The 57375-nt window shown below is 34.7% G+C and carries 62 protein-coding genes (1 of these 62 only partly in view); 30 read left to right on the top strand and 32 right to left on the bottom strand.

The genetic code is table 11. From position 1 onward, the window contains the following. Window positions 1-386: the beginning of a putative sensor domain DACNV-containing protein gene (locus VB264_RS16070; RefSeq protein WP_323250817.1), read on the bottom strand. It extends 760 nt beyond the left edge of the window; the window shows 386 of its 1146 coding nt (coding positions 1-386); it begins with the start codon at window positions 384-386; its stop codon lies beyond the left edge, outside the window. A 331-nt stretch (window positions 387-717) separates the two neighbouring features. Here VB264_RS16070 and VB264_RS16065 point away from each other — a divergent pair, with 331 nt between their 5' ends. Continuing rightward, on the top strand, window positions 718-1227 hold the full coding sequence (locus VB264_RS16065; protein WP_323250816.1) for an Lrp/AsnC family transcriptional regulator: 510 nt from the start codon (window positions 718-720) through the stop codon (window positions 1225-1227). 145 nt (window positions 1228-1372) lie between these two features. On the opposite strand, the gene VB264_RS16060 is transcribed toward VB264_RS16065, so the two are convergent. The 5 genes from VB264_RS16060 to VB264_RS16040 all read right to left on the bottom strand — a co-directional run bounded on the left by VB264_RS16060 (window position 1373) and on the right by VB264_RS16040 (window position 5976). Next, window positions 1373-2698: an ABC transporter permease gene (locus VB264_RS16060; RefSeq protein ID WP_323250815.1), complete on the bottom strand. Its 1326-nt coding sequence runs from the start codon at window positions 2696-2698 to the stop codon at window positions 1373-1375. A gap of 54 nt (window positions 2699-2752) precedes the next feature. Next, window positions 2753-3676, bottom strand: coding sequence for an ABC transporter ATP-binding protein (locus tag VB264_RS16055; protein WP_323250814.1), 924 nt, complete (start codon window positions 3674-3676; stop codon window positions 2753-2755). Between the two features lie 150 nt (window positions 3677-3826). Beyond that, a complete protein-coding gene (locus tag VB264_RS16050) occupies window positions 3827-4213 on the bottom strand; it encodes a hypothetical protein (protein WP_323250813.1) in 387 nt (128 codons plus the stop codon). 107 nt (window positions 4214-4320) lie between these two features. Further along, window positions 4321-4863 carry an RNA methyltransferase gene (locus VB264_RS16045; RefSeq protein ID WP_323250812.1) on the bottom strand — a complete coding sequence of 181 codons (543 nt, stop codon included), beginning with the start codon at window positions 4861-4863 and terminating at the stop codon, window positions 4321-4323. A gap of 21 nt (window positions 4864-4884) precedes the next feature. Further along, entirely contained in the window at window positions 4885-5976 is a 1092-nt protein-coding gene (locus tag VB264_RS16040; RefSeq protein WP_323250811.1) for a hypothetical protein, read from the bottom strand. Between the two features lie 39 nt (window positions 5977-6015). Between VB264_RS16040 and VB264_RS16035 the strand changes: the two genes are divergently transcribed. Then, window positions 6016-6201: a hypothetical protein gene (locus tag VB264_RS16035; RefSeq protein WP_323250810.1), complete on the top strand. Its 186-nt coding sequence runs from the start codon at window positions 6016-6018 to the stop codon at window positions 6199-6201. Between the two features lie 312 nt (window positions 6202-6513). On the opposite strand, the gene VB264_RS16030 is transcribed toward VB264_RS16035, so the two are convergent. From VB264_RS16030 to VB264_RS16020, 3 genes are all read right to left on the bottom strand, one after another. After that, window positions 6514-7602, bottom strand: coding sequence for an AIR synthase-related protein (locus tag VB264_RS16030; RefSeq protein WP_323250809.1), 1089 nt, complete (start codon window positions 7600-7602; stop codon window positions 6514-6516). 215 nt (window positions 7603-7817) lie between these two features. Continuing rightward, window positions 7818-8621, bottom strand: a complete 804-nt coding sequence (locus tag VB264_RS16025) for a helix-turn-helix transcriptional regulator (protein ID WP_323250808.1) — start codon at window positions 8619-8621, stop codon at window positions 7818-7820. A 356-nt stretch (window positions 8622-8977) separates the two neighbouring features. Beyond that, a complete protein-coding gene (locus VB264_RS16020; protein ID WP_323250807.1) occupies window positions 8978-9580 on the bottom strand; it encodes a nucleotidyltransferase family protein in 603 nt (200 codons plus the stop codon). A 169-nt stretch (window positions 9581-9749) separates the two neighbouring features. On the opposite strand from VB264_RS16020, the gene VB264_RS16015 reads away from it, so the two are divergent. Continuing rightward, window positions 9750-9887 (top strand): hypothetical protein, encoded by a 138-nt coding sequence (locus tag VB264_RS16015; protein ID WP_323250806.1) that lies wholly within the window; start codon window positions 9750-9752, stop codon window positions 9885-9887. Window positions 9888-9897: 10 nt separating this feature from the next. After that, entirely contained in the window at window positions 9898-10086 is a 189-nt protein-coding gene (locus tag VB264_RS16010) for a hypothetical protein (RefSeq protein WP_323250805.1), read from the top strand. Between the two features lie 89 nt (window positions 10087-10175). On the opposite strand, the gene VB264_RS16005 is transcribed toward VB264_RS16010, so the two are convergent. Further along, entirely contained in the window at window positions 10176-11270 is a 1095-nt protein-coding gene (locus VB264_RS16005; RefSeq protein WP_323250804.1) for a glycoside hydrolase family 130 protein, read from the bottom strand. Between the two features lie 326 nt (window positions 11271-11596). Between VB264_RS16005 and VB264_RS16000 the strand changes: the two genes are divergently transcribed. From VB264_RS16000 to VB264_RS15990, 3 genes are all read left to right on the top strand, one after another. Continuing rightward, window positions 11597-12274, top strand: coding sequence for a hypothetical protein (locus VB264_RS16000; protein ID WP_323250803.1), 678 nt, complete (start codon window positions 11597-11599; stop codon window positions 12272-12274). Window positions 12275-12512: 238 nt separating this feature from the next. Then, window positions 12513-12956 carry a PspC domain-containing protein gene (locus VB264_RS15995; RefSeq protein WP_309919218.1) on the top strand — a complete coding sequence of 148 codons (444 nt, stop codon included), beginning with the start codon at window positions 12513-12515 and terminating at the stop codon, window positions 12954-12956. 76 nt (window positions 12957-13032) lie between these two features. Next, on the top strand, window positions 13033-13998 hold the full coding sequence (locus tag VB264_RS15990; protein ID WP_323250802.1) for a LiaI-LiaF-like domain-containing protein: 966 nt from the start codon (window positions 13033-13035) through the stop codon (window positions 13996-13998). Between the two features lie 283 nt (window positions 13999-14281). Here VB264_RS15990 and mce read toward each other — a convergent pair whose 3' ends face one another. The 3 genes from mce to VB264_RS15975 all read right to left on the bottom strand — a co-directional run bounded on the left by mce (window position 14282) and on the right by VB264_RS15975 (window position 15538). Further along, window positions 14282-14695 carry a methylmalonyl-CoA epimerase gene (gene mce, locus VB264_RS15985; protein ID WP_323250801.1) on the bottom strand — a complete coding sequence of 138 codons (414 nt, stop codon included), beginning with the start codon at window positions 14693-14695 and terminating at the stop codon, window positions 14282-14284. Between the two features lie 101 nt (window positions 14696-14796). Then, entirely contained in the window at window positions 14797-14991 is a 195-nt protein-coding gene (locus VB264_RS15980; RefSeq protein WP_184132988.1) for a cold-shock protein, read from the bottom strand. Between the two features lie 352 nt (window positions 14992-15343). Beyond that, entirely contained in the window at window positions 15344-15538 is a 195-nt protein-coding gene (locus VB264_RS15975) for a cold-shock protein (RefSeq protein WP_309919211.1), read from the bottom strand. Window positions 15539-15989: 451 nt separating this feature from the next. On the opposite strand from VB264_RS15975, the gene VB264_RS15970 reads away from it, so the two are divergent. Next, a complete protein-coding gene (locus VB264_RS15970; RefSeq protein WP_323250800.1) occupies window positions 15990-16220 on the top strand; it encodes a PspC domain-containing protein in 231 nt (76 codons plus the stop codon). Window positions 16221-16223: 3 nt separating this feature from the next. On the opposite strand, the gene VB264_RS15965 is transcribed toward VB264_RS15970, so the two are convergent. Next, on the bottom strand, window positions 16224-17231 hold the full coding sequence (locus tag VB264_RS15965) for a glycosyltransferase family 2 protein (protein ID WP_323250799.1): 1008 nt from the start codon (window positions 17229-17231) through the stop codon (window positions 16224-16226). 258 nt (window positions 17232-17489) lie between these two features. Between VB264_RS15965 and VB264_RS15960 the strand changes: the two genes are divergently transcribed. Beyond that, window positions 17490-19142 carry an amino acid permease gene (locus tag VB264_RS15960; protein WP_323250798.1) on the top strand — a complete coding sequence of 551 codons (1653 nt, stop codon included), beginning with the start codon at window positions 17490-17492 and terminating at the stop codon, window positions 19140-19142. 287 nt (window positions 19143-19429) lie between these two features. On the opposite strand, the gene VB264_RS15955 is transcribed toward VB264_RS15960, so the two are convergent. The 5 genes from VB264_RS15955 to panC form a co-directional block, all read right to left on the bottom strand. After that, window positions 19430-20122, bottom strand: a complete 693-nt coding sequence (locus VB264_RS15955) for a zinc metallopeptidase (RefSeq protein ID WP_323250797.1) — start codon at window positions 20120-20122, stop codon at window positions 19430-19432. A gap of 146 nt (window positions 20123-20268) precedes the next feature. Then, entirely contained in the window at window positions 20269-20745 is a 477-nt protein-coding gene (rfaE2, locus tag VB264_RS15950; protein ID WP_323250796.1) for a D-glycero-beta-D-manno-heptose 1-phosphate adenylyltransferase, read from the bottom strand. Then, window positions 20717-21709 carry a lysylphosphatidylglycerol synthase transmembrane domain-containing protein gene (locus VB264_RS15945; protein WP_323250795.1) on the bottom strand — a complete coding sequence of 331 codons (993 nt, stop codon included), beginning with the start codon at window positions 21707-21709 and terminating at the stop codon, window positions 20717-20719. The genes rfaE2 and VB264_RS15945 overlap by 29 nt, the downstream gene beginning before the upstream one ends. A 92-nt stretch (window positions 21710-21801) precedes the next feature. After that, complete coding sequence (gene panD, locus VB264_RS15940) at window positions 21802-22152, bottom strand: aspartate 1-decarboxylase (protein ID WP_323250794.1); 351 nt, start codon at window positions 22150-22152, stop codon at window positions 21802-21804. 104 nt (window positions 22153-22256) lie between these two features. After that, window positions 22257-23093, bottom strand: a complete 837-nt coding sequence (panC, locus tag VB264_RS15935; RefSeq protein ID WP_323250793.1) for a pantoate--beta-alanine ligase — start codon at window positions 23091-23093, stop codon at window positions 22257-22259. Window positions 23094-23448: 355 nt separating this feature from the next. Here panC and VB264_RS15930 point away from each other — a divergent pair, with 355 nt between their 5' ends. From VB264_RS15930 to glmS, 3 genes are all read left to right on the top strand, one after another. Then, window positions 23449-24258 (top strand): glycogen/starch synthase, encoded by an 810-nt coding sequence (locus tag VB264_RS15930; protein WP_323250792.1) that lies wholly within the window; start codon window positions 23449-23451, stop codon window positions 24256-24258. Continuing rightward, on the top strand, window positions 24170-25735 hold the full coding sequence (locus tag VB264_RS15925) for a DUF4270 family protein (RefSeq protein WP_323250791.1): 1566 nt from the start codon (window positions 24170-24172) through the stop codon (window positions 25733-25735). The genes VB264_RS15930 and VB264_RS15925 overlap by 89 nt, the downstream gene beginning before the upstream one ends. Before the next feature lie 161 nt (window positions 25736-25896). Next, window positions 25897-27732, top strand: a complete 1836-nt coding sequence (gene glmS / locus VB264_RS15920) for a glutamine--fructose-6-phosphate transaminase (isomerizing) (protein ID WP_323250834.1) — start codon at window positions 25897-25899, stop codon at window positions 27730-27732. A 198-nt stretch (window positions 27733-27930) separates the two neighbouring features. Here the strand turns inward: glmS and VB264_RS15915 are convergent, their stop codons facing one another. Both VB264_RS15915 and VB264_RS15910 read right to left on the bottom strand, forming a co-directional pair. Beyond that, the gene (locus VB264_RS15915) at window positions 27931-29250 is read right to left on the bottom strand and encodes a RagB/SusD family nutrient uptake outer membrane protein (protein WP_323250790.1); all 1320 of its coding nucleotides are present in this window, start codon (window positions 29248-29250) and stop codon (window positions 27931-27933) included. Between the two features lie 184 nt (window positions 29251-29434). Next, window positions 29435-32452 carry a SusC/RagA family TonB-linked outer membrane protein gene (locus VB264_RS15910; RefSeq protein WP_323250789.1) on the bottom strand — a complete coding sequence of 1006 codons (3018 nt, stop codon included), beginning with the start codon at window positions 32450-32452 and terminating at the stop codon, window positions 29435-29437. A 213-nt stretch (window positions 32453-32665) separates the two neighbouring features. Between VB264_RS15910 and VB264_RS15905 the strand changes: the two genes are divergently transcribed. The 4 genes from VB264_RS15905 to VB264_RS15890 all read left to right on the top strand — a co-directional run bounded on the left by VB264_RS15905 (window position 32666) and on the right by VB264_RS15890 (window position 35325). Beyond that, complete coding sequence (locus VB264_RS15905) at window positions 32666-33433, top strand: DeoR/GlpR family DNA-binding transcription regulator (RefSeq protein ID WP_323250788.1); 768 nt, start codon at window positions 32666-32668, stop codon at window positions 33431-33433. A 112-nt stretch (window positions 33434-33545) separates the two neighbouring features. Next, window positions 33546-34571, top strand: coding sequence for a 3-dehydroquinate synthase (gene aroB, locus VB264_RS15900; RefSeq protein WP_323250787.1), 1026 nt, complete (start codon window positions 33546-33548; stop codon window positions 34569-34571). A 114-nt stretch (window positions 34572-34685) separates the two neighbouring features. After that, window positions 34686-34910: a hypothetical protein gene (locus VB264_RS15895; RefSeq protein ID WP_323250786.1), complete on the top strand. Its 225-nt coding sequence runs from the start codon at window positions 34686-34688 to the stop codon at window positions 34908-34910. 1 nt (window position 34911) lies between these two features. After that, window positions 34912-35325, top strand: a complete 414-nt coding sequence (locus tag VB264_RS15890; protein WP_323250785.1) for a putative toxin-antitoxin system toxin component, PIN family — start codon at window positions 34912-34914, stop codon at window positions 35323-35325. Window positions 35326-35394: 69 nt separating this feature from the next. Here the strand turns inward: VB264_RS15890 and VB264_RS15885 are convergent, their stop codons facing one another. Further along, on the bottom strand, window positions 35395-36321 hold the full coding sequence (locus VB264_RS15885) for a carbohydrate kinase family protein (protein ID WP_323250784.1): 927 nt from the start codon (window positions 36319-36321) through the stop codon (window positions 35395-35397). 125 nt (window positions 36322-36446) lie between these two features. Between VB264_RS15885 and VB264_RS15880 the strand changes: the two genes are divergently transcribed. Next, window positions 36447-37712: a dipeptidase gene (locus VB264_RS15880; RefSeq protein WP_323250783.1), complete on the top strand. Its 1266-nt coding sequence runs from the start codon at window positions 36447-36449 to the stop codon at window positions 37710-37712. 54 nt (window positions 37713-37766) lie between these two features. Here the strand turns inward: VB264_RS15880 and VB264_RS15875 are convergent, their stop codons facing one another. Both VB264_RS15875 and VB264_RS15870 read right to left on the bottom strand, forming a co-directional pair. Then, window positions 37767-38357 carry a DUF6000 family protein gene (locus VB264_RS15875; protein WP_323250782.1) on the bottom strand — a complete coding sequence of 197 codons (591 nt, stop codon included), beginning with the start codon at window positions 38355-38357 and terminating at the stop codon, window positions 37767-37769. Between the two features lie 80 nt (window positions 38358-38437). After that, window positions 38438-38638: a hypothetical protein gene (locus VB264_RS15870; RefSeq protein ID WP_323250781.1), complete on the bottom strand. Its 201-nt coding sequence runs from the start codon at window positions 38636-38638 to the stop codon at window positions 38438-38440. Between the two features lie 240 nt (window positions 38639-38878). Here VB264_RS15870 and VB264_RS15865 point away from each other — a divergent pair, with 240 nt between their 5' ends. The 4 genes from VB264_RS15865 to VB264_RS15850 all read left to right on the top strand — a co-directional run bounded on the left by VB264_RS15865 (window position 38879) and on the right by VB264_RS15850 (window position 41609). Continuing rightward, window positions 38879-39712, top strand: coding sequence for an ABC transporter ATP-binding protein (locus tag VB264_RS15865; protein ID WP_323250780.1), 834 nt, complete (start codon window positions 38879-38881; stop codon window positions 39710-39712). A gap of 65 nt (window positions 39713-39777) precedes the next feature. Then, window positions 39778-40542 carry a hypothetical protein gene (locus tag VB264_RS15860; RefSeq protein ID WP_323250779.1) on the top strand — a complete coding sequence of 255 codons (765 nt, stop codon included), beginning with the start codon at window positions 39778-39780 and terminating at the stop codon, window positions 40540-40542. A gap of 1 nt (window position 40543) precedes the next feature. Further along, window positions 40544-40912 carry a GntR family transcriptional regulator gene (locus tag VB264_RS15855; protein ID WP_323250778.1) on the top strand — a complete coding sequence of 123 codons (369 nt, stop codon included), beginning with the start codon at window positions 40544-40546 and terminating at the stop codon, window positions 40910-40912. A gap of 13 nt (window positions 40913-40925) precedes the next feature. Beyond that, complete coding sequence (locus tag VB264_RS15850; protein WP_323250777.1) at window positions 40926-41609, top strand: hypothetical protein; 684 nt, start codon at window positions 40926-40928, stop codon at window positions 41607-41609. Here VB264_RS15850 and VB264_RS15845 read toward each other — a convergent pair. The 6 genes from VB264_RS15845 to VB264_RS15820 all read right to left on the bottom strand — a co-directional run bounded on the left by VB264_RS15845 (window position 41566) and on the right by VB264_RS15820 (window position 46326). Next, the gene (locus tag VB264_RS15845; RefSeq protein ID WP_323250776.1) at window positions 41566-42666 is read right to left on the bottom strand and encodes a hypothetical protein; all 1101 of its coding nucleotides are present in this window, start codon (window positions 42664-42666) and stop codon (window positions 41566-41568) included. The two genes, VB264_RS15850 and VB264_RS15845, sit on opposite strands and share 44 nt — an antisense overlap. A 76-nt stretch (window positions 42667-42742) precedes the next feature. Further along, the gene (locus VB264_RS15840; protein ID WP_323250775.1) at window positions 42743-43237 is read right to left on the bottom strand and encodes a GNAT family N-acetyltransferase; all 495 of its coding nucleotides are present in this window, start codon (window positions 43235-43237) and stop codon (window positions 42743-42745) included. A 1-nt stretch (window position 43238) separates the two neighbouring features. Then, window positions 43239-44201, bottom strand: coding sequence for a GNAT family N-acetyltransferase (locus VB264_RS15835; protein WP_323250774.1), 963 nt, complete (start codon window positions 44199-44201; stop codon window positions 43239-43241). 11 nt (window positions 44202-44212) lie between these two features. Further along, on the bottom strand, window positions 44213-44995 hold the full coding sequence (locus tag VB264_RS15830) for a PhzF family phenazine biosynthesis protein (protein ID WP_323250773.1): 783 nt from the start codon (window positions 44993-44995) through the stop codon (window positions 44213-44215). A gap of 152 nt (window positions 44996-45147) precedes the next feature. Next, on the bottom strand, window positions 45148-45630 hold the full coding sequence (locus VB264_RS15825) for a MarR family winged helix-turn-helix transcriptional regulator (protein ID WP_323250772.1): 483 nt from the start codon (window positions 45628-45630) through the stop codon (window positions 45148-45150). Between the two features lie 249 nt (window positions 45631-45879). Next, the gene (locus VB264_RS15820) at window positions 45880-46326 is read right to left on the bottom strand and encodes a hypothetical protein (RefSeq protein ID WP_323250771.1); all 447 of its coding nucleotides are present in this window, start codon (window positions 46324-46326) and stop codon (window positions 45880-45882) included. Window positions 46327-46618: 292 nt separating this feature from the next. Between VB264_RS15820 and VB264_RS15815 the strand changes: the two genes are divergently transcribed. The 6 genes from VB264_RS15815 to VB264_RS15790 all read left to right on the top strand — a co-directional run bounded on the left by VB264_RS15815 (window position 46619) and on the right by VB264_RS15790 (window position 51977). Then, on the top strand, window positions 46619-47215 hold the full coding sequence (locus VB264_RS15815; RefSeq protein WP_323250770.1) for a TetR/AcrR family transcriptional regulator: 597 nt from the start codon (window positions 46619-46621) through the stop codon (window positions 47213-47215). A 63-nt stretch (window positions 47216-47278) separates the two neighbouring features. After that, window positions 47279-48115 carry an alpha/beta hydrolase gene (locus VB264_RS15810; RefSeq protein ID WP_323250769.1) on the top strand — a complete coding sequence of 279 codons (837 nt, stop codon included), beginning with the start codon at window positions 47279-47281 and terminating at the stop codon, window positions 48113-48115. A gap of 183 nt (window positions 48116-48298) precedes the next feature. Next, complete coding sequence (locus VB264_RS15805; protein WP_323250768.1) at window positions 48299-48580, top strand: hypothetical protein; 282 nt, start codon at window positions 48299-48301, stop codon at window positions 48578-48580. Window positions 48581-48591: 11 nt separating this feature from the next. Beyond that, the gene (locus VB264_RS15800) at window positions 48592-49149 is read left to right on the top strand and encodes a DUF1572 domain-containing protein (protein WP_323250767.1); all 558 of its coding nucleotides are present in this window, start codon (window positions 48592-48594) and stop codon (window positions 49147-49149) included. 10 nt (window positions 49150-49159) lie between these two features. After that, the gene (locus VB264_RS15795; protein ID WP_323250766.1) at window positions 49160-51061 is read left to right on the top strand and encodes a CocE/NonD family hydrolase; all 1902 of its coding nucleotides are present in this window, start codon (window positions 49160-49162) and stop codon (window positions 51059-51061) included. Further along, window positions 51051-51977, top strand: coding sequence for a ketopantoate reductase family protein (locus VB264_RS15790; protein WP_323250765.1), 927 nt, complete (start codon window positions 51051-51053; stop codon window positions 51975-51977). The genes VB264_RS15795 and VB264_RS15790 overlap by 11 nt, the downstream gene beginning before the upstream one ends. 87 nt (window positions 51978-52064) lie before the next feature. On the opposite strand, the gene VB264_RS15785 is transcribed toward VB264_RS15790, so the two are convergent. Continuing rightward, window positions 52065-52277: a hypothetical protein gene (locus VB264_RS15785; protein ID WP_323250764.1), complete on the bottom strand. Its 213-nt coding sequence runs from the start codon at window positions 52275-52277 to the stop codon at window positions 52065-52067. Between the two features lie 488 nt (window positions 52278-52765). Here VB264_RS15785 and VB264_RS15780 point away from each other — a divergent pair, with 488 nt between their 5' ends. From VB264_RS15780 to VB264_RS15770, 3 genes are read left to right on the top strand one after another with little or no spacing between them, the layout of a single operon-like run. Next, window positions 52766-55111, top strand: a complete 2346-nt coding sequence (locus tag VB264_RS15780; protein WP_323250763.1) for a hypothetical protein — start codon at window positions 52766-52768, stop codon at window positions 55109-55111. 6 nt (window positions 55112-55117) lie between these two features. Beyond that, complete coding sequence (locus tag VB264_RS15775; RefSeq protein WP_323250762.1) at window positions 55118-55963, top strand: hypothetical protein; 846 nt, start codon at window positions 55118-55120, stop codon at window positions 55961-55963. Then, on the top strand, window positions 55953-56717 hold the full coding sequence (locus VB264_RS15770; protein ID WP_323250761.1) for a hypothetical protein: 765 nt from the start codon (window positions 55953-55955) through the stop codon (window positions 56715-56717). Before VB264_RS15775 ends, VB264_RS15770 begins: the two co-directional genes overlap by 11 nt. A gap of 291 nt (window positions 56718-57008) precedes the next feature. On the opposite strand, the gene VB264_RS15765 is transcribed toward VB264_RS15770, so the two are convergent. Beyond that, window positions 57009-57375, bottom strand: a 367-nt coding sequence (locus tag VB264_RS15765; protein WP_323250760.1) for a transposase family protein, incomplete at its 5' end; no start/stop codon positions are given.

Here is a 57375-nt window from a genome sequence, read left to right as displayed (position 1 = left end):
GGGATATTGGTAGTAGTTCCCCAAATATATAATTCATCGTCTTCTATCCAAACGCCCAAATGAATACCCGCATGTTCTACAGAGGGAGCTAATTTGGTTAGTACATCGGTATTAAACTTTAACCTATGTTCAAAAATTAATGGACTTTCTGTTAAGGAAGGCGGTAAAAAGGCAAGTGATATTTTAGGAGAACGCCCCTCCTCACGACGGAGACTCGCCCAAAAACCAACATCGATAATTGATTCTATGACCAAACTATTAGGAATTGGGGCAAGTATTTTACCATCATGCTTCACTGCAATTTGATGGTGAAATATAAAATGCTTTTCAATGGTTTCAGAAACCATTTGAGCTGCCTGATAAGTAGTTGTGGTGGAAATCATCATTAAACTTTACTTCTCTTAATTTATCCTTAATGCAAATTGATACTATTCTTACTCAACTATTAATTCTGGGCTTAGGTTCAATGCTGTAAAGTTTTATGTTAAGTATTTATAAATTTAATAAAACTCACAATCATTAAAACTTTTGTGCTTAAATAGGTAGTTATTATCTAAGTACTTTTTGTTATTTTTATTTTAAATACGGTCTTTTTTACACTTTTTAATCAAAATTTGATTATTTTTTGCTGAATTTGCAATAACTATATTTTATTTATTTTTTATCTTTCGGTTAAATTTACGAAATTAATACCTCAACTTAGCCTTTTTCTACTACATGAGCCTTACACAACCAACCAATAACAACGATGTTTCATTTGACTTAGATGAGCTAGATTTTGCCATACTAGGACAATTGCAAGAAGATGGGCGTCGCTCATTTACAGATATGGCTGAAAATCTGAAAACATCAGCCAGTACGATACGAAGCAGGGCAAGTAAACTAATTGAAGACAAAACCATTCAAATAGTTGGACGTGTAAACACTGCCAGAGTAGGTTTTCATGCGTATGTACATATCAAAATTTCGGTACGCCCAGCCAACCTGATTGAATCTGTTGCTGCTCAATTACAAGAATTCCGAGAGGTAAGTTTTTTGGCTGTTACTTCAGGAGATTTTGATATTCAAGTAGATGTAATGTGTAGAGATAATAATCACTTACTTGAAGTAATTAATCAAAGGATTCCGAATATTGAAGGGGTATTTCAGACCAAAACGGATATGTATATCAAAATTTTAAAATATTCTCAGCCAGATTTAGGTTTGTTGAATAAGCCGAAAGAGTGAAAGGATACAGTTGTGAGTGATGAATTGTGAGTTTTGAGTGTCCTTGCCTAAAATAGGTTGCCTTACTGGATATAAAATTCAAACATTTATCACTAGCGAGGGACTTAAGTTCCTCGCTAGTGATAAATCATTGATAATAAGAATATTACCCCTTATAAAACACCCATTTGCTAATCTCTTTCCAAGATGGTTTCTTGCCGTACATCAAAATACCTACGCGATATACTTTGCCAGCAAACCATGTAGTACCCAGAAAACCAAGGACAAGTAATACAAAAGATAGGGCTATTTCCCAATTTGGTACGCCAAAAGGTAACCTAACCATCATATCTATCGGTGAAGTAAGCGGGAACATAGATGCCCAAAAAGCAATTGAACTATCTGGTTTCTGGATGATTACTTGACCAAGTATAAATGATAGAATAATAGGTATCGTGACGGGAAACATAAATTGTTGTGCTTCTGTAGCGTTCTCAACAGCCGAGCCTATCGCGGCAAAAAGCGAACTATACAGCAAGTAGCCACCCATATAAAACAAGAAGAAGCAGATAATAATTTTGGTCAATGATATGTTATCTATGGTTTGTGAAATGCTTGATAATGGATTCGTATCTTTTACATTTTCTTTATATTTTTTGATTTCATCCTTACCTGCTCCAGATTGTTGAAGGGTCTGAACTTTCTCCTGAATTTTGTTCGACATGATAGCCGTAGTAGCACTTGAAGCTCCAAAAGTAAGCACACCCCACAAGAGAAATTGCGTAAGTCCCACTAGCCCAACACCTACAATTTTACCCATCATCAACTGAAAAGGACGAACCGACGAAATCATCACTTCAATAATTCGATTACTTTTTTCTTCGATTACACCATTCATTACTTGCGAACCATATAGAAAAGCAGAGATATAGAGAATCAAACCAAAAATACCTGCCAAAATCATCGCTCCTGCCGAACTACTACTTTGTTCGCCGCCTTCATCATCCAAAGTATAGGTTTTGGCATTTACGTTTACCTTGTTGTCTTCCAATACCTTTAAGTCAATATTGGCTTTTAGCAGTTTAATATTGCGTAATTCTGTCTGAATTTTTCCTTGAATCTTATATTGTGTAGTTAAACCAATGCTTTTTTTACCTACCATTTTTACACCATTCGGATTATCAAGAATATCCTTTTGGATGTTCACTAAAATATCGGCACCACTTTTTGTGAGGTTTTTCTTGGCCTGCTCAAATGAACCATCTATAAATTTGAAAGTAATATCGTCTTCTGATTGAAGTTTACCTTTGAATAACTTACTTTCATCGACTATCTCAATCGTTTTGGTATCGTTTGAATTCAAAAATAAATAAAGGGGAATGGCATATATTGCCGCTATCAGAACGGGAACTAAGAGAGAAGCAATCCAAAAAGATTTTTTTCTTACTCTAGTAATATATTCGCGCTGGATAATCAGTAAAATCTTATTCATAGTTTTTGGGATTTTTTAAAAGGAATGCTGATTGAATGGATTTAGCAAGGTTTCTTAAAGAATATCGTTTGCTTCACCACCCACTACTTTTATAAAAATATCATTGAATGATGGAATATTTTCATTGAAAGCCTTAAGGTCTACTTGCTCAATCAACACGGCAATCAATTGGTTTACAGATACGCCTTCTACCAGTTTGATGTTTGCTCGCGTAATTCCATCGTCCAAAGGTTTAGTATTTAATAATTCAAAAGCTAAAGGATTTTCGGTCAACGAGCCAACGAAGTCTATCGTATAAGAATTTTCTCTGAAACGATTTTTCACTTCTTTCTTTGCTCCATGAAGCACCACTTTCGATTTGTTAATGAGTGCAATATGGTCGCACAATTCTTCAACAGACTCCATTCGGTGGGTAGAGAAAATGATGGTTGTCCCTTTTTGTTTCAGTTCTAATATTTCATCTTTTAAAAGATTAGCATTAATGGGGTCAAAACCAGAGAAAGGTTCATCCAGAATAATCAATTTAGGTTCATGGACAATCGTAGCGATAAACTGTGTTTTTTGTTGCATCCCTTTTGAAAGGTCTTCCACATTTTTGTTCCACCAGTCTTTTATATCAAATTTTATAAACCAGTGTTTCAGCTTTTCGGTAGCATCCGCCTTGCTCATGCCTTTCAATTGGGCAAGATAGAGCAACTGCTCTCCTACTTTCATTTTTTTATACAACCCTCGTTCTTCTGGCAAATAGCCGATTACTTCAATGTGTTTGGGCTGTAATTTTTCACCGAGCAACGTGATGTGTCCTTCGTCTGGAGCAGTAATTTGATTAATAATTCGTATCAACGATGTTTTACCTGCTCCGTTTGGACCTAACAACCCAAAAATTGAGCCTGCTGGTACTTCTATACTAACATCATCCAGGGCAGTGTGTCCTGCATAGCGCTTTACCACATGGTGGGCTTCTAAAATATTCGACATCAACGGTGTGGGTTTAAAAGTTATTTAAGTTTTGGAATAAGTCGCAGAAAGCTGTTAAGAATTACAACGACAGTACAAAACAAAAAGAGTTTATCAAAAATGGTATCATTTTTTGATAAACTCTTTTATTTGTTTGATAGTCGGTAATTATTAAGCTTCTGTTGTTTCAGCAGGAGCTACTTCTTCTGAAGTTTCAGCTACTTTTTTCTTACTAGGCTTACTTTTTTTTTCTACAACTACTCCATCTTCCGTAACAATAGCGATTTTTGCTGCTAGTTCTGCTTTGGCTGCTGCTTTCGCCTTTTCTTTCTCTACCTTTTCAGCTTTTTCTTTTGCTTTTTTAGCTTCTTTTTTAGCTTCCTTCTCTAGCTCATCAACTTCTTCTTTCTGAAGTTTAGTGTATTTCTTCACCAATTCTTCTGTTGATTTATCAACTGTCTTCACTAATTTTTTAGCACTTTTTTCATTTAACCCGTGAAGTTTACCTAAAATAAGGGCTGAAAGTTCGTTGGCAAGAGTCTTTTTATCTGATTTCATGATTAATATTAATTTAATATTAAATTATTGTTATTTAATTGAGACGAAGGTATTAATAAGGTTGAAAGCAAAAAAATTTTTCGTGTTAAGTTTTTGAAAAACTGATATTAATTATTTTTTCTAATTAAATACTTGCTAACATAATCCCAACATATAATACCCGTAGTGACTGAAATATTCAAAGAATGTTTTGTTCCAAACTGGGGTACTTCCAAACAAAAATCAGCCTGCTCTACTACTGATTGATTTACACCAAAAACTTCGTTCCCGAACACAAAAGCATATTTTTTATCTAATTCGGGTTCAAAGCTTAATAAAGATACACTATTTTCAACTTGTTCTACTGCCGCTACGATATATCCCTCCGCTTGAAGTGTCTTTATCAATGTCAAAACGTTTTCAACATGTTCCCAAGTTACGGTTTCATCCGCTCCTAAAGCTGTTTTTTGGATTTCTCGGTGTGGCGGTGTAGCCGTAATACCACCCAAAAATACCTTTTCTACTTTAAAAGCATCTGCTGTTCTAAATACCGACCCTACGTTGTTCATACTTCTGATATCATCCAAAATCAGCACATAAGGAAACTTTTCTACTTGTTGAAATTCCTCCACAGTCAAGCGGTTTAGGTCTTCCATTGATAATTTTCGCATTGTTAATTAAATTTTTTGTGGTTATCGTATTTCTCTCAATTCCTCTGAAATCAACGATTGCCATTTTTGTTGTCCTACAAAATTAATACTATGGTTACTATCCGCATCATATTCCTTTTGTAAACGATTAAATTCTCGATACATTTCAATAAATAATAGCTGTAATTCACTATCATAATTATCGAGCGTCAATATTTTAGTGGCTTTCTTTTTAAAACGCTCTATAATTGCTTTGGTAATATCAAAGTGCAATTGTTCATGAGCAAGGCTATATTCTGTAAGCATGCCCATCGTCCATGAAGAACTTTTCAACAAATAAGCCTTTAATTGTAAATCTATGATCAATACGCCGTCTTTAATATCAGTAAACGCTCCGTACTCAAAATTCGTAAAGACCTGTGCTGCATACTTTGTATTTTGTGGTCTCTTGCCCTCAAAATCTTGCCAAGATAATTTATGCTTGGGCGACCAAAAAACTGTATCGCCACTTACAGGATTATCTACACCGTAATCTGCTTGAAGATTAATTTTGAGAGATTTAGCCAAGGCTGGGTTTTTATCATAATTGATTGTCATCCATTGGTCAAAATATATCATTGACTTATCTAGCAATCGCCCAATGAGGTATTCAAAATGGTTGTCGGCATTAAAACTGCGGGTAAACGTAATTTTAGTTTGAAACGACGTTAAGTCTATTAAAGTAGTATCTCGCAGAAAGCCAAATGCTACTTTTATCTCGCTATGACCATTGATAATTTTAGCATTTACAATTTTTTCAACTACTTTTAGTTCTTTTATTTTAATAATAATAGGATAAGCACTAGCATTTTTTCTCGTGAATTTTGTTAAAAATTCATTACTTGCTTTGGTTACACCATTTACTACATTCAAATACACATCATCCTTTTCCTCGTTATATACAAGTCCTACCCTGAGTTTATCACTACGCTCGTCGATAATCTTCAACAAGTAAAAATTGTTATTTTTTAATTTAACAGTAGAATTACCCAGAGATATTAATTTTTCCTGAGCTTGCACATAAGTTTGTACCATCAATTGAAAAAAAACACAATTAAACACTAAAATCCACTTGATTTTTTTACATTTTTTCATATCTTAGTATAAATTATATATTCACAAAATTTTCTAGCGATGTCAAATTCAACACAACATTCAGAAGACAACGAACTTTCAACTGCTCAGTTGATTATCTTGTTTATCGTTTTTGCCTTTTTATTAATTTGGTTGGGAGATACCTTCACTGCGACAGTGGGTATTATTGGCGAGATAATCATATTTATTGTAGAATATAACAAAAAGCATAAACTGATTGATTAATCCTTAGTGAAAATTCAGGTTTTTAATTAACATGAGTCATCCCGAATTTCAAAATCATAAAAAAGCGGTCGAAAAACAAATTTCGACCGCTTTTTTATGATTGATGAACACCGAATTCCTACTGTTTGAGCGGAGCGAGTTTAGGAATTCTTGATTTTCTTTTGTTACTTTTCTTTCATCAAGGAAAGAAAAGTAAGGACTAGACGATAATTAAGTAGAAAACCTCTCAAATTGTCTCCAAAACGAACAATTTTAGGAAAAATTCGGGATGACTCATGTTTTTATCAATACTTGCTCAGTTCTGTAAATCAACTAAGTTTTCGCAATCAAATCTTTTGCTTTAGATGTAGTCATAATTGTTTCAGCATCAATCACAAAATTGCCCTTCTTTACTTTTCCTAAGAAACTTGCTTTCACATCCGTTGCTGCTATGGTGGCATCAAAAAGGGCATATTGGTCTAGTGTAATTGATACCAATACGCGACTGTGCGCTTCACCAAACAAAAAAGCATCTTTACGGAAAGCCGAGTTTGTTCTGATGCTAAATCCTAAATTATTAGCCATTGCAGACTCAGCCAATGCTACAAACAAGCCTCCACTCGATACACTAAGGGCCGACTGAATAGCTTTATTTTCAATTAATTGTGTTACTACGTCCTGAATATTTTTTTCTTCTTGCACATCTAAAACTGAAGGAACTGAAGCTTGTATGTTTTTATAAGCATGTAAGTATTCAGAAGAAGTAATGTCATTTTTAGAAGCACCTATTAAATATATCAAATCGCCTTCATGCTTGAAATCAATCGTCATCATATTAGCTGCTTTTTCTAAAACACCTATCATGATGGGTTGAGATGGCAAATAATTAGTAATAGCTACAGGCTTCCCACCCGCACAAACAATATTTCGTGATGCTTTTGCCACACCAACGGTATAACCTTGTTCTGCGGTTAGGTCATGAACATTACCGACAGCCGTCGCTATAACATATTTATCTGAATTAGGTACTTTTATAATAACGGTATTAGTAGGAAGCTTCTTTTTTCCATCCTCGAACATTATATCATCTGGCTTAGAAATCCATGCTTTAGCACGAATAGTAGGTTGTGTTAAAAGATGTTGCGCTACCAAAACTATCTCTTCGTCTTTCACATCCTCTACAGCATCGATACTAAATTTCGTAAATTCTTGTTCGTTAGCATCCGTTGCAACACCAAGTTGTGTATCGTTCAAAGTCCCTTTATCAAAATCCCCCTTAGGAATATACTCTTTTTGAACTACCTCAAACATACGTTTTAAGATTATCATAACCTTATCAAACTCTTCGGGGAGGATAGCTAGTTGTTTAATAATATCGCTCGTTGGTAGTATCAACTGTTGGATAGTTTCTTGCTGTTTCACTTTGGCTGTATCTTATCATTGAAGCTGTTTAAACTTTCCCTTTCGGGTTAAACTAAGTCTTTTAGAATACTTTCACCTCAGAAACGGAAAGTTTAAACAGCTTCATTATCAATTATTTATTTTTAGCAAATAATCAATATTGGTTTATGCAAAGGTAAATATATTTCGAGCAATGAGTAAATTAAAAATCATACGGTAATGCTGTTAGTGTTTACTTATTTTAGAATTCCCAGAAGTTTAGTTAATTGTACTAGAGCGGTGGTATCGCGGGCACCCAGTTTACGAATCATATTTTTCCGATGGTTATCTACTGTATTGGAGCGAATAAACAATCTTTCTCCAATTTGCTTCGATTCATACCCCCTTAATAGCATTTTTAAAACGTCTATTTCCCTATCCGAAAAAATATCCTGCTTTTTTAACTGCATTTCTGAGGAAAAAAAGGTAGTAACAAAATCACCTTTTCTAAAACTTACTCGTCCTAAATAATTATCTAATTTCTTTACTAAATGCTCAATATCTTGGTCTATCATAAAACAGACAGTAGGTAAACCTTCTTCATCAAACTCTAAACCAATTAATTGAACCAGTGAATGAAAAGGTTTTTTGCTCGGCCTAAAATACTGCAACCCATATCCGTATGCCACAAAACTTTCACGGATTTCACGGGGAGCTTCCTTGATAGAATTGTACATAAATTGTAATAATTCTGGAACGGCCGATACATTTTGTATAGTAGGCACCATCATCGTCAACACTTTCTGAATACCTTTTTCAATAAATTCATCGGGATGAATCCCCAAGGCCAATTCCGTATTAGCCACAAATTTAAAGTTGAGCGTGCGCATATCCAGAATTTGGTAAACTGCACTAGGTAAAGTAGAAGCTATGCAAAAAAAGCCTAAGTCTTGTAAATATTTTTCAACTGACTTCTCAGTAGCATTTCCTGCTACCTGACTCACAGCATCCAAACATTTACTAAACAATAGTTCGATAGAATTTTTTGAAAGAGGCTCCATTATCTTGTAGAATTTTAGAAAATTTTAGAACAAAAAACTCACATAAGTATTTTATCCTAAAATACTTGTACAAATTGTGTAAAATAGACACTTTGGCTATTCCTAGGGAGCTAAACATTGCATATCTTTGCATGAGAAATTACTGTTAAAGTAAGATAACAAATAAAAACCGTCATTCGTATTTTATTGAGTTATTCTTGTCTCTGCCAAAGCTGTTTCTTTGTGCTTAACCACCATTTTAACGTGATCCATTAATAAAAATAATCTGGATTTACAGTCATCCCGCCAGAAAACTCATTATCATCCACGAGATTATTTTTCAAAAAGTCGGAGCTAACACTTCGGCTTTTTTGTTTTCAAGCATTATTATGCGTTTTAAGCTTATTTATATCTTCCTGTGTGTCAATATCATATATCCCTTCTGGAAAATCTATACTTATAATTTCATCCCGATAATCCTTCAAAATTGCTTTTGCGCCGCTGTCTCCATCTAATTGTATTAATCTTGGAAAATATTTTTTGTCAAATAAGATTGGCACGCCCAGTTGATTCGCATACTTACAGGCAACGATTGAATGATGTTGATTTGCAAAAAGTTGCAACATTTTTTGCATAATCCCTTGCTTTACAAAAGGTTGGTCGCACAATAGTATCAAAATGGCATCTGATTTTTCTGCAAGTGCTTGTACGCCAAAACTTATAGAGTTTCCCATACCTTTATGCCATTCAGGATTGGTTTTTATTTGTAATCGTGAGGTATTTTCTTGAAGTAAGTTGTTTAATTCAGGTCGAATTAGTTTTTCGTTGGCTCCTAACACTACTAATACCTCTTCTGTTACTGCTAATGCCACACGGGTAATTTTGCTTACAAGCATTTCTCCTTGGTATTCTACCAATTGCTTAGGACTACCCAAACGACTTGAGCTACCCGCAGCCAAGATTAAAGATGAAATTTTCATAGTTTTTATACGAAGAAACCTATTCACAAACTAATTTAACGGTCTCGACTGGAATTCCAATACTGTTTTGTTAATTACAAAGTATTGGTCAGATATTCAACCATCCTATTTGTGTCATTCAGTAGCTTAATACTCCTCATAGCTTCATCAATTAAAATCATAAAATTTCTTGTACTACCACAACGGAAAAGTTTATAAATATTCGGGAGTACCTGTAACAGAAATATTAGGCAAGGCTGGTGTTACTTTAGGCAAACAGCTAAGAGGTGAAAATTTAAGTAAATACCTTATCGTAAAAGCGGGCTGATGGTTATGAAGTGCTTTTTTCGTTAGCCGAATTAGATGCTAGTTTTATTGATAGGGTAATTATCTTAGCTGGCCAAATGGAAGGGGAACCTCTGCCAAATGGCAGAGGTCCTTTTAGGATTATTGTTCCAGACGAAAAAAAGCCTGCTCGTTGTATTTTTGAAGTAACTAATCTTATTGTGCGCTTTGCGAAGGATTAATTTGGTTGTCATACCATGAGTTTTCAAGCCTTATCCCTAGCGAGGGACTTAAGTCCCTCGCTAGGGATAAATGGTGTATAAAAGCTATTTTACAAACCATTTTTCACAGCAACACCCACCATACTATCGGCAGTGCCATAATATAGAAACCATTTTTGCTTAAAAAAGACCAAGCCTTCAATAAAGGTAGTGCCAGCTTTGTATTGCCCACGCATCTCATGAGGCAAATTTGGTTTGATAAAACATTCATCAAGTCTTTCTATCACTTTTGTAGGGTCGTTGACATCAAAAAGTACTTGCCCACCCGAATAGGTTTCGGCAGGAAGTTTCATGTCCCTTGTGTCTCCGTTGGCATTCTTGCCATTGTATAATAATAAAATTCCTTTGTCAGTCAATATCGCTGGCGGGCCAGGTTCTGTTAAATCGCTATCAAACTTCCCTGCTCTGGTATTGATGACAAATTTCAATTCTCCGTTTGTTTCTACTAGCGGTGTCCAATTAATTAAATCATCGGAAGTGGCGATATTAACTCCTTTTTCTCCCCAATACATCCAATATTTACCCTTAATTTTAGTAGCCGTAATCTTACCATTTTCCATTTTAGTAACAATTGAACCTGACTTCGACCATATATTCACGAATTTACCATCATAGGCTTTTCCAAAAGCAGGGCCATGTTTTTTCCAATGAACTAAGTCTTTAGAACTTGCAATACAAAGTCTGGCAACATCTCTATTCCAAGCAGTATAGGCTACGACATACGTACCATCTGCCCGTTGTACAATCCGTGGGTCTTCGCATCCCCCAGGATTATCATATTTAGAAAATTCGTCTTTCGCAGGAAATAATACGGGCGTTTTTCTTCTTGTAAAATGAATGCCATCATTGCTCACTGCTAGCCCTATCCTAGAAGTACGAAAGCCTATTTTTGTGCCGGGTATATCTTCTGCTCGAAATAAAACATATACTTTTCCGTTTCTAACAATAGCTGCGGGATTAAAAACATCTGCTTTTTGCCATTTTACCGACGTATTAGTCATCGGACAAGCAAACACATAGCTAGAGTCGGCCATTAAAATTGGATTTTCTTTGGGTTTAGAAAAGCCTTTTAAAGACCAATCTGTATTTTGAGCCACCGCCAAATGGGCAATGACGCTGAAAAAGAGAAGTAATTTTAATTTCATTGGATATTTGATGATTGTTTTTATAAATCTATCTAAAATTATCTACAAGTTAATCGGTATTATAGGTTAATTTAACGTTGGCTTATTTTGTTGAAACAACCTTAGCATCTTAACTTGCAAAAGCATTTAACCAAATCATTTATAATGAAGCTGTTTAAACTTTCCCTTTCGGGTTAAACTAAGTCTTTTAGAATAGCTTGTTCCAAAATTTACTCAACGTAGCGATGCTATGCTTTGAAAATTTTGAAAAAATCAATTCAAAAATACAATACTTTCACCTAAGAAACGGAAAGTTTAAACAGCTTCAATAACCATTCTTTTTATTTATGAAAAAGCTGTGTTTAGTTTTTATTTTATTAATAAGTATTCAAAGTATTCGTGCACAAGTATTCTCGGGAACCCAAGAAATAGATAGAGCCACCAAAGAAGGAGTATATACAACTGTTTCTATCGAAGATAAGTACATCAAACAAAGTTGGCAAAATGAACTTGCCAAATACGGAATTGTAGAAGTAGGTAGAAATAATGTTTTTAGAATTACGGGCGCTAGAATATCAAGTATTTCGCCAGACCCCGTGATGGTGGTCAGTAAAATTACGACCGAAAGAGGGAGAAGTAAAATTTTCCTCTCAATAGGTTTTGGCGACGAGGTATATGTGAATGGTTCGCATCCTAAGTATTTAGCAGCCCAAAAGATTTTGAATGATTTTGTAGAGGTACTAAAACGCCATGAAGAGGTGAGAATAGAAGAAAAGAATGTGGAAGATATTAAAACGAGACAACTTAAATCTGTAACGACTTCCGACAAACTGACAAGAGCCATTGAAAACAATAAAAAAGAAAAAGATAGGCTTTTGTTGAAGATAGAAGAAAATAGACTTGAGCTAGAAAGACTACAAATGGAAGTAGAACAAAACAAAAAAGATCAGCTATTGATGAATGAAGGGCTTGTGAATCAGCAAAAAAAGGTAGAAGAAGCCAAACTCAAACTCAAAAAGCCATAACTTACTTACAGCATCATTAAAAATCCTTTGGGCCAAAACGCTCAAAGGATTTTTTTATTTTAAAACTCGCCATCAAAAAAATCCATTCATAAAGTAAAATGTACCGTCTATTCATTTTCAGATTGATAATCTTTAAGGTCGGTATAAATTTCATCCATCAAACGAAAAGAACTATTTAAAATTATTGTTAAATCTATTTTTATAAAACTCTAAACAAAAAAACTAAACAACGACAACCATGAACGATTCTCTTTATCGCATACCTTCAAAAGGACAATTAGGGGGTGTAGCAGCTGGACTAGCAGAACGCTTCGGCTTTGATGTATCAATAGTCAGATTACTTTTATTTTTGGGTTTAATATTTACTCATGGTATTTTTTTCTGGATGTATATTATCTTGTGGATAGCATTGCCAGTAAAACATCAGTGGGAAACAACAAGTACTCCAGAAGATTCAAATTTTAACTCAACAACATTTACTAACATGAAAAAGGATTCAAGCAAAGTTTGGGGCATTATTTTAATAGTATTAGGTACGATATTCTTATTAGACGAATGGATTCCTGATTTTGACTTTGGCAAATTCTGGCCTCTTATTTTAATCGGTGTGGGTGGTTATATTATCTTCAAAGAAAAAGATAAGATTAACTTCAATAACGATAACGACAAAACTAACTTCTAAATCGACATTTTGAGGCCGTTATCAATATATGACAACGGTTATTGATAACGGCTTCAAAACTTAAACGCTTTTAACGATGAATTCAAAAAGTATTTTTACCGGAGGATTTTTAATCTTGCTTGGTTTCCTATTTCTAGGAAAAGAGTTTGGTTGGTTTAATATCAATTGGCACGAAATCTCAAGACTATGGCCACTTTTGTTAATCTATTTAGGCTTGGTTGCTTTTATTGGCAAAAGCAGTCGTTCAGCTACTGTCATTACCATTATTTTACTTTGCATAGCTATTCCTATCGTTATTGTAAGGAGCTGTAAAGAAAAGGTAGAGCATGCTTTCAACGACCATGATGTTCATATTGACTTGAATGATGATGACAATGAGGATAATAATAATGATAATGAGGAATATCATTTTAATGGAACAAAGCAAAAACTTGTAGAATCAATGAGCCCACAGGTTAAATCTGCAACGTTTGAATTTACAGGTGGTGCAGCAGAGTTTGTCATTAATGGTGCTTCAAACGATTTAGTAGAAGCTGATGCTGACTTAAATTTTGGTAATATCTCGCTTAAAAAAACAGGCGATTCTAGCAATCCAAATATTGCTTTTGCTTTAAAAGGAAAGAAAAATCATTTTAACCTTAGCGATGATAATCATAACAAAATCAATTTAAAGTTAAACCCAAGTGTATTGTGGGATATGAATTTTGAATTTGGGGCAGGCAAAGCAGACTTCGATTTGAGTGAATATAAAGTCAAAAAACTTTCTATTAAAACTGGTGTAACTGAAACGGATGTTAAACTAGGAGACAAAGTAGATAATTTAGATGTACAAGTAGAATCAGGCTTGACTTCTATCGAATTTAATATTCCAGAGGCTGTTGGTTGTAGAATAGATATTGATGGTGGACTAAACTCTAAAGATTTTGATGGATTTATTCAAAAAAATGGACATTGGGAAACACCAAATTTTGAAAAAGCTAGCAAAAAAATCAACATTAATTTTGATGGAGGTTTACAAGAATTGAAAGTTAAGAGATATTAGTATTTGTTGCTTTCGAGATTCATGAGTCATCCCGAATTTTCTCTTGGAAAAGCAAGTTTTAAAAGATTTCAATGTTTTTTGGATTTATTCTCGTACTTACTTTTTGCCTTGATGCAAAAAGTAACCGCAACGGCGGACCGTAAAAAAATCAAGAATTCCTAATCGCATCGGCGAACCGACTCGCTTCGCTCAAACAGTAGGAATTCGTTGCCCATCAATCATAAAAAATCGGTCGAAAAACTAATTTCGACCGATTTTTTATGATTTTAAAATTCGGGATGACTCATGTTTTTAAAACTTTACTCTGACAAAGTTCTACCAATACAGCATTCGTACCTTTGGGATGTAGAAAACATACTAATTTATTATCTGCTCCATCTTTTGGTACTTCATTCAACAAGGTAAAGCCCTCTCCTTTTAATCTTTCCATCTCCTCATAAATATTGGCTACTTCAAAAGCGATATGATGGATACCTTCTCCTTTTTTGTCGATAAACTTTGTTATCGGACTATTCTCATGAGTGCCTTCCAGTAATTCAATCTTTGTTTGTCCTACCTGAAAAAATGAAGTAATCACTCCTTCAGATGCCACCTCCTCCTGCTTAAATGGCTGTACACCCAAAAGTTTAGAGAATAATTCGTTAGAAATACCCAAGTCTTTTACTGCTATTCCGATATGTTCTACTTGTGTCATCATCTGCTTAAAAAATTTTTTAATGAGAAAGCGACAATTTATAAAAAACAAAAACCCCAACCTAAAAAGGCCAGGGTTTTAAATGACTATCTATCTAAAAAAAATTAGATTCTCTTCACATTCACAGCATTTAAGCCACGCTTTCCTTCTTGTACGTCGAAAGAAACAGAGTCATTTTCACGAATCGTTGTGCCAGATAATCCTGTTACGTGAACAAAGATTTCTTCATTAGACTCATCATCAACGATAAATCCAAAGCCTTTAGATTCGTTGAAAAATTTAACTTTACCAGTTTGCATAAAAATTGATATAAAAAAAATTGAAAAAATAAAAAATACTACGGTTTGTTCTGATTATACTGGTAATCAATATATGCAAAACTAATATGTTTAAATCCTCTAAAAGAAGAAAGATTTGTCTCGCTAACTCGGCTTTCGCCTTTTACTCTTAAAATTTAAATAGTTAAGAAGTAATTTATAACCTAAATAGAATTAAAATTTTAATCCCAAGCAACATAGCAAACAGGTCTACAATAAGTTCTGCTACATTTGTAATGAAACCAAAACTTTAAATTTATTCACAATAATACTGTACTGAACTTTATTTTACGATTCTTTCATATTGAATCCACTAAAACAGCACTTACACTAACTACAATTTCTTAACATTGGCAGCGTTAAGACCTCTTTTACCTTCTACGATATCGAATGAAACTTTGTCATCTTGGCGCAAATGAATTCCACCTAATGCCGTTACGTGAACAAATATTTCTTGTCCACTTTCACTGTCAACTATAAAGCCGAAGCCTTTGCTTTCATTAAAAAATTTAACTGTTCCTGTTTGCATGACGTAAAAAAGAATGTTTGATAATGATACAAATAGTTATCAAAAGCATCATGACTGCCTTCTGATAATTAATAGCCATAAAAGTTAAGATTGATATTCGAAGCATGTGATAATCAAGGAGAATTGAATCTAAGGGAACCAACGGACTCTTGAAAACTAATTACTTTGTACTAAAAACTTGTCACTCTTGTTACTATTAATACCCAAATGTAAGTATAATTTTGTGTATTCCTATTTTTAAACAAATATTTTTTAAAAAATAAAAAATTTAATATAACTATATTTATATTAAATTACACCATTTCAATACAATTAATTATTAAAATAATATAAGTCTTAAAAATACGTTTTATACAACGCTATTTTTTTTTGATAAACCATTTAAACAACGTAACTTTATTTTAGTTTTTCTAACATAATTAATTAGAACTCAGTTTTTTGACCTAAAGCCATGCCAAATACTTTAAAATTAAAATACTCTGTAGAACACCACGTTTTTGGAGTTTGTACAAAAATTGGTGAGAAATTAGGTATCTCTACCAGTAGCATTCGTTTGTATTTTGTATATGTATCTTTTATTACTGTTGGCTCGCCAGTGATTCTTTATTTGATACTTGCCTTCTGGATGAACATCCGTCGTTATCATCGTCAATACAACAATCCTTCTGTTTGGGAGTTGTAATATCTACTTGGGTATTTCTGGGTAAGTTTTTTTATCGTTAATAAAATGTTGCCAAACTATATTTCTACGATATACGGTGCTGATATTTTTTTTCCGTTGAAGCTGCTTACGTTTCCTATACCAACTAAAGAAATGGGCATAGAAATCAAAGTGGGCTCTTGCTACAGCCCAGCAGTCTTGCCATGTATCAAAGAACAAAAACTTTATTCCAGCCACACCATCTAGCACTAATCTGGTTAAAATAGCCAAGGCAAAGCCTTCTTCTGGGTGGTTCTTATACAGCATTGCCAAACCGTTTCTGAAATTCAGAAAAGTTTTATAAGGATTCGATTTGTGTAAAGTGCCTCCGCCTACATGAAATACTTCAGACGTACCGCAAGTATATACTTTATACCCCGCATGGTGTATTCGCCAACAAAGGTCGATTTCTTCCATGTGTGCAAAGAAGTCTCCATCAAAGCCCCCTACTTGATGAAACACATCTGCCCTTACGAACATACACGCACCCGTAGCCCAAAATACTTCTTTGGTATCATTATATTGCCCTAAGTCTTCTTCTATTTCTTGAAAAATTCTTCCACGGCAAAAAGGATAGCCCAGATGATCAATAAATCCTCCTGCGGCTCCTGCATATTCAAAATGACTTTTTTGGGCATAAGCCTTTATCTTAGGTTGACAAGCCGCAATAGTCTTATCATTACTCATCAGTTCAATAATAGGCTCAATCCAATGGGGAGTCACCTCGACATCTGAATTCAGTAATACATAATACTCCGCTTCAACCAATGCCAGTGCTTCGTTATAGCCCTGTGCAAAGCCATGATTTTCGGTAAGCTCAATAATATTAACTGTCGGAAATTCAGTTTTTAATAATGCCAGCGAATCATCAGTAGAAGCATTGTCTGCAATGTATATTGTAGCACAAGATGAGAATTGTATAACAGAGGGTAAAAAATCAGCTAAATGTTTTTGACCATTATAATTTAAAATGACTACTGCGATTTGATTCATAAAGGAATTTTAGCTATTTTAGAGCAAAGTGCTTCATTTTTATTTATTGGAATTTCACTTATTTCTTCAAGCTTATAACAGACTGGGTTCATGAGAATTGATTATATTTCAAATAACCTTGAAATACTACAATGATCTAAATGCAAAGATAATTTGATTTTTTGAAATACGAATCTATCTTAATTATTTATGGCATTATCAATTTACTTGTTTAGATTTAAGAATATTTTCAATGGCAAATACTTAACTTCAAACTAAATGTCAGACAATTCTATTTTCAGACGCAAATCTATTAATAACGTTTTACAACAAAGCGAAGACTCGCACGGGGGGGGATTAGTGAAGATTCTTGGAGTCAGAGACCTTACTTCATTCGGTATTGCAGCCATCATCGGGGCTGGTATTTTTAGTACAATTGGCAGAGCAAGCTTTGAGGGCGGCCCAGCAGTTTCATTACTTTTTGTCTTCGTTTCTATTGCTTGTATTTTCACAGCACTCTGCTACGCACAATTCGCTTCAATGGTGCCCGTTTCTGGGAGTGCCTATACGTATGCTTATGTTTCATTTGGCGAGATTTTCGCATGGATTATCGGTTGGGCATTGATTCTGGAATATGCTGTATCTAATATGGTAGTAGCCATCTCATGGTCTGAATACTTCGTGGGTATGCTTCATGGTTTTGGCATAAACTTTCCAGATTATCTGACGATAGATTATGGCACAGCTCATAAGGCATTTTTGGCTAGCCTGGATGTTACTGCCAAACAAACCGATAGCGACATATTCGCTGCAAAGGCTTATGAACATGCCCCTGTTTTAGGGAATATCAAGTTGCTAATCGACCTGCCAGCAGGGGTTATTACGATGCTCGTAACATCATTGGTATATGTGGGAATGAAAGAATCAAGAGCTGCTAGTAATTTTTTGGTTGTATTAAAATTAGTGGTCATTCTACTCGTAATTTCCGTAGGAGCGTTTTATGTTAAACCCGAAAACTGGTCACCATTTGCTCCTAATGGAGTGCAGGGTGTATTAGGTGGCGTAGCCTCAGTATTCTTTGCTTTTATTGGCTTTGATTCAATCTCTACCACAGCGGAGGAATGTAAAAATCCACAACGAGATTTACCAAGAGCGATGATTTACTGTCTAGTAATCTGTGCTGTATTATACGTTTGTATTACTTTAGTATTAACGGGCATGGTGAATTATACTGAATTAAAAGTTGATGACCCTTTGGCGTATGTTTTCCAAAAAATCAATTTCGATTTCATGGCGGGTATTATTTCGGTTTCAGCCGTAGTAGCCATTACAAGTGCTTTATTAGTTTATCAGATGGGGCAACCAAGAATCTGGATGGCGATGAGTCGTGATGGTTTACTTTGGAAACGTTTTTCAAAAATTCACCCTAAATTCAAAACGCCAAGTTTTGCCACTATTGTTACTGGCTTTGTAGTAGCTGTTCCTTCGTTGTTTTTGGATATGGGCTTCTTTGTTGACTTAACCAGTGTAGGAACATTCTTTGCCTTTATTTTGGTTTGTGGAGGCGTGCTATACTTAGATTATCAAGGTTTATCTAAAGATGCTAAATTCAAAATCCCTTATTTGAATGGGCAATTTATAGTTGGTCCATTATTAATTATTGCACTGGCTTTTACTATTAATAACAATGTATTCTTCTCGGAACTTGAAACCAAACCACTTTTAATTGTTTTTTGGTTAGTATGGGCTGGTTTAGCAGTACTTGCGTATATGCACAAATTCTCGATTTTACCAGTTTTAGGGATTCTGACAAACCTTTATTTAATGACTGAGCTAGGTATTACTAACTGGACAATCTTCTTAATCTGGCTTGCTATCGGCTTGGTTATCTATTTTATGTATGGTTATAAAAATAGTAAACTTGCTAAGTAAACATTGGTGATTACTTATAAACATGAGTCATCCCGAATTTTATCATAAATCAGTAAATTTTAAAAGATTTCAGAGATTTTTGGATTTATACTCGACCTTACTTTTTGCCTTGATGCAAAAAGTAACAAAAAAATCAAGAATTCCTAAACTCGCTTCGCTCAAACAGTAGGAATTCGGGGGAATATAAATCATCAAAAAAGCGGTCAAAAAATTAATTTTGACCGCTTTTTTGATTTATAAATTCAGGATGACTAATGTTTATAGTCAATTAACTAATAACAATCTAGTTAATCATTGCTTCTTCTCCCAGAGAGTAAAGACACATAATATAACAACTGTGCTAACATACCCAAAGCTGCTGCTACGTAAGTCATTGCTGCCCACCAAAGTGCATCTTTTGCCATTTCGTGTTCGCGTTGTGTTACCACATTGCGTTGGCTCATCCAAGCTAAGGCTCTTCTTGAAGCATCAAATTCTACAGGTAACGTAATAAAGCTGAATAAAGTAGCCAAAGCAAACATCGCCACACCGATAGTCAATACTAATTTATTACCAGTAAAATACAAAAGCATTACCCCAATCATCAATGCCATGGGCATAAAGTTGCTAGCAATGCTCAATACTGGCACCATTGCACTACGAAACTGTAACATAGAATAAGCCTTAGCGTGCTGAACAGCGTGTCCGCATTCGTGGGCTGCTACTGCTGCCGCAGAAGCACTCCTGCCATAATATACATCAGGACTTAAATTAACCGTTTTGTCAGCTGGGTTATAATGGTCGGTTAATTGTCCTTCTACAGAAATAATTCTTACATCGTAAATGCCATTATCACGCAACATCTTATCTGCAATCTCTTGTCCAGACAATCCATTTGCCAAACCAATTTCTGAATACTTTTGAAATTTACTTTTTAATCTCCATTGCACGAACATTCCAATTCCTGCAAAAACCAAGGTAATTAAATATATGCCTATCATAAGTAAAAGTTATGAATTATGAGTGATGAGTTTTGAATATTAATAACTCGTAATTAATTTATACAATAGTATTGTATATTTTACAATGGACTAAGTAATCAATACAATTTAAAATCACTATTTACCAATCACTACTTTGTTAATTATTAAATTTGTTTAATTTTTTCTATTAATGAAGTGGTAGAATAACCTTTTACCAAAGGTATGGTTTTTACTTCCCCTCCTTTCTCTATAACAAAATCTGCCCCTACAATAGTTTCAATGGTATAATCATCCCCTTTCACTAAAATATCGGGTTTCACTTTTTCGATTAATTCTTTGGGAGTAGGCTCATCAAAAAGCACCACAGCATCGATAAATTCAAATGCTGCCATCATTCTTGACCGAGCATATTCATTCACAACAGGACGACTTTCACCTTTCAAACGCTTTACGGATGCATCAGTATTCAATCCTAAAATTAGCTTATCACCAAGGTTTCTAGCCTTTTCTAAATAATCAATATGCCCTAAATGCACGATGTCAAAACAGCCATTGGTAAAAACTATTTTTTTGCCTTCACTTTGCCAATTTTCCGCTCGTTCTATTACTTCATTAAGGGTTACTACTTTGTCTTGTGTCATCAGTTTTCGGTTTAATAAATAAGGTAATCAAGAAACTTAGTGCCCCTAAAGCTAACAACGTAACCATTTGCGAACCATGTATAAAAGTAGCTAAAATAATACCGTCTTTCTGTGGCAAGCCATAAAGCACTAAGGCGTTTCCTACCAAAAAATGAAAAGGGCCAATGCCTCCTTGGGTTGGCGCAGCCATTCCAAATGAGCCCATCGTTAGTACAGTCAGCCCAGCTAATAAACCTAAATGGGTGGTTTCGGGAATCGCAAAGAAAAGTACATAGGCCGAAAGCCAGTACATTACCCAAATATTGGCTGATAAAAAGATAAAGAGAAACGGCTTTTCGATTTTTTTGATGCTCATCAAGCCATCTAATAAACCATTCAAAAAGCCTACTATTTTACCAAGTACTGGTACATCTGATAGCCTTTGCTGGTATTTTCTAAACAAATAGATTCCTATAATGCCTGCTACGGCTAAAAATGCCAACAGCCCAACTATCAGATATATTTTTGAAGCGAACTGTTCCATAAAAAAATGCTGAAGCTTATCAAACTCTAAAATTAAGTTTAAAGATAATACTATCAACAAGGATACTACGTCGAAAATTCTTTCCGTCAATACTGTCCCAAATGATTTTTCAAAAGGAATATCATCGGTTTTTTTCAAACTTCCACATCGCGACACCTCTCCCATTCTGGGGATGACATAATTAGCAAAGTAGCCAATAAAAACGGCGAGGGTTGTATTAAAAGTGGATGGTTGGTATCCAAGGGGTTTCATTAGCATTTTCCAGCGGAGGGCTCTGCTGACATGGGCGATGATTGACAAAATTGCAGAAAGCATCAACCATTTATAATCTGCTTTTCGGAACTCGTCAAGCATTTCAGACAAACTAATGTCTTTAAACACAAACCAAAGCAAACCTCCCGCCAAAACTAGCGAAATGGTATATTGAAGTATTTTTTTCATAAGAGAAGTCAACAAATAGGAATTGAGTATTGGTAAATAATCAATTGGCAATTTTACCAATACTCAATTTGAACAAGAATCACAGCAATACACTAATTTACCAATCTGTTATTATCATCAGGAAAGACCAAACTCGGTTTGTACACGCGAGCCTCCTCATCTGTCATGATGGCATAAGCAATAATAATAACAATATCGCCAACTTGGGCTCTTCTGGCTGCGGCTCCGTTCAAACAAACAGTACCCGAGCCACGTTCTCCTTTAATTACATACGTTTCAAAACGCTCGCCATTGTTATTATTTACAATTTGTACTTTTTCATTTTCAATCAAATTGGCGGCATCCATCAGGTCCTCGTCAATCGTGACACTTCCGACATAATTCAACTCCGCTTGAGTAATTTTTACTCTGTGGAGCTTTGATTTCATTACATGAAGAAACATAATAATTTTTTAATAAACGTGAATATCAAACAGTATTAACCTACTCTTTGAAAATTATGATACAAAGATAGATTATTTTTACAGCTTCCTAATGATTGACTATTTCAAATAATTATGTTATCAATCAATCTGGTTTTGCCCAAGAAAGCCGCAATACACAAAGCCGTTTTTCCTTCCAAAAGTTCCTCAATAGGCAATAAGGTTTCAAAGTCTGAAATCTCAAAATATTCTAATTCGATATCTTCAATTACCTCAAAATAATCTGTTACAAACTGTTTGACTTCTGTTGATGATTTAGTCTTTAGTAATTCACCCGCAGCCGATAAAGATTTATAAATCTCTGGGGCTATTACTCGTTGGTCTTCGCTTAAATTCCGATTCCTCGACGACATCGCCAGTCCATCGCTTTCTCTTTGCGTAGAGCAAATCACCAAGTCAAGCGAATAGCTCAAATCTTTGACTAAACAATTGATTACGGCACATTGCTGTAAATCTTTTTGTCCAAAATATGCTTTATTGGGCTGTATAATGTTAAATAATTTTGAAACTACTATACCAACGCCATTAAAATGCCCAGGACGAAACTTTCCTTCCATGACATTTTCAAGTGTACCAAAATCAAATTTTAAGGTGGGCAAGCTCGGGTACATTTCTGAGGCACTCGGAGCAAAAACTATATCACAAGCTACCTCTTCCAGCATTTTACAATCAGCTTCCAATGTACGAGGATATACCGCTAAATCATGCGGATTGTTAAATTGGGTAGGATTGACGAAAATACTACAAACTACTACATCATTTTGGTTTTTAGCAGTTTCAATCAGCGACAAGTGCCCTTGATGGAGTGCTCCCATGGTAGGCACAAAGCCGATTGTTTTTCCTGACTTACGCTGATTTTGTAAATATGCTTGTAAAGTCTTAATCTCAAAAAATACTTGCATAATATTCTATTCTTTAATTTTTCGGGTTTAAATGAACAAAAAAATGTGTTATTGATACAACTTTATGCGTGTTGTTATTCATTGTAAACACATTCGCGTTCAATTTTTTGTGGAATTTCCGTATTTTTTTTATATTTTTGCATAATTTTTATGTGAATCCTTCTTGCTTTGACTTTTTGTTTTAGTAGTTTTTAGGTAATTCAGTCAAGAATGTTTGTTGTTTAGATTCTGGCAAATAAGTATTTATTGCTTTGGTGAAATCGAAAGATTTCATTCAATAAAATCATCAACTACATCAACTACTATGCTCCTTTAACACTTTTTAACAACATCAAAGCTCCTAACAACGACAACAATGTCTAAATTGCGTATCCTTTACGTTGCCAGTGAAGTTGACCCTTTTCTCTCTACGACTCAAGTAGCTAATTTTGTTAGAAAACTCCCTGCTGCTATGCAGGAAAAAGGGTTTGAAATAAGAATCTTAGTGCCTCGTTTCGGGTTAATTAATGAACGTAAAAACCGACTTCATGAAGTAGTAAGGTTATCTGGGTTTACGGTACCAGTTGGTGACGACGATAAGCCCGTAACAATTAAAGTAGCCTCTTTGCCATCGGCAAAATTACAGGTATATTTTATCGATAACGAAGACTATTTTCAAAGAAAGTACGTTTTTACCGACAAAGAAGACAGATTTTATGCAGATAACGATGAGCGTGCAATATTTTTCTGTAAAGGCGCGCTTGAAACTGTAAAAAAATTGGGATGGTCTCCTGATATAGTACATTGTAACGACTGGATGACGGCTTTAATACCTTTGTATTTAAAGACTACTTACAGAAATGACCCTATGTTTAAAGATTCTAAAACGGTATTTTCTATTTTCAACAACGACTTTGCTCATAAATTTGCTCTTGAAGGGTTATATGATAAAGTAAAAATGTTGAATGTTGAAGATGATATGCTGGGAAGTTTAGAGTCAGCAGATTACCAAGGTTTTGTTAAGATTGGCGTAGAATATGCCGACGTCGTGATTACGATGGAAGAAGAAGTATCTGAGAAATTTAACACTATTTTTAATGAATTACCCGCAAAAAAATTGGAATACGTTCCAGAAGAGAGTATTGACAGTTACTACAATATTTACACGGAGTTGGCAAGTGCGTAAAGCATTCATTTTTGGTGTTTTCTTTTCTTTTTTAGCCATTTTATCTGCCTGTGAAGACCCTAAAGGGGTAGGTTCAGATGTTTTTGTTGAAGACATTGGCTTACTATATACTGATACCTTAACAGTGGATGCTTCTACAGTATTACTAGATTCTATCGCTAGCTATAGTACCAGTAATCTTTTGGTGGGTCGTTTAATTGATCCTACTTTGGGTGCTGTACAAGCTACAGCCTATTTCCAAATATCAAACTTAACAGCAGATACCATTCGTTCTAACGTAGATACTGCTGGCAGAAGTAATGTAAAATGGATAACGTACCCTTCTAAAAATGACTCTATTCGCTTGATTTTACCGTATAGTTTTGTTCAAGGAGATACGCTTCAAAATCAAAGTTTCAAATTATATCAATTAGCATCTACCGCGACCCTCGACCCTACCGTTGTTTATTATAACAACAGTACTGCTCCAGCGTTGAATCCTACTCCGATTGGTCAATTAAATAATGTAAAAATTCGCCCTATCAGAGATAAAAGAGTAATTCAAGGTACTACAGGTAAATTTGACTCGCTTAGAATACCAATCACCGAGCCATCTTTTGTGAAGTTTTTAGAAAGTCAAAGAGACATCGCTAAAACTGAAGCATTAGTAGGTACTGGATTCAAAGAAATTGTGAGAGGGCTAGCACTGGTTTCTGAAAGTAATAATAATGCGGCAATTGTGGGTTTCTCATCAGGAGGAGTTCAAATGCAACTTTATTATCACTATAAATATACCTATACCGTAAGAAACACTGCTAATACTTTGGATAGTACCGTGACGGTTGATACTACAAAATCTAATAATTTTTATGTGGCTATCACAAATGCAGACGGAACGAGCTTTAATGCAAGATACAATAAAATAACGCCTACTCGTACTGGTACAACAATAAGTAAATTAACTAAGGCAACTGATATTTTACCAAGTAGCCAGACTAATAATGAAGCGTATTTACAGTCGGGGACAGGAGTTGGGATAAAAGTAAAATTCCCCAATTTATTGAAACTAAAAAATAATAAAGACATCGCTATCAACAAAGCTCTATTAATCCTTGAGCCTAAAGGTAACCCCGCAGGATATACTTACCCAAGTGATTTAATACTGGTAGAAACAACGCCTGCTAATAGGCCACTCAGAACAACAACGACGGGAGAAGGCAGTTTTTCTTTTGTATTGGGTGAAGGTACAACAACATCTTACGCAAGTAGGACAAATGAGTATTCCTTTAATGTAACGAGTTCTTTACAAAACATTTTAGCGGGTAGAAAAAACAATAATGGTTGGATGATTACTCCTACGCTATTTGCAACAAATTCTACTACCGGAGCAAGGGGACCAGTCTTAGGTAAAAGTGTACTAAACCCTGATGTTACACGTGCGATTTTCGACCGTAATAATATCAAGCTGAAAGTTTATTATACTTACGTTACAAAATAATCTGTAATTTCTTGAAATTATTCTGGAGCGGAGAACCATAATATGGATTCTCCGCTCTATTTTTGTGGCAATATATTACTGACTATTTCTTCTTCTGGCTGATTACCTCTTATAATCATCTATACAGAAGCAATAGTGCTAACCAATTAAACTATAAATATATGTGTGGCATTGTGGCTTATATTGGGCATCGTGAAGCCTATCCTTTAATTATCAAGGGATTAAAACGTTTAGAATACCGTGGATACGATAGTTCAGGTATTGCTTTATTGAACGATGGACTAAATGTTTACAAAAAGAAAGGAAAGGTAAAAGACCTTGAAGAAGCCCTTACAAACGAAAACCTTCACAGTAACATTGGTATAGGGCATACGCGCTGGGCAACCCACGGCGAGCCGAACGACGTAAATGCTCATCCACATTACTCTGCTTCCAAAAACTTAGCCATTATTCATAATGGTATCATAGAAAATTATTCTTCTATCAAGAAAAACCTTATCAAAAAAGGGCATATTTTTCATTCCGATACAGATTCAGAGGTATTTATCCATTTTATTGAAGATATACAAGTAAATACTGGTTGTTTGCTTGAAGAGGCCGTTCGTTTGGCGATGAAAGAGGTAGTAGGTGCCTATGCTATCGTTATTATGGATGCTACTAACCCTTCTCAATTAATTGCTGCCCGCAAAGGCTCTCCATTAGTAATTGGTGTGGGCGATAGTGAATTCTTTTTTGCTTCAGATGCCACGCCGATTATAGAATATACCAACGAAGTAATTTATTTGAATGATTACGAATTGGCAGTAGTGCGTGAAGGAGAATTAACGGTGAAAAACATTGATAATATCCTTCAATCACCCTATATCCAAACAGTAGAATTAGAGCTTGAGGCGATTGAAAAAGGAGGTTATGAACATTTCATGCTCAAAGAAATCTATGAGCAACCTCGTTCTGTAGCTGATTGTATGCGTGGTCGTGTGAATGCTGACAGTGGTCTTTTAGTATTAGGCGGTTTACGTGATTATGTTGAAAAATTAGCTAAAACAAAGCGTATCGTGATTGTGGCCTGTGGTACATCATGGCACGCTGGTTTAGTAGCAGAATATATTTTTGAAGAATTGGCACGTATTAACGTAGAAGTAGAATATGCTTCTGAATTCCGTTATCGTAACCCTATCATCAAAGAAGGAGATTTCGTGATTGCAATTTCACAGTCAGGAGAAACAGCCGATACGCTAGCAGCAATTGAACTGGCAAAATCTAAAGGTGCAACCATCATTGGTGTTTGTAATGTGGTAGGATCATCTATTCCAAGAGCTACCCATGCAGGTGCTTATACGCATGCTGGCCCTGAAATCGGTGTGGCTTCAACCAAAGCCTTTACGGCACAAGTAACAGTGCTGGCGATGATGGCTATTGCGGTTGCTCGTAAAAAAGGAACTTTACACGAAGACACTTTCAGAAGATTATTGTTTGAATTAGAACGTATTCCTTCAAAAATAGAAACGGTTCTGAAGACAGACGAGAAAATCAAAGTAATTGCCGAGCAGTTTAAAGACTCGCGTAACTTTATCTATCTTGGTCGTGGCTATAACTTCCCTGTAGCACTAGAGGGAGCATTGAAGCTTAAAGAAATTTCATATATCCATGCAGAGGGGTATCCTGCGGCAGAAATGAAACATGGCCCTATTGCTTTGATTGATGAGGAAATGCCTGTCGTGTTTATTGCTACTAAAGATAGCTCTTACGAAAAAGTAGTATCAAACATTCAAGAAGTAAAAGCCAGAAAAGGAAAAGTAATTGCTATTGTAACAGAAGGTGATAAATTGATTCCAACGATGGCTGATTATACTATCGAAATCCCTGCCATGCACGAGGCTTTGATTCCGTTAGTGGCCACTATTCCATTACAACTACTTTCGTATCATATTGCGGTATTAAGAGGCTGTAATGTAGACCAACCTAGAAACTTGGCTAAGTCTGTTACTGTTGAGTAGATTTGTTTTTGGACTTTAGGACTGGAGGATTTTGGACTAAAGGACTTTAGGAGGCTGATATATTTGGATTTTCAGACACAGGATGCTAGACTTTGCTCTTCGAAAGGTTCATATAGTATCTCGAAGAGGCACAATATAAAACAATAAAGGGCAAGCTTTCGCTTGCCCTATTATTTGGCATATATTAGTTTATGATGATTAAATACTTGGGTCGGTTGGCGTATTTGGGTTCGTCAACCTTTCTTGATCAGGATATGGGTAGAAATTACGTGTACGTTCTATCAAACTTGCTGGTGGAGCAGGTCTTCCAAAACGACGACTGTCTTCTAATCTCAATCCTGTCATAAACAACTCGGCACAACGTTGTTTATATACTTCAATTAATAAAGCATCTTTAGTTACTGCACCAGCGTAAGCTGATAATCCTGCATTTACGCCAAAGGCATCTCCCGAAGCTTGTGTTCTTACGGCATTGATATCAGCCAAGGCTGTTACAAGGTCTGGGGTAGCTTTTCTAAGATTTGCTTCTGCTCTGATTAAACGCATTTCGTCTGGCAAATACACTGGAATAGGACGATCAACGGCATCAAAAAAACCTACGAGTCTTTTTAACTTCTCCCCTCCTACTACTACATCTGGCGTAGCTAAATAGAAAGCTAGACGCTTGTCATCAACATCTACCAAAGCGGTAGGTAAGCCAAAGTTATCACGCGGAGCATAATCTTTGCTGATTTGCGTAGCAGTATAAATTGGATTCTGACTTTGTGAAGAAAAAACAAATGATGACTTCTTTGACAAATCCACCGCATTAGCGGCTGCGATGGCTGCGTCAAAGTTGCCAAGCATCATGTTGTATCTTGCACGATAAGCTTGAATGGTATTAATAAGGTCAAAGTCTGCTCCTGTAACTTTAGTCTTAAACTCAGCCGAAGGGGCTGTCGTCGATACCATTGTTACGGCTTCGTCTAATAATTTTACGGCTAATTTTAATGCCTCTGTACGGTCAGCATAAATGGCTTGTCCTAATTTATCTGTCTGTAATGGCAGTTTTTCAAAAGAAGTTGCCAAACCGCCCAATGCCATTGCTTTGAATAAATTAGCATGGGCTACAATACCACTTTTAAGGGCAGCATCACTTGCTAAAGCTCCAGGAGCACTTGCAATAATATCATCGGCCATGCCCATGATACGAAACATTCTAGACCATACCCCTAATACGTTACCATTGAATGTAGGCAAAGCGGTTCCGCCTGCCTCTATTTCAATGATGTTTGTAAAAGTGGTAATTCCTTTGATTTCACGTGATGTAGTACCAGGGGTTAAAACCAAGGCACTCAATGCTGTCGTTGAATAATTCTGACGTAACCCCACACTTAAAGTAATAAGACCGTCACGTGTTGATAAAATCTGAGCGTCGGTTGGGCCGTTCGGATTCTTAATGTCCAAGCTACAGTTAGTCAGCATCATACTTGAAGCGACTAAAAGGCTGGTTGTAAATATTTTTATCTTGAGTTTCATCGTCTATTCTTAATTAAAAATGAATAATCTATATACCTATTAAGTAATTGAGTGATTTAATGAATGAGTGCTTGAGAGAATAACAATTTAAACTGCCACGGTGCCCCGCTCACAAATTTCCCTTTTTCATTATATCGTTTATTTTTGACTCACTTCTTAAACATCTTTAAATTCATTAGATTTTTTAAAAATTAGCTGTTAAACCAATAGAGTACTGACGTGGGATGGGTACCTCTACAAAGTCGAAACCGCGTACTGCATTCGACTGTCCCGCAGAGTTCACTTCTGGGTCGTAACCACTATAATTATCGAATGAGAATAAGTTACGGCCAGCCAATAAAATACGGATGTTTTTCAAGCCCAACGCTTTAGGAGTAGCCATATACGAAATAGAGACTTCTCTTACTTTTACGAAAGAACCTTTTTCGATATAATTTTCGAAAATACTGAATAAAGCAGCACTTGTACCTTTTGGCACTTCCTTTTTCAATTCTGCTTCATAACCTGCCAAGCCACCGTATAAATCACGTTCGCCTACTCTACGAGTAAAGTTGAATACATCAAAGCCTTGCATAGCATCCAACTGCAAACGGAAAGTGAATTTCTTGTATGCTACTTCATTGATAAATGAATACACGGCAGTAGGATTTGGATTACCAATTACTTTACTTAAAATAGCACCGCTTGGCTGTTTCGTTACTGGATCTCTGCCAATTGTATACTCTCCATTGGCTAATTGAGTTCCTCTTTCACGTTGAGGTAAACCTGCGGGTGTTAATAATAAAGTACCATCTGGATTACGAGCGAAGAATGTTGAGTAGAAAGCCCCTAAAGAATAACCATTTACGGCTGCTACTTGGCTAAATCCACCAGCAAATGGTAATACTCCGTTGCCTTCTACCCCATCGATTACGTTTTTATTTTGTGTGTAAGTGATAGTAGTTGTCCATTTAACATCTTTATTTTGAATCGGAATAGCACGTACCATAACTTCAAAACCTTTATTAGTCATCGTACCAATGTTTACAAAACGGTTGTTGTAACCAGTAGTTGGCGCTAAGGTACGGTTTAGAATTAGGTCTTTTACTTCTTTGTTATAATACGTAAATTCTACCCCGATGCGGTCTTTCAATAAACTAAAGTCTGTACCGATTTCTAATTCCGTTTGTCTTTCAGGTTTTACGGTAAAGTTTCCTAAAGTCAATGGAGCTAAATAACCATTTAAACCACCTGTCGTTACGGGCGAATAGTTTGTAAAGCGGTCGTAAGCACCAATGGCTGTCAAGTTACCTGCCTGTCCCCAAGCAGCTCTTACTTTAAAGTTTGGTAAAATATCTTCTAAGCTATTTTTCCAAAATTCTTCATTTGATATTACGTAAGAAGCACTTGCTTTAGGATAAAACTGCCAACGATTATCAATACCATATACTGAGGCAGCATCCCAACGACCAGCCCCTGTCAAGTATAATTTATTAGCAATTCCAAAAGTTTGTTGAACAAAAACACCAGCGAAAGCTCTTTCTGTACGACTTTCCCCTGCTACTATCAAAGCACCATTGTTAACTGTTTCTCCAAAAACACCCAATTGTTGAGCATTGATAGAAGTAGTCTGCGAGCGGTCGTATTGGATAGTTCCACCAACACCAGTAGTAGACTCAATGATGTCACCTATTTTAGTTTGGTAACGAATATTCAAATCATTGTTCAGTTGTAACACATTGGCATCAGCACGACGAGACAAACCTGCATCATAACTTGGCGTAGTGTTTACTGGAGGAATATAAGCCGTACCCAATTGCGTATAAGTATCTAAACCAAAGGTATAATCAATACCCAAGCCTTCAATTGGCGTTAGATTTAATTGTACGTCGCCTGTGAAACGAGAAGTACTTTGTTTAAACTTAAAACGGTCGATTGCTTCCAAAGGGTTTGTTCTACGAACTACAGCGGTAGGTGCAGTAGATGGATAAGCCCCTGTTGTTTCATTTTTGGCAGGATTCACAAAGTTGTTCGAGAAGATAAATCCTGTTAAAGCTCCGTAGGCTTCGTTGATACCTCCGTTCGGAATTTCATTTGAACTACTATAGGTATAATTTCCACCTACGGTAAGGCTTGCCCATTTGTTCAAATGCTGACCGATTCTCATTCTTACATTGGCACGATTAAAATCAGAGCTTTTGATGATACCTTGATTTTGGAACATCGAGCCAGAGAAGAAATAATTAGAATTTTGATTACCGCCAGAAACAGACAAATACTGCTCGTTTCCTACGGCTTGACGGAAAATGTCTTTCTGGAAATCATAACGTGTTACATCTGTTTGTGTTAAATCTGTTGTAACAGTATTGACGAAAGTTTTTCCATAAGTATTATAAGGCAAGGTCTTGCGTACTTCACTTACTCTAAAAGTAGAGGAGAAACTCACGCTTGCTTTACCATCTTTTCCTTTTTTGGTAAAAATCTGAACAACCCCGTTGCTCGCTCTTGAACCATAAATGGCCGCAGCAGCAGCACCTTTAATCACCTCTATTCGTTCAATATCATTTGGGTTTAAATCAACCAAACGGTTTTGGGCATACCCTCCTAAATCCAATAGTTCACGTGAATCATTGTTTACAATTACACCATCTACAATATATAAAGGATCAGAAGACCCTACAATGGTACTTGGTCCACGTAAACGAACACTGATACCCCCTGCTGGGTTTCCAGAATTTTGTGTAATTTGTGCCCCAGCAATTTTTCCAGATAAAGCTTGGTCAATAGAAGTAGCGGCTGAATATTGTAAATCTGATGCTTTTAATGAAGTAACGGCATTACCCAATTGTTTTTTACTAGTGGCTACTGAGGTACCCGTTACAATTACTTCATCAAGCCCAAGTGCATCTGTTGGTAATTGAACAGATAATACGATTGGACTTTCTTTACCGATAATTACTTTTTTGATTACCGAACGAAAACCTACCGAACGAAATTCAAAATCATAACTTCCGCTTTTTACATTTACATTTAATGTAAATTCACCATTAACATTCGTAGCAGTACCAATTTGAGTACCTTTTAAGATGACAGAAGCTCCAATTAAGGGTTCGTTACTCTCATCCAAAACTTTACCCTTTACGACAATGGATTGTGCCAAAGCGTTCAATGAGAACATCATGACAAACAGCCCAAGCAAAGTAGATAGGAAATGTTTTTTCATTTGATTTTTTGGGGGTTGAGTGAAGAGTTAAATGCTTTTTTATGCATCTTTATCCGCAATAAAAGTAAAATAGCAGGCGAATTCATGCAATAATTAAAATTACTTTTTAACAAAAATAATAAAATAATTCAAAAATCATTATTTTTATCGTAAAATTTCAACTTATTTCTGTTTAATTTTCAAAAATTCAATCAAAAACCCGCAAAAAAACGCATGAGTATTTTAGAAAGTAAAGTTTTGTTAAAAAAGGAAAGGCAGTTACAAATAATCCACCAGATTAATCTTCATAATAAAATACTTTCTTCCGACCTCAGTTTGATTCTGAATGTTTCAGAAGACACTATTCGTCGTGACTTGAATGAATTGGCTTCCGAGAATAAAATTGTGAAAGTGCACGGTGGCGCTTTATCAAAGTCATATAATGTTTCAGCGACCCAAGCCGATACGTATGCTTATGACCAAAAGAAGGTAATTGCTACTAAAATGATTAAGCTCATCAAAGATGGGATGACTATCCTAACTAGCGGAGGAACTACTATGCGAGCCATAGCGAATCAGTTGCCTAATAATTTGCATGTGACATTCTTTACCGTAAGCCCATTAATTTCTTTGGAATTAGCCGAACATCCGAATGTAGAAGTGATTTTTTTAGGGGGTAAAATTTCTAATATCTCTAAAATCAGCGTCGGAGGTGAGGTTGTCAGTAAAATTAATGACATCAAAGCTGATTTATGTGTATTGGGTATTAATGGCTTCGACCCTGAAGGAATCAGCGATTCCGACTATGAGGTAGTACAGGTAAAAAAGGCGATGATAAAATCATCAAGGCAAGTAGTGGCTACTACTATTTCAGAAAAACTAAATTCTGATTTGAGGTTACGGGTGTGTACTTTAAATGAAATAGATTACTTGATTACCGAACTTTCGCCCAGCCACGAATTATTAAAACCTTATCATGATTTGGTAAAATACATCCTATAAATAAAAAAGGTAAGTCTGGATGGAAAATAATTGATTAATTTTGTAGCCATATTTTATGTGGACTAGCCTTGTGCTTCCAGAAAGGCAACTCAAACGTTAATCAAAATCAAAAATGTCTGTCATTATTTCCAATATTACCGAAAGTCTCCCAGCATTTCTGGCTGAAAACCAATATACCAAAATTCATGTGATTGTCGATGAAAAAACGCATCGTCATTGCTATCCTATCATCAAGCCTCTATTACCTAAGCATCAGTTAACAAAAATAAAATCAGGTGAAGCGAATAAGAACTTAAGTACTTGTGAGGTTATCTGGGAAGGACTAACGAATCAATCTTTAGACAGACATAGTTTAGTAATCAATGTGGGTGGTGGCGTAATTGGAGATATGGGTGGATTTTGTGCAGCTACTTATAAACGTGGTATTGATTTTATTCAAATTCCGACAACCTTACTTTCACAAGTAGATGCTAGTGTTGGCGGAAAACTTGGGATAGATTTTCAAGGATTAAAAAATCATATTGGGGTGTTTAAAATACCAAATGCCGTTTTGATTGACCCAGATTTCTTAAAAACTTTACCTAAGCAAGAGCTTCGTTCGGGTTTTGGTGAAATTATCAAACACTGTTTGATACAAGATGCTGACAAATGGAATGAAATTAGAAAAATAGATTTTGAAGAACAGAACTTTGCTGACTTAATTGCCCATTCCGTTGCCATCAAAGAGGCTGTAGTAGCAGCAGACCCAACAGAAAAAGGATTAAGAAAAATATTAAATTTTGGACATACCTTGGGGCATGCCATCGAAACGTTTTATTTAGGCAAGCCCAAATTGCACTTACTACACGGCGAAGCCATTGCAGCAGGAATGATTTGTGAAGCCTATATTTCTTTTAAAAGAGGCATGATTGACCAACAATCATTGGAAAAAATTGAAGAGTTTATCTTTGCAGTGTACGGAAAAGCGACCATCAAAGAAAGCGAATTGGAAGAGATTATCGCCCTGACGGCACAAGACAAAAAGAATAAAGGCAAAGAAATAAGGTTTTCTTTATTAGAAGGAATTGGGAAATGTACTTATGACATTTCAGTTGCTGCCAGCGAAATGAAAGAAGCTTTACTTTATTATATTGGATAAGTTTATTGAGCTTATATTTGCCTAGATTAGACAACTTTTGAAAAGTTGTCTAATCCAAAATTTTAAGCTTAGAAAGCTCTCTAAAATACTTATATTTGTAAAAACGGAAAAGCAATGAGAAACTCCCTAAAAACTCCCTTAACTCAAGCTCAGATGTTAGTTTTACAAGTGGTAAAAGAACAATATAATGAGCAAGATTTGGATGAGTTAAAGCAACTATTAATTGACTTTAACCATAAAAAGATGCAAAAGCATTTGGATGAATCTGTTGCTAATAGAGAATATACTGATGAAGATTTTGAGAAAATATTAAAGGGGCACGACCGAAAAGCACATTAATATGCTCAGAATTGTTTTAGATACCAATGTTTTAGTAGCAAGTATTTCTAGGAAATCTCCATTTCATTGGGTTTGGCAAGCCTTTTTACAAGAAAAATACCAATTGTGTATTACTACGGATATCTTGGATGAATATGCTGAAATTATTGAAAGGTACTTTTCAGTAAAAGATGCAGAAAATACTTTAACACAGATAATGATGAGTAAAAACGTAATTCAAATTATTCGTTTTTATGAATGGAATGCCATAGAACAAGACCCTGATGATAATAAATTTTTTGATTGTGCAGTAGCAGCTAATGCCCATTATCTGGTCTCAGAAGACAATCACTTTAACATTTTGGAAAAAATATCATTCCCTTTAGTCACAAGAATCAAAACACTTGAATTTAAAGAAGTACTTGAAGAACTTTAGTTTACAAAGGGTAGAGACTAGATTTGACAACTTTTCAAAAAGTTGTCAAATCTAATCAAAACTAAAATACTACACATACAAAATTCCCTTATCCACCTTCGCTGGCAATGGCCCTTTAGTTACCAGTTTTAAAGCTGCTAAATTTGCTCCTGCATTCGCACAATTTTCTGGGCTAGCTCCTTCGGTATAGGCTGTTAGAAAGCCTGCCCAATAGGCATCACCCGCTCCTGTTGCATCCACTACTTCTAGAGGTTTTACACCCAATGTAATTTGTTTTGTTCCTTTTTCAGTCGAGATGATTGAGCCATCTCCGCCTTTGGTTAGGCAAATTAGCTCCGCTCCCATCGCATGAAAATCTTGCAGGATTTGTGCTTCTGATACTTTATGTCCATATATTCTTTCGGCATCATCTTCGCTTAATTTTACCAAAGCATCGTGTGAGCAATAGGCTGAAATAGTTTCCCAAGCCTGTTTTCTATCTGGCCAAATTTGTATGGCATAATTAGCATCTAAGCTAACTTTACAATTGAGTGCATTTGCTCGTTTGGCAGCATCTACAATAGTAGTTTGGGCAGGGTCTTGGCTCAAAGCAAAACAAGTAGTATGAAAAATAGCGGAGGCTTCCAATAAACTATCAGGAATATGCTGTGGTTGTAGCATACGGTCTGCCGTACGATAGGCAATAAAATCTGGCGTGCCTTTGGTGCGAGAAACCACTACTATACTTGTCGGCTGAAAATCATCAATGGCTATATGGCTAACGTCAATGCCTGTTTTGGCTACTTCTGTTTTTAGGTAAATGCCAATGTTGTCGTTGCCAATACAGGAAACCAAGGCGGTATTCATTCCTAAACGAGCCATATTCGCAGCCATATTGGCGGGACTTCCACCCTGAAAGCGTTCGAAAGTAGCGGTTTCGAGAATACTATCTTGTATTTCTGTACCAATAAAGTCGGCCAAGAGCTCGCCAACTGAAAGTAATGCATATTTTTTCATATTTATAAAAATGGATTGCTAGATTAAAGCCCAAATATTCAATAATTTTCAGTGCTTTATCTGTGCAAATTACTGATAATTCTGTAAAAATTGAGTAGATTTAATAATAAAACCTTCACGACAATATGATGCTTAAAAACTACCTTTCAATTGCTTTGTTCGCTTTTTTGATATTGACTCAGGGAATATCATTTGGAAAACCCAAAAAGAAAATCACTCATACTCCAACGGTACATCAAATAGACGATAAGGAGGCTTTACTTCGCAAAAAAGCGGATGAGTTGGCTCATAAATACATTATCGTTGATGGTCATGTAGATTTGCCCTATCGCCTCCACGCTAAGATGGAAGATGTATCCGTACAAACCGCTGGTGGTGACTTTGACTATGTTCGCGCTAAAAAAGGTGGCTTAACCGCGCCTTTTATGTCTATTTATGTACCTGCTGATTTACAACGTAAAAAGGGTTTTTCTAAAGCCTTGGCTGATTCCCTGATTGATATGGTAGAGAATCTGGTAAAACAATACCCTGATAAATTTGCCTTAGCAAAATCTCCTGCTGATATAGAAGCCAACTTTAAAAAAGGTTTGATTTCTTTGCCAATGGGCATGGAAAACGGCTCGCCTGTAGAAAGTAACTTGGCAAATTTGCAGTACTTTTATGATAGAGGAATACGCTATATTACGCTTTGTCACGGCGAGGATAATTTTATTTGCGATACCTCGTATGACACTACTAATACGTGGCGAGGATTGAGCCCAATTGGGAGACAAGTGGTCAGAGAAATGAATCGATTGGGTATTATGCTCGACTGTTCGCATATTTCTGATGATACTTTTGCACAGGTTGTAGCCCTTTCGAAAGCTCCTGTGATTGCTTCACATTCTTCGTGTAGAACTTTTACCCCTGATTTTATTAGAAATGCACCAGATAACCTGATAAAGGCAATGGCTAAAAAAGGGGGTGTGATTATGATTAACTACTCTTCGATGTTCTTGGATTCTATTTCCAACAAAACCTACGAAACCAAAAGAACGCATTTACGTCAATGGCAAAAAGAGCATAATTTAGTTCCTAAAGATTCGGCTGCTAAAGCTTATGAAACAGACTATGACAAACTTCATCCAACACCGCTTACGAATGTGGAAAGAATAGCCGACCACATTGACCACGTAAAGAAAATTGCAGGAATAGATTATGTAGGACTAGGTTCTGATTTCGACGGCGTAGGCCCAACCCTGCCTGATGGTTTGAAAGATTGTTCACAATTACCCAACCTGATTTATGTATTACTGAAAAGAGGTTATACCGAAAAGGATATTGAAAAGATTTGTTACAAAAATGTTTTTAGGGTCTGGAATAAAGTAGCGGAGGTAGCTAAGGGAATGTAGGAGTTGTGAATTGCGAGTGAGTGAGTGAGTTAAATTTAACTCACTCACTTAATTCTATTGCTTTAAAAAAGAAAGTATGAAAACTTGATTTTCAAAAAAGTTAGTACAGAGCTCTTTTTTATATACCATTTGTTTTTTCTGAAATGCCTTCCAGTGCTCAAAATGCTTGCTGATATTATTCGTCTGGTTTATAGCATCTAAATACAGTAAAGCCTCCATCACAACTTTCTGGTCATAATACAAATCGGACCTGTTGAGGTAATAATCCAGATAGGCATTTAAATAATGTAAACTTTTCTCAGTATTGAAGTAAGCTAATACCAAAGCATAAATATGCCCTACACAACAAACTTCGCTTTGTAAAAGATGTATTCCTATCTGTTCTATTAGTTCGTCATAATCTTTTAAGGCTACAAAATAAGCCCCCACCAATCGTGTACGCCAATCTAAATTGCCTAAAAGTTCTAGACACACCTTTGGGGTTATTTGATCTCTTACTGCCATTACTCCTTCAATCCAGCTATCATCTCTTTCAGAAGCAATGTTCATATAAAAAGGAATTACCCATTTCTCCCTAAAATCATTAGATAATTCATGCTGATTTCTATATGGCAATAAGCTCATTATTTCATTTAAATGTTCCATCGTATTAATAGAGATTCGATATGCCAATATACTGAATCTTATTAAAAAGTAACCCCAATTAATAGAAAGTTATTAAAACATTAGTTATCAGTATAGGCATCATAAACATTCCAAGCCCAAACAATAAATGGAATGATGTATGTCCACCAGAAAAAGAATGATACTACACCAGCTACAATCCATATTATAATTGCTTTGATGATTTGTCCTTTAACTAACTGACCTAAGCCTGGAATAAAAAATGATAAAATTGCCGGTAATGTGTGTGCTTGTGTTTGCATAGCGTTTGAAGTTTTAGATGATTCGTAATAAGTTTATTGCTTTATGCTTTTTATTAAGAGATGCTCGATTTTTACTCCTAATAGCACATTCTCCTATTATTTTGAGGAGATTTATTAAAATATTTCCCCTCCACCATTTATCACATAAAAAAACCATTCCTCCCTTTTCAATCTCCACAATTTGTTTTTGCAAATCCTATTGTATTATATTTGTAGTGTACTATTAAACTAATACAGTATATGATATCAATAAACAACCTCTCGTTTAATTATGGAAAACGAAAACCTGTATTCCGAAATTTAAACCTAAACCTATCTGCTGGAAATGTATATGGCTTATTAGGTAAAAACGGTGCGGGTAAATCATCATTACTTAGAAATATGGCGGGTTTGCTATTTCCTAGCGAAGGTTCTTGCACCGTAAATGGTTATAAAGCGCAAGACCGTCTGCCTAGCTTTTTACAAGAGATGTATTTTTTACCTGAAGAATTTTATACGCCTCCTATAAAAATTAAGGATTTTGTAGCTACTTATTCGCCATTTTATCCAAACTTTTCGCTGAAACAATTTTTGGAATATTTAGAAGAATTTCAGATTTCTGATAACGAGAAGTTCACGGAGTTATCATTAGGACAAAAGAAAAAGGCTTTGATTGGCTTTGGTTTGGCAACAAATACGAAAGTGTTGATTATGGACGAACCAACCAATGGCTTGGATATTCCTTCAAAAAGTCAGTTCCGTAAAATCATTGCTTCTGTGGCTACAGACGAGCGAATTATTATTATTTCAACGCACCAAGTACGTGATTTAGATTCTTTGATAGACCCTATCATTATCCTAGACGGTTCGGAGGTATTATTACATGCTACCACTGAAGAAATTTCTGAAAAATTATCTTTCAAAACAGTTTCGGTAGTAACAGACCATGAGAAAGTTTTATATTCAGAACATTCGATAAGAGGATTTTCGGTGGTAATGCCTAACAATGGTCACGAAAACAATAAAGTAGATTTAGAATTATTATTCAACGCTGCTTTATCCAATCGTCAGGCAATTAAAGACATCTTTCAATAGCCTTTATCTGTTTAACCCAATAGTCATCTCGAATATGACTATCCACAAACTTACAGCAAAACACTATGAATAACTTTTTTGATTACAGCCGTTTTTCACTCCTTGTGAAAAGACAATGGACTGAAAACAAGTTTATTTTTCTGATGGGAATAGCCATTTTTATAAGTATCACTTCGGTACTTTATTCCATCAATTTCGATTCAGAAAATAATTATATGCTAAACAAAGGCATACAAATAATGATGTTTGTTATTGGTCTTTTTGCAGGAGGAACCTTGTTTGCCAATTACCTTTTTAAAGATTTTGGCAATAATATACAAACGATGAGTTTCTTGATGACGCCAGCATCTCATTTTGAAAAAATCTCCGCGGGTATGTTCTATGCCTTTATTGTTTTTCCGATAGCCTTCTTTATCACGTTCGGATTAGTTGATGGTGCTTTCGTTAAGCTTTCTGGTAACCCTTACAACGAAATGCTGTATGCTATGATACTAAACTCTTATAAAGAATATGATTTTTTCGTAAATGTGTGGATTGCTCTACAAATGTTTGTGATATTAGGTGCTATTTATTTTGGCAGGATGTCATACATTAAAACTGCCTTTACTGGCTTCCTTATACTAGCATCGTTGGTTTTGATTCAGTATTTGCTGTTTACAATCATCATTGGTAAGGGCTCTCATAATATTGATATGGGTGATGACAATAGACACAATCTTTCAAGTGAATTCAGATTCATGATTGATGGCTCAAAATATGCTTTCTATTATGTACTAGCACCGGTTATAGCAGTAATAGCCTATTTTAAATTAAAAGAAAAGGAGGTTTAATATGGAATTCAGAGATAACCAAGCAATTTACCTCCAAATAGCAGAATATATTTGTGAGCGTATCTTACTGAAGCAGTGGACAATTGGCGATAAAATCCCATCTGTTCGTGAATTAGCTGTTCAGTTAGAAGTTAACCCTAATACGGTAATGAGAACTTACGAGTTCTTGCAACAAAAGGAGATTATTTTCACAAAAAGAGGCATGGGATTTTTTGTATCAGATGATGCTCAAGACAAAGTATTAGCCTTTAGAAAAGAAGAATTTCTAGGGAATGAATTACCAGTATTCTTTAAAAATGTTCATTTGTTAGGGCTAGATTTTGATTTTATTAAAGACAGATTCGAGGCATTTAAAACAGCTAATTTTTAAGCACATAAACCTTATGAAAACATCAAATAAATTATTGGGGGCTTTGGCCTGTATATTAGTAATTGGCATGACCTCATTTACGATATTGCTTAAGGCTGAATACAAAAAAGAAATTGTCCGTACAGATATTTCAAAACAAGTGATTAAGTTAAAGGCTTTTAATAACCTTGACTTGATTGCCTTGGATGGTGACATTAATGTTGAGATAGAAGAAGGCAATGAATACAGTATCAAAAACGTGCCTAATGCTAAAGTTGTAGGACAGTCATTGAAGATTGATAGTACCTCGGAAATATATGGAAAAATTATTATTACTGTTCCTAAACTTCCTGCTATTTCTTTACAAGGTTATGAAATATCAGTAAAAATTAATGGCAAAAACACCAAATTTGCTAACAGTACTTTAGCCGTAAATAGTACTGCTACTGGTGACTTGACGTTGAACAATTGTGATTTGACGGCGGTAAATATTAAAACTGAGAATGCAGAAGTTAAAAAGAATTGGTGGGGTGATTGGGAACGTTATTATCATTTCCATTTAAATGATTCTAAGGTCACTAATTCTGATATTACATTAAAAGGTAAAGCTACTTTATCATTGAAAAAGACAGCATTGCTATCACCTACATTTGATTTGAGCGATTCTGCTTCTATCACGGTTGAAGGAAATGCGATGAATCCTTTTGTGAAGAAATAGTCATCCATTCTGCTAGTAAAGCCCAACAATGAGCCTCGCAAGTCCAGTTGATATGAAAAACTTTTGAAGAAGCTATTTTATACAATATCGGATTTTCGTAGGCTGTCAGCAACCCTGCAATAAAAAAGTAAAAACCTTTAAATATCTCCTTTGAAAAATCGACAAGCTCGGTTTTTTCAAAGGAGATATTGAAGCGTAATAGACTGGTTTCGATAAGGATTCTATCCATCAAAGCCAAATTTGGTCGCCTCAAGTAGTCCAACATATCTGCTACTAGTTTTTCTCGGCAAATCTCTAAAGCCTCAATCCTAAATTTTGCCATTAATCTCGCTACATGATACATGATGATAGGTGTTCGGACGTAGTGATGCGCTACTCTAAAGGGTTGATTGATATACTGATCTGATAAGATAACCTGTTGAAGGTATTTTATAGCATCATTCCCATGTTGGTCGAGTGTTATATCATATGAAAGTAAGCAATAAATCATATTTGATAAAGCACAGGCATCAAATTCGATATACATTTTTTTACCAAACCAGGTTGAATATGCTTTTAAGGCTTTGTATTCCTCAAAGGTATTTTCGATGGTCCGCGTATATCCGTTTGAATGCATCACTAGCTTATCTTTCAAAGCAATGGCTTCTTCTTGTGAAAATTGCTTCGTCAGAAAAACCATTGAAGTATCATCAATATCATCTGGAATTTTAAAGTGATTCAGTTTGTGAAGGATGTTGCCATGAGGGAAATGCTGAGACGGTTTTGTTTGAAAGAAATTATAGGTATTCAGTCCATCTTTATTCTGAAAAAGCGGATACGTAGCAATGGCTTTTTTAGTAATTTTTCCAATAAGTGTTTGTGATGTTTCCGACAGATTTTCTTTAATGTTATTCAGCGTAAAAACGGTAATAGCAGTAAAAAAAATATTAGTATCTGGACGACGATAATGCAAAATATTATTTTCCCGATAAGACTCAAAAAGTCCATCGGGAAAATATGCTTTATCAGCAGATGTTTGTAAATCTGCAATTTTTAAAATTATATCGTCTATTGTCAAAACGTTAATTTTTTAAATCTTCATTCATTACACATATCTTTATTTTCAAATCGACACATTTTCAAATTTTCAAATTCTAAAGATATTTCACCATCGCATTTTCATCTACAAACAAATCATCACTCATTCTGATAGCTTGTTTTTCAAAACTAAATACTTCAAATCCTTCCGAAAGATACAAATTTTTAGCCCGATGATTATCAGCTATTAATGTCAATACAATCTGTTTTAGGCCTACTCCTTGTTTAGCCCTTTCGATGGCAGCCTGCAATAGATTCCGTCCAAGACCCAACCCTTTGGCTTCGGGAGCTACATACATCCTAAAAATCAATCCTTTGTGTTTGAGTTTCAAAACGCTGTCTCTTTTAAATCCAACTGTTCCTAACAAATCCCCCTCGTCAGAAAAAGCCCCTAAAGTAAAGCTTTCAAAAGTATTTTCAGTAGGGAAAGCTTCGCCAGCAATATCCACTGGCGAAACCCTGAAAAACTGAGATTCTTCTGTAATGGCTTTGTGCAATAGGGTATAATAAAGCTGGATTTCAGCCTCAGTATTGATTACTTTTATGTTCATACTAAAGTGGGTAGTCCATTTTAATGTCTGTTCTTTCGTAAAAAGTCTTTCCGAGAGGTACTTCTACAAACCCTATGCTTTTGTAGATTGAAATGGCTGGTTTTAGTGCTGTATTCGATAACAAATATAAGCCTTTGGCTTTACGAGCTTTAGCTTCATCAATTGTTTTTACACATAGCTTTTTGCCTAAACCCAAGCCTTGGGCTTTAGGTGTTACGCCCATTTTTGCCAATTCGTAAATACCATCTCCATCATGGATTAAGGCAGATGTCCCCACAATCTCATCTCCTAATTTTGCTAGAAAAATTTGTCCCCCATTAGCGATAATTTCATCTGGTGCTTCTAATTGTTCTAAATCGTGAGGTTCTACTTTGAAAAACGTTTCAATCCATTCTACATTAATACGTTTGAAGTCGTCTTTATAAGCTTGCTGATATTCAATAATTTGTACATTATTCTCCATGATTTCTTGGGGATTTATTTGAATATTCTTTTCAAAAAAATGAGTATCCACAGGCATAAAAGGGAAAACCGAAGGAATATTTTGTTTTTCGATAGCCTCAAAGCCATTTCTGATATAAAAGCGAATAGCAGCTTGTAGGCGTTCTAATGTTCCTAAATATAGGTTTGTCATGCCTGCTTTTTGGGCTTCGGTGGTTAATAAATCCAAGAGTTTCTGAGCGATGCCATACTCTTTGCCTCTGAACTCTTTCTTAACAAACATTTTACGAATTGCTCCAACATTTTCGCCACAATCAATCAGAGCGATGCTTCCTATCACCTTACCCTCGTACAGGGCTACCCAGAAATTGCCATACTTTTGTTGGTAAAAATTCGGAATATCTAATAAATCTTGTTGTTCATTAATGGTAATCGGTACTTGAAATTCTTTTTGCTGAATAGTCAAAATTAAATCTACTACTTGGTCTGTATATTGATTTTCAAAGGGTTGTATCTGTATCATTGTCTTCTCTATTAAACTATTATTTCACCTATTAAATATGGGGCTACTTTACCCGCCATTTTTACCCTGTCGCCCGCTAACGTACAGAGCAGCTCCCCTCCTCTGGCAGATATTTGCTTGGCTGTTAGGATATTCTTTCCTAATTTTTCTGCCCAATAGGGTGTTAAGGTAGTATGGGCGGAGCCTGTGACGGGGTCTTCATCGATACCTGACTGTGGGCCAAAAAATCTTGATACAAAATCTACCTCATCTCCTTTGGCAGTAACGATAATGCCTCTGCATTTTACCTTAGCAATGGTCTTGAAATCGGGCTTTAGGGCTTTTACTTGGCTTTCGTTTTCAAAAACCAGAAAATAGTCTGTAATACCTTTTAGGGTTTCTTGGGGTTTTATTCCCAGTCCTTCTATTAATTCTTCAGGTGTTTCTGCCACTACTGGCATATCAACAGGGAAATCTAATTCTAATAAATCTCCTTTCTTTTCTACTTTCAGAATACCACTTTTAGACTTAAATGCTATGGTTGTTTTTTGATATTTGGCGTACTCAAAAATGGTGTAGGCAGTCGCTAGTGTAGCATGACCACAGAGGTTTACTTCAACGGTTGGCGTAAACCATCGTATATGAAACTGTTCACCTTCGGCGACATAAAAAGCCGTTTCGGCAAGGTTATTTTCAGCAGCAATTTTTTGCATTAATTCATCAGTAATCCATTCAGTAAGGGGTACTACAGCGGCAGGATTACCCGCAAATACTTCATCCGTAAATGCGTCTAATTGATATATTGTTAGGTTCATAATGGTTATCAGCTTTCAGCAATGAGCTTTCGGCTTCTTTAAATGGTTTTTTAGCTATGAGCAGTGAGCTATAAGCTTTTTGAAATAAGAATAAATACACAAGATTTTAGAAGTATAAAAAGCTCAAAGCTGATTGCTCAAAGCTCACAGCTTCACCCTAATTTGTGAAACTCCTTAAAGCGTTCTAAGTAACTTTTTTCAGACCAAGCATCTTCAATTTCTTTGACGGCAATTAGTAAATTATGCTCTTGATTTTCGATGATTTCGGCATTCATCAGTTTTATTTCCTCCCAAATTTTTTGGAGTGTAGGTAATAAAGTCTTTCCCTTTTTCGATAATTTCAAATTACGTTTACGAGCGTCCTCGTCCGACTTCTTAGAAATTATCAAACCTTTTTTCTCCAACTCCTTTGCCATCTGAATAATGGCTGGATGCGTAACATTCAACCCTTCAGCTATTTCCATAATCCCAGCCTCGTTTTTGTGAGACAGAAAGTAAAAAATAGGAAACCATTTTGGTTGAAAGTCAACACCGTAAAAACGATACACATCTTCACCACCACGCATGATGGTCTCGCTGAGTCGTTTGAGCCTACTTCCAAAAGCCAAAGGGCCTAATTCTGATATTAAATCCATTTTTATGTAAACAATTACGTAAGTGATTACGCAAATTTTAAAAGTTTTTTTGAATTAAACAAAAAAATCTTCTCCTTTTTGAAAAAGAGAAGATTTTGAGGGGAGAGATTTTTAGATAATGCTATTTTGTTAACCGTAACTGTAGTTATATAAACCACAAGCTTTAGCTTGGCGTGTTAAGGATTAGAAATCCTTATTTAATAAAGTCGAAGATGTAGCGAGCTAACATCCAGACCAACATCTGTTATATTAAACTTCTTTCACTTCAATGGCATATTTAGGCAGTTCTTGCTTTATTTTTTCATATATTTTTATCCATTCTTGATAGCCTTCCTCAATTTGAGAAGCTGAGAAACTTGCCCAATTAGCATGTTTACGGGTAAATTCCAACTCTTCTTCCTTTCTTATTAATAATTGCTGTGGTGAGGGAATAAAAACCGTATGTAATCGATGATTATTTTCTTTAAGTTTATTTGATAAATTAACTATTGAATCAATATCGTGATAATAACGAATCAAAACATCGTTCTTTTTTCTACTTAATTCAGTGGACAGTGAGTTCAAAATCTTTTCTTGATCATAATTTACACTTAGTTTACGTTCAGTTAAAAACTTATCCATGCTAATTTTTTCAACATTTAGTTTTTCGAAAACAGTATCTGTTTCTTGCATTTCTACTATTATATATACATTCATAGTTCTAAACATTTAATTGATTACTCTTAACGAAATGCCTAATTCTTCTAATTCTACATTGCACCCTGTTAGTCCGCATCATAAGATGCTGGACTTCAGTAAATGTGGTTTTACAAACCACAAGCTTTCGCTTGGCGTTTGTAGAATTAGATATTCTTATCTAATAATAGCAAGCTAATATCTCGACTAACAATGGCTTGCAAAACTACAAAATTTTTAGCGAGCTGAATTAATTCATAAAAAACAAAAAATACATTTGCATTTTACAAACCGATTGGTTTATATTTGTTCTATGTTTACAAAATCAGATATTACCAGACAAGCTATTATTGAAAAATCAGCTCCTATTTTCAATACTAAGGGTTATAGTGCTACCACTATGAGTGATATTTTGTTGGCCACTGGATTAACCAAGGGTGGTGTATATGGGAATTTTGAAAGTAAAGACCAAATCGCTATTGAAGCATTTGAACATTCTATAGGCAAGCTTTTAGAAGCTTTACGCTTTAAAATCAAAAAAGAAAATACTGCCAAAGACAAACTCTTTGCTATTCTAAGTTTCTATAAAAACTATAGTATAAGTCCTTTAACAGCAGGTGGTTGCCCTCTACTGAATACTGCGATAGAATCTGACGACAATCTACCCTTCCTGAAAATCAAGGCACAAAAAGCACTGGATGAACTGTTAGGAGGCTTATCGTTAATCATTCGAAAAGGTATCGAGTCAAAAGAATTTAGGGATGACTTAGATGCTCAGAAGGAAGCCACCTTAATATTTAGTGTTATTCAAGGGGGGCTGATGATGAGTAAATTAACGGATAATCCAAAAATATTAAATGGCTTGTTAGAAAACCTAAAAGCCACTATCAGTACACAATATTTACGATAATTTTTTTTATTCAAAAATAAACCGAACGGTTTATTTAAACTTACTCTTATTTAAAATTTAGGAATGGCAAGCATAAAGAAAATATCAGCACGTCTAACAGGTCTTTATTTCAATCTGTTAGCCTTTGTGCTTCCTGAAAAGCTAAAAAAAGATGGCTTTAACCTTTTCTGTACGCCCTTTTCAAAAGGGCTCAAGCCACACCACCAAGCATTTTTGATGCCTGCCTTTGCTGAAGTACTTGAAGTTGACGGAAACAAAATTCAAACTTACCGATGGGGTACTGGTTCAAAAAAAGTATTATTGGTTCATGGCTGGGCAAGTCATAGTTTCAGGTGGAAATCATATATCAAGGCTTTGGTCGAACATGACTTTACAGTTTTGGCACTAGATGCTCCTGCACATGGTAACTCTACAGGCAAAATCATGAATTTAGTTATCTATGAAAGGACTTTATCGGCATTCTTGGAAAAGCACCCCGATTTACACACCATCATCGGGCATTCAATAGGTGGTTTTGCTACTACTTATTACCTAAGTCGAAATCCAGAGGCATCCATTCAAAATGCGATTATTTTGGCTGCTCCAGGAAAAGTAGAAGAGTTTTTTGCATTTTATGTTCAATTCTTGGGACTTTCAAATAAAGCCATCGGGTTGATTTCCGAACAGTTTGAAAAAGAATTACAACAAAAGCCTTCGTACTTCTCTGCAATCAATTTTGCCCAAAACATCAACACAAAGGCACTCATAGTTCATGATAGAGGAGATAAATCTACCAATTATTTAGATTCAGAAAACCTCAGTCAAGTTTGGAAAGGCTCAACACTGAAACTTACTAAGGGACTTGGGCATGAATTGAAAAGTGAAGAATTACTACAGGAGATTATCAGTTTTTTACAATAAACATCATAATAAATAGTGATTAGTAATTAGTGAACATTCTGCCGTCTTGATAGCATTCAAATGATTTATTTTCAGTTACTTATGACAAACAAAAACGTTGCTTAAATTGTATTGATTACTTAAAAATTTGTTTTACAGCCGTTTTAATTTATTGAATCTTAATTTTAAAAACAGTCTTTCAAAATGAAATACGTCTTAATCATACACGAAGTAAAAGATTATCTATTGTGGAAAAAAGTCTTTGACGAAGCCGCCACCATTAGGAAACTAGCAGGCGAAATTTCTTATCAATTACTTAAATACGAACAGGATGCTAACAACATCGTACATTTTTCTGCTTGGACTTCCCTTGAAAATGCAAAGAAATTCTTCGAGTCGCCCGAGCTAATTGACATTAGAATAAAAGCAGGCGTAAAAGCTCCAACGTTTATTTACTTAGAAAAACTAGAAGAAGGAATATTATAACTATAAATAAGATGGATAACAATTATTTAGATAGTGCCATTAAGCAATTTGAGTATTACAAAATGCTTGCAGAAAAGACCTTTAGCCAAGTAAGTGATGATAAACTTTTCTGGCAATACAACGAAGAAAGTAATAGTATTGCGATGATTGTAAACCATCTTGCTGGAAATATGCTCTCGCGATGGTCGGATTTCTTAACAACAGATGGTGAAAAAGAATGGAGGAATAGGGATGCTGAATTTGAAAATATCATCCTCACCAAAAATGAATTAATGACAAAATGGAATGAAGGCTGGAATTGCCTATTCAATACACTCAACACATTAACCAATGCCGATTTAGACACTATCATTTATATACGAAACCAAGGGCATACCGTGCAGGAAGCCATCAACAGACAGCTTGCTCATTATCCATATCATGTTGGGCAAATTGTTTATATCGGTAAAATGGCTACTGATAACTGGCAATCTCTATCTATACCAAAAGGTAATTCGGATGATTACAATAGCAACAAATTTTCTAAGCCAAAAGAGAAAACTCATTTTACAGATGAGTATCTAAAATAATATTCAACTCATGAAAACCTTTCTATCTGCCTTCTTATCTGTTCTTTTCCCGCTAATGCTAACTGGTCAAAAGCTAACATTGGCTCAACAGGATTCAGTTTTTGTACGTGAAAATTTCTCTAAGCAAGAAGTGTATATCACTATGCGAGATGGCATTAGATTATTCACCTCCATTTATATTCCTAAAGATATTTCCAGTGAAAACCCCTACCCTTTTTTAATCCACCGTACATGTTTTGGTTCTTCACCTTATGGGACTAGCAATTACCCAAAACTCCTGTATTATTCAACCCACGTAATGCGAGAAAAATTTATTTTTGTCAAGCAAGACGTGAGAGGAAGATACATGTCTGAGGGTATTTTTACAAATATGACTCCTTACATTCCGTCGAAAAAAACTTTAAAAGACGTAGATGAATCTTCTGATACATTCGATACCATAGAATGGTTATTGAAAAACATTCCGAACAACAATGGCAATGTAGGATTATATGGCATTTCCTATACTGGCTTTTATGCCATTGCAGGTGCTTTAAGCGGACATCCTGCTATCAAAGCTGTGTCTCCCCAAGCACCCATTTCAGATTTTTTCTTTGAAGACTTCCATCATAATGGTGCTTTTGTTTTAGCTGTTGGCAATGCCCTGCCAGTTTTTGGTATTCCTACCCAAAAACCAACCGAAAGTCATTGGTTTCTAGCACATTTCCCTGAAATTAACGCCAACAATGGTTATAATTGGTATAAGTCGATGACTCCTCTACAAAATTTTGGAAAACTGTATTCTGATAATTTCTTTTGGAATGAAATAATAGAGCATCCTAACTATGATGATTTTTGGCAGAAACGCAGTATAATTCCCCATTTGAATCCACCTACAAAAATGCCTCCCATATTAAATGTTGGCGGTTGGTTCGATGCCGAAGATATGGTTGGTGTGTTGGATATATATAAGCAGATAGAAAAAAACAATGCTGCTGTGTCAAACACGTTGATTATGGGGCCTTTTGGTCATGGAGATTGGTCAAGAGAACAGGGACACCATTTGCAAGGAAACATTTATTTTGGTGATAGTTTAGCAACCTTTTTTCAGAAAAACATCGAATTACCATTCTATAAAAAACATTTAAAAAATGCTATCGACAAAGACACCCAATTGCCTAAAGCCTACCTTTTTGATACAGGTAAAAAAGAATGGACAAATTTTACTGAATATCCAGTTAAAGATGCTGTAGGGTTAGATTTATACCTTCATGCAGATAAAAAACTATCAGCAGTTTATCCCAAAAATGGATTTCGGCAATATGTATCTGACCCTAAGCATCCTGTTCCTTATGCAGAAGGAGTGTTTGAAACCCTTGATTTTTTACCTAATTACATGAGTGACGACCAAAGGTTTGTTTCTAATCGACAGGATGTGCTAACTTTTCAAACCGAAGCATTACAGGAAGATATTACCTTTATTGGAGAGATAAAGATTAATCTAAAATTTTCAACATCAGGAACTGATGCTGACTTTTTTGTTAAAGTTATCGACGGTTACCCTCAAAATGAACCCAATAGTCAGTACAGTCCAGTAGGTATCAAATTGGCTGGCTACCAACAGATGGTTCGTAGTGAAATAATGAGAGCAAAATTCAGAAATTCTTTCTCCAGTCCTGAACCGCTTGTTCCAAACCAGAAAACTAATCTGGATTTTCGACTCCAAGATGTTTACCACACCTTCAAAAAAGGGCATAGCATCATGATTCAGATACAGTCGTCAGCCTTTCCTTTATTCGATGTTAATCCTCAAAAATTTGTAAACAATATTTATAAAGCCAATGAAAGAGATTTTCAGAAAGCAACCATAAAAGTATTCAGCGAAAGTAAAATATCCGTAAACATTTTATCAAACACTATAAATGGGAAATAAAATATACATCATCGGTGCAGGAGCTGTGGGTAAAGCGTTAGCAGTTTTTTTGAAATTAGAGGGCAAAGACGTATATATCATTAGGGGAAGTGTGGACAACCTCCCTACACAATACGAAACAATATCTGTTCAAATAGACCAACAAACTATCTTGAAAGCCGAAATCGAAGTGAGTTCTCTTGCTAGCCATTCAGCATTCGATGGTATATTGGTAGTCACCAATAAATCTTTTGGAAATGAGAAACTAGCCGAAACGTTAAAGATAAGTGCTAAATACTCGCCGATAGTCCTTCTACAAAATGGACTAGGCGTAGAATCTCCATTTCTTGAAAAAGGGTTCACAGATATACATCGATGTGTGTTATTTACGACCTGCCAAGTATTAGGAGAAAACCTAGTAAGGTTCAAACCCGTAGCAGTATCACAAATTGGCATCATTAATGGTAAAGAAGATAGCCTACAACATATTGTAAACCAGCTAAATAATCAAATATTCCAATTTAGAGCAGAAGAAAACATTCAATACACTATCTGGGAAAAAGCGATTGCAAACTGTGTTTTCAATTCCATTTGCCCCCTTTTAGATACTGATAATGGTATATTTTTAAGAGATAAAGGCGTTATGGATTTAGCCAAAAATGTAATTAGCGAATGTGTCAAAATCGCCAATTTATCAGGTATTGAAATAACTGAACAGGAAGTAATTGAAAGTGTATTAATGATTAGCAAAATGTCTGATGGACAGCTTATCTCGACCTTACAAGACATTAATAATAAACGAAAAACCGAGATTGAAACACTAAATTTTGCCATAGTAGCTATTGCCCAGAAATTAGGCAAAGGGAATGAAGTAGTACAGACAAAACTACTTGGAGACCTTACTAAAATAAAAGCTGAACTGAATTTTCGCGAATAAAACCCTAGCTTGGCGTAGTGTTTATGGCGTCTCTTCAAATATTTATTTACCGTATAATAAGTTTTTGGTTAAATTAAGTATTAGCTTTTAGCCGTGTGTTTTAGTTTTTAGTTTATTCATATAATTATTGACCCGTTGCCTTCTAAGGTTGCCTTCTAAGAAGGCATGACACAGTGGCGTAGTGAAAAAACCTACGCCAAGCGAGGGTTCAGCTTTGAGAATATCGGTTAAATTCTTTAGATATTGTGGATTTGAAATGGAGGTAGTAAGCGAAGGAAAACAGGTAAATAGGTCAGACATTTTCCTACAAAATAAATATAATTAAAACACCTACTCAAAAATAATTTTCCCTTAACTAAGGGACATTGGTGCTACACCTATTTATATAAAAGTAGTAAAATTTCCTGAAAATGAAAAATAAATGATTGGGTTATTTGTATTCATTTTCATGGTAATTAAGCAGAAAAAATAATTTCGTTTTTTATTATTAGTATGGTATTAATAATTAAAAATGTAATTTAGTATCAATATATTTGTAATATATGATAAGCATTTAGTCTAAAATGGGTTTACTAGAAAGTAAAATAGTAGATTTTGAAGTAATGCACGAGTACTTGATTTACGGTTTAATTTTTAGGAATAAAAAAGCTGACCGTTATGTTTAAAGAAGTTAAGACCTTAAGGATATTAAATATAACAGTAATAACACAAAAATACTAAAAGTACTACAACAATTCCGTTTATTAGCAAGTAGTGTGTACTATTAGAATAAAACAATAAACCCTAAAATGATTGATAATTACTTTGAATATTACACCCAACAAGAAATTTCTAACCCTGAGTATATAGATGGGACTTCACATACCATGGTAGAAGACGAGTTTATTTCTTATGTAACTGGTACAAAATTTAGTAAATCTCAAAAAGAAACATTAAATAAATGGATTAAATCTATTTCACCTGTAATTAAAGTTTTTGGTGCCTATGAAGGACATATGGAGATATTACTTAAGGATAACTACTCTGTAAAAAAGAAAATAGAGAGAGAGTCAAAATCCCAAAAAATGTTCAATTGCAAAAGACCATTTTTTATTGAAGTTGAAAATATAATAAAAAAAGAAGAAGAGCTTTGGATAATTGTATTTCCTTCAAAAGAATATGTTGAGCAATATAGTGAATTAGTAAATACATATTGCCATTTATACATAGAGGAAAAGCAATTAGCCAAAAAAGATATAAAAATTGAAACTATCCATTTTCCAAAATTAGAATTGGGGATCACTATTTGGACAAATTTTAAAGATGAAATAGCAAGTTTTATAGAAAAGGGAGATTTTGTTGTTCTAGGTCATGTTACTGAATTACAATCTAATATTTTGAAAACGGAAACTTGTGAAATTGTTTTGGATTTTGAACCGCTAGGATTAGATGATTTGTTTGGCATTTCGATTGTAAACCATAAATTAACAAACAAAAGGTGCATATTTATTGGATTTAAACATTCTTATTGGGGGTCTGCTAGCGGATTAATTTCAAAAGCTATTGCTGAATGTGGCGCTAAAACAATAATGTACATTGCAAAGGCAGGGACATTTATTTCTATTGGTACGATATACAAAAGCGTTTCCCCACAAATTTATTCAATTATTGAAAAAAACAAGAAAACTGAAAAGTGGGAAACAAATAACTATGGGCAACTAGCAAATCAATTTGATTTTTTTAAGTTACTTGACTCTGAAATTCAAACAACAGGAATTCATCTTACAGTACCAACAGTTATAGGCGAGACCTACAGTCAGGCTGAAGGGTACAATCAATACAGGCCTGGAACTGTTGATAATGAAATTGGTTACATTGCTAAGCACTTAAAAGAAGTAAATAGTAACATTAATTTTTTTTGCATACACTTTATTACAGATTACCTACACAGTAAACTTGATAAAGAATATAAAAATATAAGTAAATATGGTTTAGCAGACAAAGAACACGCACATAAAGACATTGAAAGAAAGAAAAACATGAGTGTCTTTTTAGAAAAGTCAGCAAAGGAAATTATTAGACTAATTCCAGTTTATGGAATTGAGGTTAATGACGATTTCCATCTATATAAAGAAATGCCATTAACTAATCTGATACAAGCTATTAAAAATGATGAGATAATTCTTAGATGGTCTGATAATTTATTATTTAAAGAAGAGTATATAGAGAATTTTAACAATGCGGAGTGGGCAATTCTTGACATAATTAATAATGATGAAAAAATTTCAGATTTATCAACTGAAAAAATAATAGATTTAGCACTCGTCTATCAAAAATATGGCTATTTAAAAAAAGCGAGTGGCGTATGTAAAATAGCAAATAAGAAAGAATCTAGGGAAAGTGCTTGTTCCTTAATGCTATTAGTGATAAAATTTAAAATCAATATACAACAAGGCTTTCTCAATGAGGAAACAATAAATTTCGGAAATAACATAATTCAGTCCATTGATAGGTTTAAATTAAATCAAAAATTCATTCCGTCAATTTATAATAGGATTGCAATTTGTTACACCTATATAGGAAATAGGGACATGGCTTTAAACAGCATATCTGAATCAAAAAAATTCTATAAAGAGTTCCCATTTATTAAGCAAGTCGTTGAACTTAATGAATTATATATAGAATATATTTTCAAAGAGAAGGGAAATAACATATCGAATAACGAAATTGATACATTTATTAAAGAGATTACTAACATACAAGAGTGTTATATAAAATATGAAGAAAAGGAAAATAAAAATCAGCCAAGTAATGTATCAAAATCACTAGCCGTTTGCCTATTTGTAGAGGGGGTTATTCAATTTACACACAATCCTACATTATCAGTGAGATTATTTACAGTCGCAAGTTTTTTGCAAAAAAAATCAGGAACTAATTCTCAAGCAGAAGGATTCGCTGAGTTATTACATTTGATTAAGGATAAAGACTTGAAATCTATAGTTATTAGCTTCATGGATGATAAGCTTGAGGGACCCTACTTTAAAGCTTTCAAGAAACAGATTACAGAAGTTAGAACACAAATTCTCCAAGTAAATAGTATTAGAACTATTAAAGAGTTCAAAAATCTTAGAAAAATAATAAACCGTATAAATTAATATACAATGAAATTAATAGCGAAACAGTTAATAAATAGAGATTCTTTAATTGAGACATTGAAGGATGAAATAATAAAAGAAATTAAGTCTTTAGACGGAGAATTAACGGGTTCTTGGATTCAAGGAGAACCTCATTTATTAATTACTCCTGAAAGTATAATATCTTTTTCAGACATTGATATATTATGTAATAAACCACATTTAAATCCCAAATATATAAATGAAATTAAAGTAAAGTACAATAATATAAATATATTATTTAATAAATTGTCATATAAAGACAAAAGTTATGATGTGGATTTATATGTACAAAGTCGAATTTATGATTCTCTCAACTCAGACTTGTATGATATCGTATATATATTTTGGTTCTATGTGGCCGTTATTGAATATATTTCAAATACAAAATCGGACCCCTATAATCAATTACGAAGACAATACTTTATGAATAAAATTTTTCTACATCTTTTTATGAATACACCAACTCTCATATTTAAGAAAAATAAAAATTGTTCTTTATTAGCTTCTGAATATTTAAAAATTAGTAAAAATGAGGCGTTTTGCAAGACTCTATTTGATGTTAAAACCGGTAATCATGATATCTCTTTTGTTAACGAAACAGATACGTATATTAATGAATTTGAACATTTATTTAACTATCTATATAAAAATAATTATTTAAAAGAGCGAACTTGCTTGGAAATGATTAGCATACTCAAAGTTATAGATTCGTTTATAAGTTGTAGCAAAATTGCAACTTTATCAAAAGAAATTCGCAAAAATATCACCAGCATTCATGATGAAAAAATTGTAAAATATCAGTTGGGAAAGTTATTTAACCATGAATATTGAAGATAAAATAGTAAAACTATTTCAAAGTTATTACCAAGATAGTACTATAAATAATAAACTAATCGAAGTTCGTAGACTTCAATTAGAATTTTTCTCTGATTGTATAAATCGGCATGATAATAAGTACGTTCAAAGTGCTTTTATTGATTTATTAATAAATATTGAGTTAATCCTTCCAATTAATATAACTTACTATGCGGCCTCTTACCCTTCAAAATGTGTAATTATTTCTAATCATCTAGGTATAGGTAAATTGGCAAAAATATACCCGGAAGATTTTCGCACATCAAAAAATTCTTTCTTACCAAATAACGATTCTTTCATTTTCCTCGGATTCCCTCTATTTTACTATTTGCTTATAAAACAACATGTTACTTTTAATAGTTTTAGAACACTTAGCATTCCTTATGAGAGCAAAGAAATATCTGCATTACAAGATCAAATTAGTGTTGTTCCTACCACTAAAAGTGAATATCGCAAAATACTAACCAATAAAGAACTCACTAATTTATTGATATTTCCCGAAGGTGGAACATCTGGCAAAAGAAATCAAATAGGTATCTACTCTTTGGAAGAGTTTAATGATGGTTTTATAAAACTGTCAAAAAAACTTAGAATGGACATTTTACCCATTATCCAATACTTAAATAAAAAAGGAGAATATGAACTCATAATATTAGAAACAAAAAACGATGAAACTTCATTGGACTTAAAGATAAGAATGCAAAATGAAATGAATAAGCTTATATTATAAAATACACACAACACAGATATTACATTGCAAAAATGAAACGCATTTTCTAATTTTTCAAGTTTGGACTTAGACGTTGCCTTCTAAGAAGGCATGACACATTGACGTAGTGAAAAACACTACGCCAAGCGAGGGATTAATTAGATAGCTGAAATCTTATAAACTTCTTTTTTTAATTAGTTCCAGAAAACTCTCTCGATATGTATTACTGATAGCGATTACTCGATTGCCGATATATACATGATTATCCGCAATTTTACTAATATGATTTATGTTGATAATCAATAAAGGCTATTAGTTAAAAATGATTTTACTCACGTGCGAGTTTGCCCGACTGTATGCTCTCATAGGGCTTTTGACTCTAAAGTTGTGTAAAGCACATGCATTTATAAATAAACTATCGGCATAATTGAAAACATTTAGTATTAAAAGGTCTTTAACGATTCTCATTCGTTTTATACCTTTCATGGTATGTTCATTACAAACCCGATTTTGAGAATGTTTAGTATTTTGTTGTTTTTGTTCCAAAGTTAATTCATCACGATATGGTTTTTTATGAGGTAAAATAACTGTTAAATTCTCCGCAGAATATCCTACATATCCTAAATCTAAGAGCATTGTAGTATTTTTAGGATAGCTTAAAGCCTCTTGATCTGCAATA

Source organism: Arcicella aquatica (assembly GCF_034928825.1).
GTDB classification, from domain to species: Bacteria; Bacteroidota; Bacteroidia; order Cytophagales; family Spirosomataceae; genus Arcicella; species Arcicella aquatica.
The sequence above is the reverse complement of the archived record's forward strand: the minus strand, read 5'-3'. Positions and strand labels throughout refer to the sequence as shown.

Excerpts from the sequence above, each read along its gene's own strand:
- VB264_RS15995 (WP_309919218.1), top strand. The coding sequence starts at position 12,513 with ATGAACGATTCTCTTTATCGCATACCTTCAAAAGGACAATTAGGGGGT.
- VB264_RS15835 (WP_323250774.1), bottom strand. The coding sequence starts at position 44,201 with ATGATACAGATACAACCCTTTGAAAATCAATATACAGACCAAGTAGTA.
- VB264_RS15805 (WP_323250768.1), top strand. The coding sequence starts at position 48,299 with ATGAAATACGTCTTAATCATACACGAAGTAAAAGATTATCTATTGTGG.
- glmS (WP_323250834.1), top strand. The coding sequence starts at position 25,897 with ATGTGTGGCATTGTGGCTTATATTGGGCATCGTGAAGCCTATCCTTTA.
- VB264_RS16055 (WP_323250814.1), bottom strand. The coding sequence starts at position 3,676 with ATGTCGAATATTTTAGAAGCCCACCATGTGGTAAAGCGCTATGCAGGA.
- VB264_RS16050 (WP_323250813.1), bottom strand. The coding sequence starts at position 4,213 with ATGAAATCAGATAAAAAGACTCTTGCCAACGAACTTTCAGCCCTTATT.
- rfaE2 (WP_323250796.1), bottom strand. The coding sequence starts at position 20,745 with ATGACACAAGACAAAGTAGTAACCCTTAATGAAGTAATAGAACGAGCG.
- VB264_RS15775 (WP_323250762.1), top strand. The coding sequence starts at position 55,118 with ATGAAATTAATAGCGAAACAGTTAATAAATAGAGATTCTTTAATTGAG.
- panD (WP_323250794.1), bottom strand. The coding sequence starts at position 22,152 with ATGTTTCTTCATGTAATGAAATCAAAGCTCCACAGAGTAAAAATTACT.
- mce (WP_323250801.1), bottom strand. The coding sequence starts at position 14,695 with ATGATGACACAAGTAGAACATATCGGAATAGCAGTAAAAGACTTGGGT.
- VB264_RS15925 (WP_323250791.1), top strand. The coding sequence starts at position 24,170 with ATGAATTACCCGCAAAAAAATTGGAATACGTTCCAGAAGAGAGTATTG.
- VB264_RS15855 (WP_323250778.1), top strand. The coding sequence starts at position 40,544 with ATGGAATTCAGAGATAACCAAGCAATTTACCTCCAAATAGCAGAATAT.
- VB264_RS15990 (WP_323250802.1), top strand. The coding sequence starts at position 13,033 with ATGAATTCAAAAAGTATTTTTACCGGAGGATTTTTAATCTTGCTTGGT.
- VB264_RS16045 (WP_323250812.1), bottom strand. The coding sequence starts at position 4,863 with ATGCGAAAATTATCAATGGAAGACCTAAACCGCTTGACTGTGGAGGAA.
- VB264_RS16040 (WP_323250811.1), bottom strand. The coding sequence starts at position 5,976 with ATGAAAAAATGTAAAAAAATCAAGTGGATTTTAGTGTTTAATTGTGTT.
- VB264_RS15785 (WP_323250764.1), bottom strand. The coding sequence starts at position 52,277 with ATGTCTGACCTATTTACCTGTTTTCCTTCGCTTACTACCTCCATTTCA.
- VB264_RS15930 (WP_323250792.1), top strand. The coding sequence starts at position 23,449 with ATGTCTAAATTGCGTATCCTTTACGTTGCCAGTGAAGTTGACCCTTTT.
- VB264_RS16000 (WP_323250803.1), top strand. The coding sequence starts at position 11,597 with ATGAAAAAGCTGTGTTTAGTTTTTATTTTATTAATAAGTATTCAAAGT.
- VB264_RS16035 (WP_323250810.1), top strand. The coding sequence starts at position 6,016 with ATGTCAAATTCAACACAACATTCAGAAGACAACGAACTTTCAACTGCT.
- VB264_RS15945 (WP_323250795.1), bottom strand. The coding sequence starts at position 21,709 with ATGAAAAAAATACTTCAATATACCATTTCGCTAGTTTTGGCGGGAGGT.
- VB264_RS15875 (WP_323250782.1), bottom strand. The coding sequence starts at position 38,357 with ATGGAACATTTAAATGAAATAATGAGCTTATTGCCATATAGAAATCAG.
- panC (WP_323250793.1), bottom strand. The coding sequence starts at position 23,093 with ATGCAAGTATTTTTTGAGATTAAGACTTTACAAGCATATTTACAAAAT.
- VB264_RS15885 (WP_323250784.1), bottom strand. The coding sequence starts at position 36,321 with ATGAAAAAATATGCATTACTTTCAGTTGGCGAGCTCTTGGCCGACTTT.
- VB264_RS15825 (WP_323250772.1), bottom strand. The coding sequence starts at position 45,630 with ATGGATTTAATATCAGAATTAGGCCCTTTGGCTTTTGGAAGTAGGCTC.
- VB264_RS15820 (WP_323250771.1), bottom strand. The coding sequence starts at position 46,326 with ATGAATGTATATATAATAGTAGAAATGCAAGAAACAGATACTGTTTTC.
- VB264_RS15850 (WP_323250777.1), top strand. The coding sequence starts at position 40,926 with ATGAAAACATCAAATAAATTATTGGGGGCTTTGGCCTGTATATTAGTA.
- VB264_RS15790 (WP_323250765.1), top strand. The coding sequence starts at position 51,051 with ATGGGAAATAAAATATACATCATCGGTGCAGGAGCTGTGGGTAAAGCG.
- VB264_RS15915 (WP_323250790.1), bottom strand. The coding sequence starts at position 29,250 with ATGAAACTCAAGATAAAAATATTTACAACCAGCCTTTTAGTCGCTTCA.
- VB264_RS16025 (WP_323250808.1), bottom strand. The coding sequence starts at position 8,621 with ATGGAGCCTCTTTCAAAAAATTCTATCGAACTATTGTTTAGTAAATGT.
- VB264_RS15840 (WP_323250775.1), bottom strand. The coding sequence starts at position 43,237 with ATGAACATAAAAGTAATCAATACTGAGGCTGAAATCCAGCTTTATTAT.
- VB264_RS15795 (WP_323250766.1), top strand. The coding sequence starts at position 49,160 with ATGAAAACCTTTCTATCTGCCTTCTTATCTGTTCTTTTCCCGCTAATG.
- VB264_RS15980 (WP_184132988.1), bottom strand. The coding sequence starts at position 14,991 with ATGCAAACTGGTAAAGTTAAATTTTTCAACGAATCTAAAGGCTTTGGA.
- VB264_RS15895 (WP_323250786.1), top strand. The coding sequence starts at position 34,686 with ATGAGAAACTCCCTAAAAACTCCCTTAACTCAAGCTCAGATGTTAGTT.
- VB264_RS15910 (WP_323250789.1), bottom strand. The coding sequence starts at position 32,452 with ATGAAAAAACATTTCCTATCTACTTTGCTTGGGCTGTTTGTCATGATG.
- VB264_RS15830 (WP_323250773.1), bottom strand. The coding sequence starts at position 44,995 with ATGAACCTAACAATATATCAATTAGACGCATTTACGGATGAAGTATTT.
- VB264_RS15955 (WP_323250797.1), bottom strand. The coding sequence starts at position 20,122 with ATGATAGGCATATATTTAATTACCTTGGTTTTTGCAGGAATTGGAATG.
- VB264_RS15865 (WP_323250780.1), top strand. The coding sequence starts at position 38,879 with ATGATATCAATAAACAACCTCTCGTTTAATTATGGAAAACGAAAACCT.
- VB264_RS15965 (WP_323250799.1), bottom strand. The coding sequence starts at position 17,231 with ATGAATCAAATCGCAGTAGTCATTTTAAATTATAATGGTCAAAAACAT.
- VB264_RS15770 (WP_323250761.1), top strand. The coding sequence starts at position 55,953 with ATGAATATTGAAGATAAAATAGTAAAACTATTTCAAAGTTATTACCAA.
- VB264_RS15905 (WP_323250788.1), top strand. The coding sequence starts at position 32,666 with ATGAGTATTTTAGAAAGTAAAGTTTTGTTAAAAAAGGAAAGGCAGTTA.
- VB264_RS15780 (WP_323250763.1), top strand. The coding sequence starts at position 52,766 with ATGATTGATAATTACTTTGAATATTACACCCAACAAGAAATTTCTAAC.
- VB264_RS15880 (WP_323250783.1), top strand. The coding sequence starts at position 36,447 with ATGATGCTTAAAAACTACCTTTCAATTGCTTTGTTCGCTTTTTTGATA.
- VB264_RS16065 (WP_323250816.1), top strand. The coding sequence starts at position 718 with ATGAGCCTTACACAACCAACCAATAACAACGATGTTTCATTTGACTTA.
- VB264_RS15870 (WP_323250781.1), bottom strand. The coding sequence starts at position 38,638 with ATGCAAACACAAGCACACACATTACCGGCAATTTTATCATTTTTTATT.
- VB264_RS15970 (WP_323250800.1), top strand. The coding sequence starts at position 15,990 with ATGCCAAATACTTTAAAATTAAAATACTCTGTAGAACACCACGTTTTT.
- VB264_RS16005 (WP_323250804.1), bottom strand. The coding sequence starts at position 11,270 with ATGAAATTAAAATTACTTCTCTTTTTCAGCGTCATTGCCCATTTGGCG.
- VB264_RS15890 (WP_323250785.1), top strand. The coding sequence starts at position 34,912 with ATGCTCAGAATTGTTTTAGATACCAATGTTTTAGTAGCAAGTATTTCT.
- VB264_RS15815 (WP_323250770.1), top strand. The coding sequence starts at position 46,619 with ATGTTTACAAAATCAGATATTACCAGACAAGCTATTATTGAAAAATCA.
- VB264_RS15960 (WP_323250798.1), top strand. The coding sequence starts at position 17,490 with ATGTCAGACAATTCTATTTTCAGACGCAAATCTATTAATAACGTTTTA.
- VB264_RS15810 (WP_323250769.1), top strand. The coding sequence starts at position 47,279 with ATGGCAAGCATAAAGAAAATATCAGCACGTCTAACAGGTCTTTATTTC.
- aroB (WP_323250787.1), top strand. The coding sequence starts at position 33,546 with ATGTCTGTCATTATTTCCAATATTACCGAAAGTCTCCCAGCATTTCTG.
- VB264_RS15860 (WP_323250779.1), top strand. The coding sequence starts at position 39,778 with ATGAATAACTTTTTTGATTACAGCCGTTTTTCACTCCTTGTGAAAAGA.
- VB264_RS16020 (WP_323250807.1), bottom strand. The coding sequence starts at position 9,580 with ATGAAAATTTCATCTTTAATCTTGGCTGCGGGTAGCTCAAGTCGTTTG.
- VB264_RS15975 (WP_309919211.1), bottom strand. The coding sequence starts at position 15,538 with ATGCAAACAGGAACAGTTAAATTTTTTAATGAAAGCAAAGGCTTCGGC.
- VB264_RS15800 (WP_323250767.1), top strand. The coding sequence starts at position 48,592 with ATGGATAACAATTATTTAGATAGTGCCATTAAGCAATTTGAGTATTAC.
- VB264_RS16060 (WP_323250815.1), bottom strand. The coding sequence starts at position 2,698 with ATGAATAAGATTTTACTGATTATCCAGCGCGAATATATTACTAGAGTA.